The organism is Hymenobacter terrenus (genome assembly GCF_000972495.1).
Lineage (GTDB): Bacteria > Bacteroidota > Bacteroidia > Cytophagales > Hymenobacteraceae > Hymenobacter > Hymenobacter terrenus.
The window spans coordinates 1-44,200 of record NZ_LATM01000035.1 but is presented as its reverse complement, the minus strand read 5'-3'; the positions used below and the strand labels follow the sequence as shown (position 1 = coordinate 44,200).

General features: G+C 55.6%; 42 protein-coding genes. 18 read left to right on the top strand and 24 right to left on the bottom strand.

Translation table 11 applies throughout. From position 1 onward, the window contains the following. Positions 1 to 82: 82 nt before the first annotated feature. The 6 genes from WX88_RS23685 to pheS form a co-directional block, all read right to left on the bottom strand. On the bottom strand, positions 83 to 910 hold the full coding sequence (locus WX88_RS23685) for an energy transducer TonB (RefSeq protein WP_231590780.1): 828 nt from the start codon (positions 908 to 910) through the stop codon (positions 83 to 85). After that, positions 907 to 1,431, bottom strand: a complete 525-nt coding sequence (locus WX88_RS23680; protein WP_046246908.1) for an ExbD/TolR family protein — start codon at positions 1,429 to 1,431, stop codon at positions 907 to 909. The genes WX88_RS23685 and WX88_RS23680 overlap by 4 nt, the downstream gene beginning before the upstream one ends. Positions 1,432 to 1,568: 137 nt before the next feature. Further along, the gene (locus WX88_RS23675) at positions 1,569 to 2,156 is read right to left on the bottom strand and encodes a 5-formyltetrahydrofolate cyclo-ligase (RefSeq protein ID WP_046246907.1); all 588 of its coding nucleotides are present in this window, start codon (positions 2,154 to 2,156) and stop codon (positions 1,569 to 1,571) included. 183 nt (positions 2,157 to 2,339) lie between these two features. Next, positions 2,340 to 3,929 carry a bacillithiol biosynthesis cysteine-adding enzyme BshC gene (gene bshC, locus WX88_RS23670; RefSeq protein WP_046246906.1) on the bottom strand — a complete coding sequence of 530 codons (1,590 nt, stop codon included), beginning with the start codon at positions 3,927 to 3,929 and terminating at the stop codon, positions 2,340 to 2,342. 228 nt (positions 3,930 to 4,157) lie between these two features. Then, positions 4,158 to 5,471: a 30S ribosomal protein S12 methylthiotransferase RimO gene (gene rimO, locus WX88_RS23665; RefSeq protein ID WP_046246905.1), complete on the bottom strand. Its 1,314-nt coding sequence runs from the start codon at positions 5,469 to 5,471 to the stop codon at positions 4,158 to 4,160. 281 nt (positions 5,472 to 5,752) lie between these two features. After that, entirely contained in the window at positions 5,753 to 6,823 is a 1,071-nt protein-coding gene (gene pheS, locus WX88_RS23660) for a phenylalanine--tRNA ligase subunit alpha (protein ID WP_082116270.1), read from the bottom strand. Between the two features lie 120 nt (positions 6,824 to 6,943). On the opposite strand from pheS, the gene WX88_RS23655 reads away from it, so the two are divergent. The 3 genes from WX88_RS23655 (at position 6,944) to WX88_RS23645 (ending at position 8,823) form a co-directional block, all read left to right on the top strand. Then, a complete protein-coding gene (locus WX88_RS23655) occupies positions 6,944 to 7,633 on the top strand; it encodes a hypothetical protein (RefSeq protein WP_046246903.1) in 690 nt (229 codons plus the stop codon). A gap of 224 nt (positions 7,634 to 7,857) precedes the next feature. After that, positions 7,858 to 8,280, top strand: coding sequence for a hypothetical protein (locus WX88_RS23650; RefSeq protein WP_046246902.1), 423 nt, complete (start codon positions 7,858 to 7,860; stop codon positions 8,278 to 8,280). A 183-nt stretch (positions 8,281 to 8,463) separates the two neighbouring features. Continuing rightward, a complete protein-coding gene (locus tag WX88_RS23645; protein ID WP_046246901.1) occupies positions 8,464 to 8,823 on the top strand; it encodes a hypothetical protein in 360 nt (119 codons plus the stop codon). Positions 8,824 to 8,830: 7 nt separating this feature from the next. Here the strand turns inward: WX88_RS23645 and WX88_RS23640 are convergent, their stop codons facing one another. The 3 genes from WX88_RS23640 to WX88_RS30480 form a co-directional block, all read right to left on the bottom strand. Continuing rightward, positions 8,831 to 10,075 carry a M16 family metallopeptidase gene (locus WX88_RS23640; RefSeq protein ID WP_046246900.1) on the bottom strand — a complete coding sequence of 415 codons (1,245 nt, stop codon included), beginning with the start codon at positions 10,073 to 10,075 and terminating at the stop codon, positions 8,831 to 8,833. A gap of 76 nt (positions 10,076 to 10,151) precedes the next feature. Continuing rightward, complete coding sequence (locus WX88_RS23635; protein WP_046246899.1) at positions 10,152 to 11,549, bottom strand: hypothetical protein; 1,398 nt, start codon at positions 11,547 to 11,549, stop codon at positions 10,152 to 10,154. 184 nt (positions 11,550 to 11,733) lie between these two features. After that, a complete protein-coding gene (locus tag WX88_RS30480; protein WP_197076916.1) occupies positions 11,734 to 11,886 on the bottom strand; it encodes a hypothetical protein in 153 nt (50 codons plus the stop codon). Positions 11,887 to 12,104: 218 nt separating this feature from the next. Here WX88_RS30480 and WX88_RS23630 point away from each other — a divergent pair, with 218 nt between their 5' ends. The 5 genes from WX88_RS23630 (at position 12,105) to ytxJ (ending at position 16,403) form a co-directional block, all read left to right on the top strand. Next, positions 12,105 to 12,683 carry a hypothetical protein gene (locus WX88_RS23630; RefSeq protein ID WP_046246898.1) on the top strand — a complete coding sequence of 193 codons (579 nt, stop codon included), beginning with the start codon at positions 12,105 to 12,107 and terminating at the stop codon, positions 12,681 to 12,683. A gap of 137 nt (positions 12,684 to 12,820) precedes the next feature. Next, positions 12,821 to 14,845, top strand: a complete 2,025-nt coding sequence (locus WX88_RS23625; protein WP_046246897.1) for an alpha-ketoacid dehydrogenase subunit alpha/beta — start codon at positions 12,821 to 12,823, stop codon at positions 14,843 to 14,845. A 156-nt stretch (positions 14,846 to 15,001) separates the two neighbouring features. Then, a complete protein-coding gene (locus WX88_RS23620) occupies positions 15,002 to 15,565 on the top strand; it encodes a hypothetical protein (RefSeq protein ID WP_156176391.1) in 564 nt (187 codons plus the stop codon). After that, a complete protein-coding gene (locus tag WX88_RS23615) occupies positions 15,552 to 15,872 on the top strand; it encodes a hypothetical protein (protein WP_046246895.1) in 321 nt (106 codons plus the stop codon). Before WX88_RS23620 ends, WX88_RS23615 begins: the two co-directional genes overlap by 14 nt. A 189-nt stretch (positions 15,873 to 16,061) precedes the next feature. Next, complete coding sequence (gene ytxJ / locus WX88_RS23610) at positions 16,062 to 16,403, top strand: bacillithiol system redox-active protein YtxJ (RefSeq protein ID WP_046246894.1); 342 nt, start codon at positions 16,062 to 16,064, stop codon at positions 16,401 to 16,403. An 89-nt stretch (positions 16,404 to 16,492) separates the two neighbouring features. Here ytxJ and WX88_RS23605 read toward each other — a convergent pair whose 3' ends face one another. Further along, complete coding sequence (locus WX88_RS23605; RefSeq protein WP_046246893.1) at positions 16,493 to 16,900, bottom strand: OsmC family protein; 408 nt, start codon at positions 16,898 to 16,900, stop codon at positions 16,493 to 16,495. 106 nt (positions 16,901 to 17,006) lie between these two features. On the opposite strand from WX88_RS23605, the gene WX88_RS23600 reads away from it, so the two are divergent. The 4 genes from WX88_RS23600 (at position 17,007) to WX88_RS23590 (ending at position 20,198) form a co-directional block, all read left to right on the top strand. After that, positions 17,007 to 17,822 carry a hypothetical protein gene (locus WX88_RS23600; RefSeq protein ID WP_156176390.1) on the top strand — a complete coding sequence of 272 codons (816 nt, stop codon included), beginning with the start codon at positions 17,007 to 17,009 and terminating at the stop codon, positions 17,820 to 17,822. 199 nt (positions 17,823 to 18,021) lie between these two features. After that, on the top strand, positions 18,022 to 18,915 hold the full coding sequence (gene lipA, locus WX88_RS23595; protein ID WP_046246892.1) for a lipoyl synthase: 894 nt from the start codon (positions 18,022 to 18,024) through the stop codon (positions 18,913 to 18,915). 28 nt (positions 18,916 to 18,943) lie between these two features. After that, entirely contained in the window at positions 18,944 to 19,753 is an 810-nt protein-coding gene (locus WX88_RS30475; RefSeq protein WP_156176389.1) for a hypothetical protein, read from the top strand. 43 nt (positions 19,754 to 19,796) lie between these two features. Next, positions 19,797 to 20,198, top strand: coding sequence for a hypothetical protein (locus WX88_RS23590; protein ID WP_156176388.1), 402 nt, complete (start codon positions 19,797 to 19,799; stop codon positions 20,196 to 20,198). An 85-nt stretch (positions 20,199 to 20,283) separates the two neighbouring features. Here WX88_RS23590 and WX88_RS23585 read toward each other — a convergent pair whose 3' ends face one another. Beyond that, positions 20,284 to 20,883, bottom strand: a complete 600-nt coding sequence (locus WX88_RS23585) for a DUF4136 domain-containing protein (RefSeq protein WP_046246890.1) — start codon at positions 20,881 to 20,883, stop codon at positions 20,284 to 20,286. Positions 20,884 to 21,253: 370 nt separating this feature from the next. Between WX88_RS23585 and WX88_RS30470 the strand changes: the two genes are divergently transcribed. Then, a complete protein-coding gene (locus tag WX88_RS30470) occupies positions 21,254 to 21,418 on the top strand; it encodes a hypothetical protein (RefSeq protein WP_156176387.1) in 165 nt (54 codons plus the stop codon). 178 nt (positions 21,419 to 21,596) lie between these two features. On the opposite strand, the gene gcvP is transcribed toward WX88_RS30470, so the two are convergent. Continuing rightward, on the bottom strand, positions 21,597 to 24,515 hold the full coding sequence (gene gcvP / locus WX88_RS23575; RefSeq protein ID WP_046246888.1) for an aminomethyl-transferring glycine dehydrogenase: 2,919 nt from the start codon (positions 24,513 to 24,515) through the stop codon (positions 21,597 to 21,599). A gap of 340 nt (positions 24,516 to 24,855) precedes the next feature. Here gcvP and WX88_RS23570 point away from each other — a divergent pair, with 340 nt between their 5' ends. Then, on the top strand, positions 24,856 to 26,079 hold the full coding sequence (locus WX88_RS23570; protein ID WP_046246887.1) for an NAD(P)-dependent oxidoreductase: 1,224 nt from the start codon (positions 24,856 to 24,858) through the stop codon (positions 26,077 to 26,079). A gap of 143 nt (positions 26,080 to 26,222) precedes the next feature. Here WX88_RS23570 and WX88_RS23565 read toward each other — a convergent pair whose 3' ends face one another. The 5 genes from WX88_RS23565 to WX88_RS23545 all read right to left on the bottom strand — a co-directional run bounded on the left by WX88_RS23565 (position 26,223) and on the right by WX88_RS23545 (position 34,822). Further along, complete coding sequence (locus tag WX88_RS23565; RefSeq protein ID WP_197076915.1) at positions 26,223 to 28,331, bottom strand: S8 family serine peptidase; 2,109 nt, start codon at positions 28,329 to 28,331, stop codon at positions 26,223 to 26,225. 218 nt (positions 28,332 to 28,549) lie between these two features. Continuing rightward, positions 28,550 to 30,643 (bottom strand): S8 family serine peptidase, encoded by a 2,094-nt coding sequence (locus WX88_RS23560; protein ID WP_052733038.1) that lies wholly within the window; start codon positions 30,641 to 30,643, stop codon positions 28,550 to 28,552. A 687-nt stretch (positions 30,644 to 31,330) separates the two neighbouring features. Then, complete coding sequence (locus WX88_RS23555) at positions 31,331 to 33,487, bottom strand: S8 family serine peptidase (RefSeq protein WP_052733037.1); 2,157 nt, start codon at positions 33,485 to 33,487, stop codon at positions 31,331 to 31,333. 597 nt (positions 33,488 to 34,084) lie between these two features. Further along, complete coding sequence (locus WX88_RS23550; protein ID WP_046246886.1) at positions 34,085 to 34,303, bottom strand: CsbD family protein; 219 nt, start codon at positions 34,301 to 34,303, stop codon at positions 34,085 to 34,087. 273 nt (positions 34,304 to 34,576) lie between these two features. Continuing rightward, the gene (locus WX88_RS23545) at positions 34,577 to 34,822 is read right to left on the bottom strand and encodes a hypothetical protein (RefSeq protein WP_046246885.1); all 246 of its coding nucleotides are present in this window, start codon (positions 34,820 to 34,822) and stop codon (positions 34,577 to 34,579) included. Between the two features lie 235 nt (positions 34,823 to 35,057). Here WX88_RS23545 and WX88_RS23540 point away from each other — a divergent pair, with 235 nt between their 5' ends. Next, positions 35,058 to 36,623: a hypothetical protein gene (locus WX88_RS23540; RefSeq protein ID WP_046246884.1), complete on the top strand. Its 1,566-nt coding sequence runs from the start codon at positions 35,058 to 35,060 to the stop codon at positions 36,621 to 36,623. A gap of 69 nt (positions 36,624 to 36,692) precedes the next feature. Here the strand turns inward: WX88_RS23540 and WX88_RS23535 are convergent, their stop codons facing one another. Next, a complete protein-coding gene (locus WX88_RS23535) occupies positions 36,693 to 37,121 on the bottom strand; it encodes a hypothetical protein (protein WP_046246883.1) in 429 nt (142 codons plus the stop codon). Positions 37,122 to 37,254: 133 nt separating this feature from the next. On the opposite strand from WX88_RS23535, the gene WX88_RS23530 reads away from it, so the two are divergent. From WX88_RS23530 to WX88_RS23520, 3 genes are all read left to right on the top strand, one after another. Beyond that, positions 37,255 to 37,656: a hypothetical protein gene (locus WX88_RS23530; RefSeq protein ID WP_046246882.1), complete on the top strand. Its 402-nt coding sequence runs from the start codon at positions 37,255 to 37,257 to the stop codon at positions 37,654 to 37,656. A 113-nt stretch (positions 37,657 to 37,769) separates the two neighbouring features. Beyond that, positions 37,770 to 38,786, top strand: a complete 1,017-nt coding sequence (locus WX88_RS23525) for a hypothetical protein (RefSeq protein ID WP_052733036.1) — start codon at positions 37,770 to 37,772, stop codon at positions 38,784 to 38,786. A 94-nt stretch (positions 38,787 to 38,880) separates the two neighbouring features. Further along, positions 38,881 to 39,915, top strand: coding sequence for a DUF3089 domain-containing protein (locus tag WX88_RS23520; protein WP_046246881.1), 1,035 nt, complete (start codon positions 38,881 to 38,883; stop codon positions 39,913 to 39,915). 204 nt (positions 39,916 to 40,119) lie between these two features. Here WX88_RS23520 and WX88_RS23515 read toward each other — a convergent pair whose 3' ends face one another. The 6 genes from WX88_RS23515 to WX88_RS23490 form a co-directional block, all read right to left on the bottom strand. Next, positions 40,120 to 40,380: a hypothetical protein gene (locus tag WX88_RS23515; protein ID WP_156176386.1), complete on the bottom strand. Its 261-nt coding sequence runs from the start codon at positions 40,378 to 40,380 to the stop codon at positions 40,120 to 40,122. Positions 40,381 to 40,506: 126 nt separating this feature from the next. Then, positions 40,507 to 41,343, bottom strand: a complete 837-nt coding sequence (gene tsf, locus WX88_RS23510) for a translation elongation factor Ts (RefSeq protein WP_046246879.1) — start codon at positions 41,341 to 41,343, stop codon at positions 40,507 to 40,509. 152 nt (positions 41,344 to 41,495) lie between these two features. After that, a complete protein-coding gene (rpsB, locus tag WX88_RS23505; RefSeq protein WP_046246878.1) occupies positions 41,496 to 42,263 on the bottom strand; it encodes a 30S ribosomal protein S2 in 768 nt (255 codons plus the stop codon). 18 nt (positions 42,264 to 42,281) lie between these two features. Further along, entirely contained in the window at positions 42,282 to 42,668 is a 387-nt protein-coding gene (gene rpsI, locus WX88_RS23500) for a 30S ribosomal protein S9 (RefSeq protein WP_046246877.1), read from the bottom strand. A gap of 36 nt (positions 42,669 to 42,704) precedes the next feature. Next, the gene (gene rplM, locus WX88_RS23495; protein WP_046246876.1) at positions 42,705 to 43,157 is read right to left on the bottom strand and encodes a 50S ribosomal protein L13; all 453 of its coding nucleotides are present in this window, start codon (positions 43,155 to 43,157) and stop codon (positions 42,705 to 42,707) included. Positions 43,158 to 43,319: 162 nt separating this feature from the next. Beyond that, a complete protein-coding gene (locus tag WX88_RS23490) occupies positions 43,320 to 44,033 on the bottom strand; it encodes an RluA family pseudouridine synthase (protein ID WP_046246875.1) in 714 nt (237 codons plus the stop codon). Positions 44,034 to 44,200 lie beyond the last annotated feature (167 nt).

The following is a 44,200-nucleotide window of genomic DNA, read 5'->3' as shown; positions in this document are numbered from 1 at the left end:
TAGTTTCATACCCTAAAGTAAGGCCTGGTTACTTTTGGCTGGGTATTTAGCTCACTGTTTGAGAAGTAGCGCTTAAACTCAGCTACTGAATTTTGAAGGTAATCGGTACCGAAAACGATACGCTCACTTCGCGGCCGTTTTGCTTGCCAGGGATGAATTTAGGCAGTGTGCCAATGGCCCGAAGGGTTTCCTCGTCCAGGCCCGAGCCCAAGCCTTTCAGCACCTTGGCATCGACTACTTCACCCTTGGCATTCACCGTGAAGCTCACGTAAACGCGGCCCTCTACACCGTTGCGCAGAGCCAGGGCTGGATATTTTACCGCTCTCTGAATAGCCGCCACGATAGCCGCTTGGCCACCACCGCCGGGTAATTCGGGCATTTGCTCCACCGAAATGTATACTTTGGTGTCAACGGTGCCTGCTACCTCTTTGGGGCCATCTACAGTTTCCAGCGGACCCAGGTCTATATCCGTACTACCTGTTTCAGTTACGTTGGCCACCCGGACATTTTCCAGGGCTCTCTGTTCAGGTACGTCTTCGGTAGCTTGGTCATTGGGCACTACTACTGGCGGGGTAAAGCGGATAGTAGCCACGTGCTGCGGCTGCGCGGGTGGCGCCACGGGAGGTGGGGCAACTGGCGGTGGCGTAATTACTTTCTCGTCTAGAGGCGGGGCAATAAGAATGGTTTCAATCTGGACCTTGGGCGGCGCGACGGGCGTCTTATCCTTCAGCAACTGCGCCAACAGCGGAAATGCGAGCAGCAGCGCACAAATGGCCGAGGCGATGACCAACGCGCGTGTCACGTGGCGTTGGTAGAGGGCACGAAGCTCATAGGCTCCGTATACTCGGTTGCGACCATCGAATACGATGTCGTCGAGGCTGGCCGTGGCCAGCTGGGCATTGGTCATCATAAGGATTTGGGTTTAATAAGGGTTAAGTCATCTTGGGTAATTTTGACCAGCGCGTACTTCTGCTGGTGCGTAATGCTCATTTCATCCAGAATGTCCACCATGTCCTGGTACTTGGATTCCGCGCTCGGTTTAATCAGGACGACCATTTTGGGCTGCTGCTGATGCCGTTGCAGCAGCACTTGCCGGATGCCATCGGCGGCGAAGGTGGTCGTCTTCAACTCCGGGGCAGCTATGGTCTTATCCTTGGGCGCATTCAAGCCGAAGAAATAATGCACCTGGTGCCCTTTACCGAGAATAATGGTCATGGCCCCGGATTGAGCCACGGGTGTCTCCACATCCTTCACCGGCATCTGCAACTCCAAGGTGTAAGGCTTGGCGAAGGTGGTGGTGAGCATGAAAAAGGTGAGGAGTAGAAACGCCAGGTCCACCATCGGCGTCATGTCGATTCTGGTCGACATCTTCTTCGCTCGTCGTTTGCTACCCTTGTGGGAGCCGGCCGCTTGCTGTTGAATTTCTGCCATAGTTTCTATCCATTTTAGGTGAGAGATACTTGGCAAACGCGGTGTGTGAACGAGTTATTGTGGCGCTATTGTCACTGTGTGAAAATATTTATTCCAATGATGCAAAATGACGCAAATGCCCATAATATAAGTGTGCGCTAGAAGTGCCATACACCACTCGGTGTCACGCAAGCGTGCAAGGGCACATCGGTCGGCAGCACGTCAGCAATGGGGCCAACCGGCGCTTCATCGAGCACATTAAGCCCAATAAACGTCGTGCCTGGCCCGCACTGGGCAAGAAACCGGTCATAAAAGCCCCCGCCATAACCGACGCGGTGGCCGGCATCGTCCACGGCCAGCAGCGGCACCAATACCGCATCAAAAGCCAGCGGTGGCACTTCGGCCGCAGCTGCTGCCATAGGTTCGGGAATGCCCCAGCGGTTTTCTTGGGGTAGGGTTTCAGGCGCCAACTCGTAGTGCTTCAAACTGACGCCGTCGGGCTGTACCACTGGCACGGCTAAGTGCACGGGCAATGCTGATGCCCAGATGCGGCGAATGATGTACCAGGTGTCGGGCTCGTGGCGCCGGGTCAGCGGCAGAAACAGGTGCAGCCAGCGCCAGGCGGCTACCGGAAAATGCTGAAACAGCTGCTGGCAAAGCAGCTTGCTACCCCATGCGACCTCCGTAGCCGCCAAGGCCTGACGGCGGGCAAGCGCGGTGCGACGAAGGGCAGCTTTCGTGAGCATCAGGGCGAAATCTTATTGATTAGCAAGCAGCAGCGCAACACCAAATAATGGTGATTTTTCATTTCATTCTAGTTCTACCAAGCTCGAAAAGTGGCTTGCCCTCGTGCACGGCCCTGCTTCAGACCCAGCTAAAAGCGAAGGGAGGCTAAAAAGGCCAAGTGCATGGCCGATAGAGTCTTGTCTCTATTCCTCCTCCAGCACCGTGAACTCCAGCGCCAGCGGCTCGAAGGCATCGAGCAATTGCTTAATGAAGTTCGGGTTGTTAATCAGAATGCTCAGCACGTTTTCGCTGCGCTCCTGCAAGGCACCGCCGGGGAAGAGTTTGTCTTTGAGTGCTGTGAGCTGGGTATAGGCCGTTTCGTGCTTGTTTTCAGCGGCTTTGCTCAGGCGCTTTTCGAGGCCGGCGAGGCCGGCGGCGGCTTTCTGGGCTTCGGCGGCCACGGTTTTTACCAGCGTCGGGTCGAGGCGCTGGGCTACGTCCTGTACTTGCTGGAAGGCGGTGGCCAGCGCCTGCTGCTGGTCTTTCAGGCTGATTTCTTCCTGGCCAAGCGCAGCGCCTACCTGCTTTTTCAGCTCTGGTAGCGGGCGGAAAATCTCGCGCCAAGTGAGGCCCAGCTTCTTCAGCTTACCCGCATTGGCCCGGCTGATGTACTCAGCCGAATTGCGGGGCAGCACAATGGGGAAAGGCACCCCAAACGCCGCAAACACGTCTTTCAGCTGAAACCAATAGGCTACTTCAGCGCCGCCGCCGATGTACACCAAGTTGGGCAATAATATTTCTTGGTAAACCGGCCGTAGCACCACGTTGGGGCTGAACTGCTCGGGGTGTTGCCGGGCCAGGGCGAGTAGTTCTTCCTGGCTATGACATCGGGCCGTGTTGCGAACGGTGACCTCCACGCAGTCGGCCCCGTTGGCGTCGGGCTCCAGCCGCTCGCGCTTGCCCTCGTCGGTAATAAAAAAGAGGTTGATAGGGCGCGAATACACCTGGGGTTTGTAGCCAGCGGCCGTCAGGCGGGTGTTGGTGGCCTGCACGGCCGCGTTGGAAACCTGCTCCCCGATTTCTTTTTCCAGCAGTGGCGTCAGGGCCTGTTTCAGGTCGGACCGGTCGGCATCCAACGTCACCAGACCAAATTCGCCAAACAAGGCATCAGCCAGCCTGCGGGTAGCTTCTGCTAGGGTCTTCGACTCAGTATAGGCCTTGTGGAAAGCTGCGGGCACTTCGGGCGGTAGCTGGCTCAGCAATTGCTCGGCAAAGCCATCGAGCAGCAGCCGGCCCACCGGGCCGCCGGTATTGGCCGCGTCCCACGAATACGTTTTACCGAACAGCGAGAAGTGGTTGATTTCAGCGAAATCGTGGTCCTCCGTAGCCATCCAGTACACCGGCACGAAGTCATACTGCGGATACTTCTCCTTCAATTGCCGGCTCAACTTAATGGCCGATACAATTTTGTAGATGAAATACAGCGGCCCGGTAAGCAAGTTAAGCTGATGACCGGTGGTTACGGTGAAGGTGGTTTCCCGCTCTAAAAGCTGAATATTAGCCGAGATGTTGGGTTGCGGCCCCTCCGGTAAATATTGGTCGCGCAAGGCGGCTACCAGACGTTTGCGGGCCTCGGGAGCGTAGGAAGCCTGCTTCTCCTCAATTTGGGCGGCGAAGTTTTCCAGCGCTGGCCAGCGGTTGTAAAAGGGGGCTAAGGCTGGCTTTTGGGCAATGTAGTCGGTCAGGAGACCAGAAAAGGAGCCGGTTTCGGCGTAGGATATTGTCTGAACCACGGATTCGCTCGGATTAGTCGGGTTGCACGGATTTTAACTTCGATGACCTACGGCTGTGGGCGGCGCAGCTTTCGATTGAGAGAGTCAGGTCCCAAAGGTCGGGGTTAAACAAAAAAGGCAGCCTCTTGGCTGCCTTTTGAAAATTTAAATATCACGTCAATAGCCCGAGGGCCGCTTTCTTGCTAAGCCTGAAGACTAAAACCGTTTCCAAAATCCGCAAACGGTGCCTCACACCAATTGCCCGTACAGGTCGAAGTCCGTGGCTGAAGTGATTTTCACGTTGGCAAAGTCGCCGAGGCGTACGAAAGTGTCTTTTTCCACCGGCACCAGCACTTCGTTGTCCACCTCTGGCGAGTCAAATTCAGTGCGGCCCACGAAATGGCCGCTTTCCTTGCGGTCGAACAGCACCTTGTAGGTTTGCCCCACGCGGGCTTCGTTCAGCTCCATCGAAATGCCTTGCTGCAGCTCCATAATGGCATCGGCGCGCTCCTGCTTCACCTCGGCCGGCACATCATCGACAAGGGTGTGCGAGTGCGTATTTTCTTCGTGCGAGTAGGTGAAGATACCCAGCCGCTCGAAGCGCGTTTGCTCCACGAAATCATACAGCTCCCGGAAGTCCTGCTCCGTTTCGCCGGGGTGGCCGCTGATGAGCGTGGTGCGTAGCGCAATGCCCGGCACGCGCTGCCGAATGGTATCTACCAGCTCGATGGTCCGGCGTTTGGTAATGCCCCGGCGCATGGTTTTCAGCATATTATCGGAGCCGTGCTGCAAGGGCATGTCGAGGTAGTTGCAAATGTTCTCGCGCTCAGCCATCACGTCCAGCGCATCCAGCGGAAACTGCGAAGGGTAGGCGTATTGCAGCCGAATCCAGTCGATGCCGTTCACGTCGGACAGGTTGCGAAGCAGGTCGGCCAGCTTGCGCTCCCCATAGGCTTGCAGGCCGTAGTAAGTCAGGTCCTGGGCAATGAGAATCAGCTCTTTGGTGCCCATGCTGGCCAGGCGTTTCGCCTCGCGTACCAAGTCCTCAATGGGCCGGTCCACGTGCTTGCCGCGCATCAGCGGGATGGCGCAAAACGAGCAGGGACGGTTGCAGCCCTCCGCGATTTTGAAGTAGGCGTAGTGCTTGGGCGTGGTGATAAGGCGCTCACCAATAAGCTCGTGCTTGTAGTCGGCGTTGAGCACCTTCAGCATCTGGGGCAGTTCCAGGGTGCCGAAATAGGCGTCGACCTGCGGAATTTCAACTTCCAGCTCATCCTTGTAGCGTTGCGAAAGGCAGCCGGTCACGTACAGCTTATCCAGGCGGCCGGCTTCCTTTTCGTCGGCGTAGCGCAGAATGGTGTCGATGCTCTCTTGTTTGGCGTTGTCAATAAAGCCGCAGGTGTTGATAATGACGATATTGGCATCAGACTTCTCTGCTTCGTGGGTCACGTCGAAGTGGTTGGCCTGGAGTTGGCCCATCAGCACTTCACTGTCCACAATATTCTTGGAGCAGCCCAGGGTGATGACGTTGACTTTATTTTGGGTTTGATTTCTAACTTTCACTTATCACGGGTTTAGACGGATTCAGCAGGCTTCACGGATTTTGCTCGCTCTGTCCTGCGGGTCACGAATTTATAGGCAAGAGTAAACCAAGGATGAGGCTCAGCGCCGGCTGCTACGAGGAAAGTAATTCCAGTCAGGGTGTCCTTGCTGCTCAGGGTTTCAAATGATTTGGTCACGTTTACCAAGCCGTTGGCACAGCTTTGGATTCGGGAGTAGCAGTCAGCGCAAGAGTTGGAGTGGAAGAAGCTAACACGGCCCGCTGGCCAAATGATTCAGCGGTCTTACAGCGCCTCAAACTGCCGCAAGAACCGCATGTCATTCTCCGTGAATAGCCGCAAATCCTTAATCTGGTACTTGAGCATGGCAATGCGCTCGATGCCCATCCCCCAGGCATAGCCCGAGTATTTATCGGAATCAATCTTGGCATTTTCGAGCACGGCAGGGTCGACCATGCCGCAGCCGCCAATTTCTACCCAGCCTGAATACTTACAGATGTTGCAGCCCGCGCCTTTGCAAATGAGGCAGGTGATGTCAATTTCGGCGCTGGGCTCAGTGAAGGGGAAGAAGCTGGGTCGGAAACGGATATTGATATCAGCTCCGAACAGCTCCTGTACGAAGTAATACACCGTCTGCTTCAGGTCGGCGAAGCTCACTCCTTCGTCAATAAAAATGCCTTCCACCTGATGAAACATCATATGCGCACGGGCCGAAATGGCCTCGTTACGGAACACCCGGCCGGGCATCACGCGGCGGATGGGTAGCGGCTCGGTTTCCATCACGCGCACTTGCACGGTGCTGGTGTGGGTACGCAGCAGGTGCGGCAGAGCTGGAGCCCCCGTTGGCGCGTCGCCGGGCGTAGTGCTGCGCGAAGCCGGTTCCACAAAGAACGTATCCTGCATGTCGCGCGCCGGGTGGTTTTCGGGGAAGTTGAGGGCCGTGAAATTGTGCCAGTCGTCCTCAATTTCGGGGCCTTCAGCCACCGCGAAGCCGATGCGGGCAAACACACGCAGCATTTCCTCGCGTACCAGACTCAGCGGGTGGCGGGTGCCCAGGGCGTTGGGCACGGGCGGCAGCGTGTAGTCAAAATCGGGGTTGGCCGGGGCATTATCAGCCGCGGCTTCGGCCGCCTGCTGAGCTTCGTCGAAACGGGCCTGGGCCTGCTGCTTGAGGGCGTTGAGCTGCTGACCCACAGCTCGCTTCTCATCGGCGGGCACCGTCTTGAGCTGGTCGAATAAATCGGCCAAACGGCCCTTACGACCGAGGTAGCTGATGCGAAACGCATCGAGGTGGGCGGCGCTGCTTAGATCGGCAGCATTAATTTCGGCCGCGAGGCCGGCAATAGAGTCCTGCATCATAGGCCACAAAGTTACGTTCGGTGGAGTACCATCGCAGAACGATTCACGTAAGTAGTCGGAACTTATCCTTTCCGGTTCATCTTCCTCCCGCTTATTCCACATTAATCCTCATCCAACATGAAAAGTACTTTGTTTTTACTGCTCCTCTCTGGAGCACTGGCAACTAGCGCCGCAGCCCAAACCGGTGGTTGGGATACTGGCGGGTGGGACGCACCTAAGAAAAAGACGACCAAAAAAACCACTACTACGGGCAGTCAGACGCGCGCCGGGGGCCAGCAGGCTGCTCCACAGAATGATGGCCGTACGGTGTCGCCCTATCCCAGCGAGCCGGCCCAGCCAGACCCCAATCCTGGTAACACCGCTTCCACGCCGCCCGACAACAGCTTTGTTCCGGGTGCCACCAGTGGCTCGACCCAAGGCGGCAACGACCGGCAGGGTATGTCCGTTGCGCCTGGCACGCCAGTGATGCTGCAAAGTGGGCGTAGCGTGCTGGAAAACGATGCTGCTGCTGCTCGCGAGCGGCGGCGCCTCCGAACCGAACGCCTCAAAGCAGCGGCTGCTAAACCCACATTGGTGGGCGCCGAAGGCGCCACCATGAGTGGCGGCGACCAAGCTGGCGCGGCCCCGGCTGCAACCACCAACGCCGGAGCGGCTGCCGCGGGCACTAGTGCTGCCGGTGGCATGAATGCGGCCACCGGCAACGCTGAGCAACCCATTGGAGTCAGCACAAAGACGGGCAGCGCTACCCAGGCCACTCCCCCCAAAAAGAGCGTGAAAAAAGCACCCGCCGCACCATCTGGCTGGTAGCTCAATTACGCCTGCCGAACAGTGTTTTTGAAAGCGTCGGGCCTCACTTGCTTTGCCATGTGAAGCCTGATAACTCCACGGCCCGGCCGACCCACGCAAGACGGGTCAGCCGGGCCGTTTTGCGTGGAGCCAGAGCAAGAAATAGAAGTTGGCACACTTTTCGTTTTGTCCCCTTATAACAACGCCAATTACTTTTTCTAACCCATCTCACTCAAACTTCAGCCATGCTTCGCTCCCTCCTCACCCTTGCCCTGTCGATGTTCCTGCTGGCTGAAGCCAGTGCTCAAACGACTCCCGCCGTCACCCCCAAAAAGACGACCAAGACCGCCAAAGCCGCCGCGCGTGTTGCCGCCCGCAATGCTAAGAAAGCCCGCCGCGTAGCCAGCAAGTCGACTACCGTTGCCCCGCTGAACGATGGCTGGCCTCCACTTGATAATACCCAAACCGCCGTGGCTTCTGCCACTGCCGCTGATGGGGGCTGGGCCACCGATGCGCCCGCTACCAGCTCGCGCGGCGAAATTGATAACGCCAACGTACACGCGGCCCCCGGTATGCCACTACACATCCGCACCAGCAACGGCATGGTCCCCTACAGCGTGCGTCCGGCCCGCAAGCCTGCCAGTGCGCAAACCACTCTCGGTAACTAAGTATAACTAGCTGCTGTTTAGTTTGCGCTAGGCATAATACAAACGGCTTACCGTATTTTCGGCCCTCATTATGCGCTGCTACCCGCCTAAGGCAGCAGCGAGCATGATGGGGGTCGAAAACTTTTGGTTCAGCTTACGTAAGTCTACCTATTCAATTCATCATTAACCATTTTCATTGATTATATGCTTCGCTACTTTTTCGCCTCACTGTTGCTCTGCGCCTTCGTAATGGTCGATGCCAGCGCTCAAACTAAACCTCGTGCTGCCAGAAGGAAAATTGCGCCCTACTCTAGTCGCAAAGCCCCCCGCAAGCGCGCTGCCAACATCAACCCTCATACCGGCAAGCCCTATGGCGCGGGGGTGCCGCAGGACATTAAAGATGGCACCGCCTACCTGGCCCCCGGCGTGCCGATGCGCAAGCAGGAAGGCTACCAGAAAAACGGTGGCTACAACGACAACCGTGCTCCCCGGCCAGCCTATAAAAAGCCAACCAACAGCTCCCTGAGCCGCGACGGCAGCGCGCCGACAGCTACCAAAAAGTAGCGGCCAACTATTCCGCTGCTACGGCTTCGTAGTATAAGGTGCTGCAGTTTTCGGGCCGCAGCACCAGTTGCGCGGCGTTCCGCACGTCGGCCACGGTCACGGCTTGGATGCGGCGGCTTTCATCATTCACCAAGTTGGCGTCGCCTTGCAGTTTGCTGTAGGCCAAGTTTAGGGCGCGGTTCAACAGGTCAATTTCTCCGAAAACCAGGCTGCTCTCGGCCTGGTTTTTTACTTTTTCGAGCTCCTGAGCATCCACATCCTCAGCCAAAAACTCCGCCACGATGGCTTCGACGGCGGCGTCTGCTGCTTTTAGGTCCACGCCCGCGTTCAGCTTACCGCTGATGACGAGCAAGCCCGGGTCGAGTGAGCCGGTGAGAGAAGCCGAAATATTGTTGAACAAGGCCTGCTCCTTTACCAAGCGCTGGTGCAGGCGAGCCGATTTACCGCGGCCCAGTACGTCGCTCAGCAGGTCCACGGCGTGGTAGCGCTCATCGGCGCGGGCGGGCATGTGGTAGGCTTTGTAGAGGGCGCTCAGGGGCACGGGAGCAGAGGCAGCGAGGTGTCTGGCCTCGCGCTGCTCGGGCTCCTGGGGCAGGTGGCGCTGGTAGGCCGGGCCACCGGGGATGGGGCCAAACCATTTTTCGGCCAGGCGGCGCACTTCGGCAGTGCTCACGGCACCAGCTACTACCAGCACGGCATTCTGAGGAGCATAGTGCTTCTGAAAAAAGCCGCGTACGTCGTCCATCACAGCATTTTCGATATGCGAAATCTCCTTGCCGATGGTGTTCCACTGGTAGGGGTGGGTGTGGTAGGCGAGGGGCTTGAGCTTAAGCCACACGTCGCCGTAAGGCTGGTTGAGGTAGCTCTGTTTGAACTCCTCAACTACTACTTTGCGCTGCACCTCCAAGCCATTTTCGGAGAAAGCAAGGTTCAGCATCCGGTCGCTTTCGAGCCAGAAGCCAGTTTCGAGGTTGGCTGCTGGCAGCGAGAGGTAGTAGTTGGTGACGTCGGAACTGGTGAAGGCATTGTTTTCGCCTCCCACGCGCTGCAACGGTTCATCGTAGCTTGGGATGTTGACAGAGCCCGAAAACATGAGGTGCTCGAACAAATGGGCAAAGCCCGTGTGGCCAGGGTCTTCATCGCGCGAGCCCACATCGTACATCACGTTGAGTACGGCCATGGGCGTGGAAAAATCTTCGTGAACGATGCAGCGCAGGCCGTTGTCGAGGGTGAATTCGGTGAAATGAATCATAGAAAGGGAAATAAAGTAAGCAGCAAACTACTAGCATGGGCGTTAGGTTCGGGTGCAGCGAAAACCCGGCCGCAGCTTACCAGCCTTCCTGATAGTAGAGCCGTTTGCCCTGGGTGATGCCCCAGTACTCCAGCAGTTGGGCATTAACTTCGGACTCTTGTGGAGAGCCGGTCTTGACCCACGACATCACCGTGCAGCCCGCCCCCAGCCGAACGACTGGCTCAGTAGCCCGAGCTAGCCTCTCCAGATTTTCGCGCTCGCAGGCGTTGTTTACGGCAGGCAGCTTTTTGTCGGCGTTTATGTAAATGGCCGAAAATACCAGAACTGCCCCAAGGTACCAGCGCCGGGGCCGGGCTGGCAAGTATCGCAGCAAGAAGCAAGTGGAAAGACCGTAAAGAAACATCAGGCCTAGAATAAGCGGGAGCACGGAGTCGCGGCGCACGATGAGCGCCCGGTATTCGCGGTAGCCGCCCAGCGGCAGCACCAGTAGGTAGATGGCAGCAAATATTCCCAGCCACCGCACCATGGTAATTATCCGCTCACTGTCGGGTGAGGCCGGCACCAGTCGGCGGATGAGTTGGATATTAGCCAGCAGAGCCAGGGTGAGCAATGGCATGCCCAGCTTGCGATACTGCCAGGCAATGCCGGCTGGGATGCGTACGTACCGCTGCCACAGAGGCAGGCTGTGTCCTAAACTCTCCCATTCATTAAATCCAATATATAGAGAATACAGACACAAAACGCCGAACAGCCCCAGTAGCACCGGCGCCAATGAGGGAAGCTGCCGCACCCGTTCGAGCCACTGCCCGATGCCAAAACGCGCGCCCGTCTGCCACTGTCGCACCACCCAATACAGCACTATGCAGAAGCTTAGCACTGCTACGGTACCAGGAATGATGGCTCCGTTGAATGCCAGGACTACCATGAGCGCCACCAGCACCAGCCGGCTGGGCCAGCTTAGCTGTAGCGGCAGCCCGCGATACGCGGCCTGGTAAAAAGGGAGCAGCAGCACAAGCAGCAGCAGCAACGGAAACGCGTAGAAGAAGGTGTAAGTAATGGAATGTTCAATGACGCCCATTTGGTCGTTATAACCATCCATTTGGAAGAGTGGCACCAGCAGAGCCACCGCCAGCCAGAAGCTGCGTCTTCCAAGCCCGTAGCCGCCGCTGATATATACCCCTAGTACATATAGTAGCAGCGCCTGCACCAATACGCCAAACAGGGCACACGCCGCGTACACGCTACTGATTGGGTCCGTGATGCGCTGTAGTGCGAACGGCACCGACTTGAAATAGCACACCATGGCTGCATGCGCAAAAAAGCGGTTGGGGGCTACATAAACCTCGTTGCGCGTCAGGGCCGCCCACCCAAATGGGTCACTCAGCACCTGTCGGCATTCGGGGCCCGGCAATACGATGGAGGGCAGGTCACCCTCTAGGGGTATCTGGTAAGCCTGTACAAAAGTGTAGCCCAAATCCAGCAGGACGAATAAGGCAAGTAGAATAGAGAATAATCGATTTCTTGTCAATGAATAAGTCAAAAAAGACGTTTTAAGTAGTGCTTTCGTGCCTCAAGGTAGAGCAAAATCAGGACGCCTTGCAAGCGCAGGGATCAACGGGGAACGACTGCTACTTCGCTGCAGCGGGCTCAGGTGGTCGTTAAGACGGCGTCCGCACGCCTACTTGCCACACCGAAGTCATAGGGTACACGTTGGGGCCTTGGCCGGCCCGGTAGGGAGCTGCGCTGTCCCCGGCCAAGTTGGGGCCGAAGCCGCAGTAGTTGCCGGTTATGAGTAGATTCTGGCCACTCACAGGATGGCACAAAAACAACATGAATCTAAAGGCAAGTGCGTTCGTATCTGCATGTTTTCCTTTAGAATATTGGTGCTTTCAAGCATAACATAGGCACCAGCGAGCAGCAAAGTAGCGCTGCGTAGAAGTAACATTTAGCTGCAACTTGTTACATTCGCTCAGCATCATCTTCCATATTTTCAGAAAAAGCTATGCAGCCTAGTCTAATCTCTACTACAATGTTGAAAAAGATAAACTTGCTGCTGCTCCTACCGCTGCTGATGGGCTGCGAAGACGCCACGGACAAACTGTTTCCGGAGCCGCAGCCGGTGAACCTGCCCGCCGAAACCCAGCGTGGGGCCAACACCTTCGGCTGCCGCATGAACGGGCAGACGTGGGAAGCCAATAATACCAGTACGCTGATGGGCCATGTGCTCACGCCTAACATTCATTACCGACATGGTGAGCTGCGCATCGACGCGTTTCGGCGGTTGCAAGTGGTGGGACCCGTCACTAATTTCTATTTCACGGCCGCCCATGTTACGGGGCCTGGCGTATATCCATTAGGGGCCACCCAGCCCGAAAACAGCAGTGGCGCCAAACTGGAAACTACTAACAGCCTCGTCGAGTATTCGACCGATGCAAAGCACACGGGCACGCTCACTATTACCCGGCTTGACACGACCGGGGTCCATCCGTTTATAGCGGGCCGGTTTGAGTTGCGGGCGGTGCCCCACGGAGGCAGCAATTTGCCCACCGACTTCCCAGCCGAGTTGTTGATAACGGAAGGACGGTTCGATATTCAGCTTCGTCGGTAGAGAAGAGGGGCGGAGGGGGCTTCTGCTACTATTGAATTATTAGGGGAATATCTGGTTAGGACTAGGTGCCTCATTTATACACGGAGCAAGCGGAGCCCTGTTACCTTTGTCGGGTTACTGATTCCCTCTTCCCGCCCATGACCCCCACCGCTGTTGCCCTTCAGTTCGACCGTCTCGACCTTTCCAATGAAACGCTCCTGCATCTTTACCAGCACTTGTTGCGCCCGCGTCTGATTGAGGAAAAAATGCTGATTTTGCTGCGGCAGGGCAAGGTGAGCAAGTGGTTTTCGGGTATTGGACAGGAGGCTATTTCGGTGGGCAGCACCTTGGCGCTGGAGGCCGACGAATACATCCTGCCACTGCACCGCAACTTGGGCGTTTTTACGGGGCGCGAAGTGCCGCTGGGGCGCCTTTTTGCGCAGTGGCAGGGCAAGCGCACCGGCTTCACCAAGGGCCGCGACCGTAGCTTCCACTTCGGCACCAATGAGCACCACATCGTGGGCATGATTTCGCATCTGGGCCCGCAATTGGCCGTGGCGGGCGGCATTGCCTTGGCCGATTTGCTCGATCAAAAAGCCAAAGTCACCCTAACCTACAGCGGCGACGGCGGGGCCAGCGAAGGCGACTTCCACGAGGCTCTGAACGTGGCCGCCGTGTGGCAGCTGCCGGTTATTTTCATGATTGAGAATAACGGCTACGGCCTGAGTACGCCCAGCAACGAGCAGTTTCGCTTCAAATCTTTCGTCGACAAAGGTCCGGCCTATGGCATGGAGGCCGTACAGGTCGATGGCAACAACGTGCTGGAAGTGTACTCCACCGTGAAGCGCCTGGCCGAAGACCTGCGCGAAAACCCGCGTCCCGTGCTGGTAGAAGCCCTCACCTTTCGCATGCGCGGCCATGAAGAAGCCAGCGGCACCAAGTACGTGCCCCAGTCTCTGATGGAGGAATGGGCCGCCAAGGACCCGGTGGAAAACTATGAAAAGTGGTTGCTACAGGAAGGCATCCTTTCCCAAACTGCCCGTCAAACAATCCGCGAAACAATCAAAGCCGCCATTGAGGCCGGCTTGCAGGAAGCCGACGCCGAGCCCATGCCCACGGCCGACGTACAGGAGGAACTGGCTGACATGTATCGGCCGTTCACCCCAGATGCTTCGCTGCATTTAAGCCCGCCAAAAGGTAAAAGCGGAGAGTCGAAAGAGGTCCGGGAGTTGCGCTTTATTGATGCCATTTCCGAAGGCCTGAAGCAGAGCATGCAGCGCTACCCCGACCTGGTGCTCATGGGGCAGGACATTGCTGACTACGGTGGCGTGTTCAAAATCACGGAAGGCTTTGTGGCCGAGTTTGGCAAGGCGCGGGTGCGAAATACGCCGCTGTGTGAGTCGGCCATTGTGGGTGCGGGGCTGGGCCTGAGCATTAAGGGCAAGAAAAGCATGGTCGAAATGCAGTTTGCCGATTTCGTGACCTGCGGCTTCAACCAGATTGTAAATAACCTCGCCAAAAGCCACTACCGCTGGGGCCAGAATGCCGACGTAGTGGTGCGCATGCCCACCGGCGCCGGCAGCGCTGCCGGCCCCTTTCACAGCCAGAGCAACGAGGCCTGGTTCACGCATGTGCCCGGCTTGAAAGTAGTGTATCCCAGCAACCCCCATGACGCCAAGGGCCTGCTTTGTGCCGCCTTCGAAGACCCCAACCCGGTGATGTACTTCGAGCATAAGATGCTCTATCGGAGTCTGTCTGGTCCTGTGCCCGAGGCCTACTACACCACGCCCATCGGCCAGGCCGCGCTGGTGGCCGAAGGGGAGGAGCTGAGCATTATCACCTACGGCATGGGAGTGCGCTGGGCCCTGCAAGTCTGCCAGGACCTGAACGTCTCGGCCGACATCCTCGACCTGCGCACCCTGCTGCCCTGGGACGAGGAAGCCGTGCGCAAAACTGTGGAAAAAAACGGCCGCGTCCTCATCCTGCACGAAGACACGCTCACTGGTGGCATTGGTGGCGAAATAGCGGCTTGGATAGCCGAGAATTGCTTTGAGCACCTCGATGCGCCTGTACGCCGGGTAGCGTCGCTCGATACCGCCATTCCTTTTGCGCCGCCGCTCGAAGCCGCTTTCCTGCCCCAGCAGCGCCTCCGCGAGCAGGTAATGGCTCTGCAGACCTACTAAGTTGCTGGTTGCCGATGGCTGGTGGCGAGCCGCCATTTGACTACATAACAAATAGCTAATACCTGACTACTACCTGGCTTCGGTCAGTCAGCGTGATTTTCGTGAGTAATTTGCGTACCTTTCTTCTGCTTACTTTCTGACCCCGCACATTTTACGGTGATTTACAGTCTACCCTCTCTTATTCTGCGGTCTTTGCTGGGCGTGCTGTTGCTGGTCGCGTTGGGCGGCTGTAAGATTTTTCATCCGTACCGCCTGCCCACCCCCAAGCCTTCGCCCGAGTTTAAGGCGCAGCAGGAGGCGGCCAAAGCACGTAAGAAAGCCGCTTTGGCTTCCGATTCGAAGCTTAAAAAGAAAAAGAAGAACAAGGAGGACGCTACCGACGAAGCCGCTACCGATGTATCTACCCCAACCGGCGCTCCTCTAGAAGCAGTTGCCGCTGCTACTCCCGAAGCGCAGGCCGCAAAGCTTCCTGAGCGTTCCACAGTCCGGTACGACAAGCAAGGGCTCATGAAAAAGCCCAAATTAATGCGTCGTCGGCGCCATAATAAGCAACCCAAACCGTTCCGCCCGATTGAGTCTATCCGCAATTTATTTAAGTACGGTTTCCATGCTAAGCCCAATTACAGCCCCGACCATCGGCCCGCCCCACGCACCCCTGCGCCCGAGCCGAATGCTGCACCCGACCTGGCGCCTGACCCGGCACCCGATGGCAAGCCTTAAGCTAGTAACGGGGCTGTTGCTGACCTTGGGCCTCTTTTTGAGTTCATACGCCGCGGCGGCCCAAATTATACATAAAAAGCCGGGCCAGGTGAAAGCGGCCAACCGGCGCGCCCTGCGGGAGGCCCGCCGTACCAACTCACCCTATAAGGACAGCCACCTCGATGTGACTCCTGATCGGCTCAAGCGCGGCCAGAGTACCCAGCCGCAGCCCGAAACCAACGCCGAGCTTCACTATAAAAACGGCACGGCTCCCAACGTGAAACCTCCTGGCTTCTTGGGTCTGCGCCCCAAAAAGAGAAAGTTGTAGGTGCTTTTGCAACAAGGTTAAATTTTTTGAATGACTTTGGGGGAATCAACTGTTGTTGTACTGTTGTATCATAACTGACGCTTTTTCGCGCATTTTGGAAAGGGAATTTCGGGCCCATTACCGCCCCTTCTTACCGAAACATCCGTTGAAGTCTCAGGTAATTGCTCACCGATAACTACTGTTGAAAATATGTCCACCCCTTGGCTCCCCCTCACCCAACCCGAACAATTAGCAGACTTGGCTCAGGCTTCGCACGAGCAGCCGCTTCTCATCTTTAAGCACAGCACTACCTGCTCCATCAGCGCGGCCGCCAAGAGCAAGATTGAGCGCCAATGGCCCGACAGCGGCCTCGATCTGCCCATCTACTACCTCGACCTGTTGCGTTTCCGGCCCCTCTCAGCTCAGGTTGCCGAGCAGTTCGGCATTCGCCACGAGTCCCCGCAGCTGTTGCTGATTCAAGACGGCGAATGCCGCTATGACGCCTCGCACATGGGTATTCGTCTCAGTGATGTAAAAGCAGTAGTGAAATAATAAAATGGGTGGATAGAGCGTTTACTATTCTAACTTGCGCATGGGGCACAAATTAGAATAGTAAACGCTCTATCTTGCCACCTCTTGAGCTACCGATACTCGAACACGACGTTTTGCTTGATGTCTGGGTGCAAACTCAACGAAACCGGACAGGTATGAGCGGCTCGTTCAAGCAAGGCCCGTTCGCTGGGTGCTAGAGCGGCCGGGAGTTCAAACAACACATCTATTTGCGCAATGCGGCGCGGGGCTTCGGTGCTCATGTGCTTCACCACCGCGAAGGTGCTATCGACCAAGTTAAGCTGGTGGCGCTCGGCCACGATGCCCATCACCGTCATTATGCACGAGCCAAGGGCGGTGCTCACCAAATCGGTGGGGGAAAAAGCTTCTCCTCGGCCATGATTATCGGTGGGCGCGTCGGTTTGAATAATAGTGCCGGAGGCCACGTGAGTGACTTCGGTGCGGAGGTGGCCGGCGTAGCGGGCAATGGCGGTGTTCATTAAGTCAGGGAGTTACCTTTACAAAGTTGATTCTTCTTTAGCTAATTTACGTATTACTTGATACGCCGCGCCCGTGGCGTGTGGTCGGGCTCTTTTCTGGTTGATTATGCTTCCCCTTACTCCTCGTTTTCTCAGTCTTTTGGTCATCGGATTGCTGGCCGCTGCCGTTGCTCAGGCTCAGACTCCTTTGCGCACCGCTCCGGTGCCCGAGGCGCCATCCGATGAGCAGTCTTACAGCAAAGAGTTTGTGTATGGCGTCAACTTCAATACCCAGGGAGGTTTGCTCGGTGGCGTATCAGTCCGCTCATCGCGTGTGCTCGACGACCGGCTGTTGCGCTTCTGGAGCATCGAAGGTGTTATGCTGAAAAATGCTAAGGAAGAGGATGTTAATACGGTGGTTGGGGGGAGCTATGTCAATCGCAAAACGAATTACGCCTTCGTGTTGCGACCCTCTATAGGCTTGCAACGCATCCTGTTCCGCAAAGCAGCTGATGCCGGAGTACAAGTGAATGGTCTGCTGAGTGTGGGGCCATCGTTTGGTTTGCTCATGCCCTACTACATTAGCTACGACCGTACGGCCGTCACGACGCGGGTGGTCAACGTCGCTACCGATGAAATTGTAAACGAGCAGTACGACCCATTAAAGCACACTGACCCAAGCGCTATTCTTGACCGGGGGCCTCTTTTCAGCGGTATCAGCGAGACCAAGGTGGTACCCGGGTTCCACTTGCGCGGTGGCCTCAGCTTCGAGTATGGCCGCTATCGCGATACCGTTACGGGATTAGAGGTCGGCTTTTTGGTAGAATCCTTCACGAAGCGCTTGCTCATTCTCAGTCCCGGTATCCTGTCGGACACGGACGGGCTCAATCGCCAATTTTTCCCGTCAGTGTATCTGACGCTGTATTTCGGTCACCGCTCTTAAGCGGACGTGGGACTGAGTATAGAAAATTGAAGGGGTGAGCAAATAGGGAGTTGAGGAACCGGAGAAGCGGTTTGCTCACTTAAGGAGTGCCTTTTGCTCCATAAATTTGTTAGTGTATCGCACAGAGTGGAAAGAGGTAATCCTGCATTGGCTCACGCCTCTCTTCGGTTCCTCTTGCTTCATTCCTCTAATTAAGAAAATGATTGATTTGCCGGTTATCCAGCCTGAAACGGCTTCCCCCGCCCGCCCCCGGAAGCCCGACTGGCTGCGCGTGAAGCTGCCCGTGGGCGAAGAATACGCTGCCGTGCGTCGTCTTGTCGATGAGCACAAGCTGCATACCATCTGTGAGAGCGGCAACTGCCCCAATATGGGCGAATGCTGGGGCGCCGGCACGGCTACGTTCATGATTCTGGGCAACATCTGCACTCGCTCGTGCTCGTTCTGCGCCGTGGCCACTGGCCGCCCCACCGAGTACGACCTCGACGAGCCCCGCCGCGTGGCCGAAGCCATTGCCCTGATGAAAGTGAAGCATGCCGTCATCACCAGCGTGAACCGTGACGAGCTTAAGGACCGGGGGGCCAGCGTGTGGCGCGAAACGGTGGTGCTCACCAAGCAGCTCAGCCCCGGCACCACCATCGAAACCCTGATTCCTGATGTGAAAGCCAACTGGGATGCGCTGGAAGTAATGATTTCAGGTGGGCAGGAAGTGATTTCCCACAATATCGAAACCGTTGGGAGCCTCTACCGCCTCGTGCGCCCACAGGCCCGTTACGACCGCAGCCTAGAGCAAATCCGTCGCACAAAGCTGGCCGGCCACCGTACCAAATCGGGTATCATGCTGGGCTTAGGCGAGAAGGCTGATGAACTGTATCAGGCCATGGATGACCTCGTGGCCAACGGCCTTGATATCCTCACCCTCGGCCAATACCTCCAACCCACCAAGCGGCACCTGGATGTAGCGGAGTTCATCACGCCCGACCAGTTTGCCCACTATAAAGAGGAAGGCCTGAAGCGCGGCCTGAAGTATGTGGAAAGTGGCCCTCTGGTACGTAGTTCCTACCACGCCGAGCGCCACGTAAATGTCCCGGTGTAGTTCGTAGCCATTCTGCTTGGTATATCCTATGGCATTATTGATTAACAAGGACTTGCGCCCTAAGCCGCGCCTGATTGAGGCGTTCAATGGTCCGCTTGATAGCCGCCAGTTTGCCCGAATGCGTGATTACTACGATGCGGACTCTTTGCAATACTTGTTTAGCGTAGGCAACGAATTTGATGTATTCGACCCCAGTATCAGCATAAGATTAATTGACCAATTAACCCTGTCTAGAATAAAGTCCCGATTCAATCGAAGGCGTGTAATCAGCGTGGGCTTGGCTTCACCTCTGCGTGGCTATCAACAGGTAGATACAGGGTTTGAAGCGGACTTATATACCGGAAGTACCCCTGTCTGTTTTGATGACTACCAGCGTCAATTCTCTTCTATGTTCTGGCGTTCCGTTCAGGAAAATCGGGAGAAGACGGGATATATCGTTTTCAACCGCCAAAACAGGCGTGTATTTTTTGAGGAATTGTCAGTGAATTCCTCTCTTAATGAGGCTACTGACGGCTATAAAGCAGGTGAATACCTCCGTGGGAATAAAGTTTTGGCTAATGTTCATACGCACCCCGGCGAAATTTATTATTTGAAGCAAGGGATTTCGGACTCAGTGATTTACAGAACTCAGTATCCATTAGGAAGTTCTGATGGACGGACAGCTCTTGACACTAAAACTGCACGCTATACTATCGGTCGGTACAATGTAGACTTCTTTAGTCCTATCGGCCGTATCGCCAGTAGGAATAATATAGCTTCGGTATACAGCCTAAGTAGCGGAAGCTTTAACATTTACAAACACGCATTAGAAGTATATGGCGGTAAACGTAAACCATAGACTACTTATAGGTGTCTTGTGCCTTTTCTGCTTTGCCACACATTTGGCTTTTGGACAAATAGCAGTACGCCAGCCCGGCAAGAGCATTGAGTACGTGTTGCCCGCCAAAACGACGGCCACTATTACGAGACTATTAGCTGGTAGAACCCCAACCTATATTAGACTTAGTAACCAAAATCAAGAAGGGATTTTGTTGTCTTTGTCATTTGAGCCGTGGACACGCATTATTCCAGAGTATCGTGTTGTATTGCAAACAGGAAATCGATTTTTGAAAGTAGGCACCAAGTATTATGCTGTTCTATTTGACTATGATATAAACTTCTATCCCCAAAAAAGGTATATTGATGCTATTGATATACTTAACTCGTTAGATGTATATATTAAAAGTAATGGGGAATATTTGAAATACACTGACTGGAACAAAGGCAAAGTCAACAAGCGCTGACAGAGCGCTATCTTTTCTGATACTTCATAAAAAATCCCCGCCGGTTTGGTGGGGATTTTTGATTTTAGCTGCCAGCCAATACCTTTTAACGGCGGGCGTTATTATCCTGGGGCGGGTAGGTGCTGAGGATACCGTTTACGATGCGGTGGGTTTCGACTTCGTCAATGGTGTTCTGGTTGACCTGTGCCTGACCAGTGCCACGCCACGCCAGCTCTTTGCGGCGTGCGTCGATGATGTCAATCACTACGGTGCCAGCTTTATATTGAGTTACGGGCGAGTAGTTGCGGCCGTAGTAGCCATATCCATAACCGTAGGGATAACCCAGGCCATTATAATAAGGCGACACCTGCTGCTTATCCTCGACACGGGCGCTGTAGGCGACGTAGATATCGGGCTCGGTCGTGACCTCAGTCAGGCCTTTTTGTGTCATCTCCGATGCGACTGCGGCGCGCATGCGCTTGTCCAGGAATGACTGGTAGCCTTTGGCTGGCCCTCCTTCCGCATCCTTAGGCTGTTGGGGGTACCAAGCCCAGGTTTTATAGGCACGGAAGTTAACGGCGTGGTCAAAATCGTTGGTTACGCCCACGCGAGCAGCGGTGGAGCAGCCGCTGGGGCCCAGCAATAGCGCAAGCGCTGCGACTACCAAAACAGCGGGACGAGCCAACAAATGGGTGATGCGATTCATAAAACAGGAAATTCAGGTGAGAAGAAGGGCCTAAGGCGCCGCTTTTCAGTAGGAACGGTGCCATCTTAAAGGCTGCAATATTAACGAAAATCCGGGCCTTGACGTTCCACATTTATTACTACGAAAACTTGTTCAACTCCTCACTATTAGGTGTGAAAGCCATTGATATAATCGTATTTTGTTCTACCTTACTACCGAATTTATATCCTCTGATTCTCCATCGTCCATGAAAAGTACCGCGTTATTGGTTTTGGCTGCTATTAACCTGCTGGCTGCTTGTACAGCTACTCGCGACGAATTAAAAAAACCGGTCGGCAATAACACTCCCGTTAGCCATAATACCATAGTAAATTGCCCCGTATACGACGGCATGAAAAAGACTTCTGTGGTACTGTCTCAAACCACCGCTGGCAACGAAATACAGGTAACCGATACCATTAACGCGTATTTTGTGCGCGTGCGGCTCGACAAAGATGGCAAAACCGTCACCGGTTATATGGACCGCCGGTGTTTTGGTGAGCGCGGAGCCAAGTGAAATAGCCTAGCGTAATTGAAGCGCAGGAGTAGTAGCATTAAGAATTACGCGGTTTTCACTGTAAATGGCAGAATATCAAAAAGCCCCAACTCATGCAGAGTTAGGGCTTTTTGATGTTGTAGCTAATCGCTGAGAGAAAGCTTATCACTCTGCTTCACGCACAATGGCCAGCTTCTTTCTAGTAAGAAGGGCCTTTATCGGCTTGTACCAATTCCTCCTCTTTATCTGCGTATTGCTCGATGGGCGTGCAGCTGCAGATGAGATTACGGTCGCCGTAAGCGGAGTCGATACGGCTGACGGTGGGCCAGAATTTGGCGGCGCGCACGTATTCCATGGGGTACACAGCTTGCTCGCGGCTGTAGGGGCGGGTCCATTCGTGCACCAACACGGTGGCGGCGGTGTGTGGGGCGTGCTTCAGCACGTTGTCCTTCGCATCGGCACGGCCGGCTTCCACTTCCGCAATTTCTTTGCGAATCGAAATCATGGCATCACAGAAGCGGTCAAGCTCGTCTTTGCTTTCGCTTTCGGTGGGTTCTACCATGAGCGTGCCAGCTACGGGGAATGACACGGTGGGAGCATGAAAGCCATAGTCCATCAGGCGCTTGGCGATGTCCTCAACCTCAATGCCGGCCTTCTTGAAGTGGCGGCAATCCAGAATCATTTCGTGGGCGCAACGGCCATGGCTGCCAGAATACAGCACAGGGTAGTGCTCTTCGAGGCGGGCCTTGATGTAGTTGGCATTGAGAATGGCCAATTCCGTGGCGCGCTGCAAGCCGTCGCCACCCATCATCGAAATGTAGGCGTAGCTGATGGGTAGAATGCTGGCGGAGCCCCACGGCGCGGCTGAAACCGAGCTATTAACCCGGCCTTCTACCGGTACCACGGCGTGGCCCGGCAGGTAGGGCGCCAAGTCGGCCACTACGCCAATGGGGCCCACACCGGGGCCGCCGCCGCCGTGCGGAATGCAGAAAGTTTTGTGGAGGTTGAGGTGGCAAACATCGGCGCCAATGTTGGCGGGCGAGGTGAGGCCCACTTGAGCGTTCATATTGGCGCCGTCCATGTACACGCGGCCGCCGTGGCTGTGAATGGTTTCGCAGATGTCGATGATGGTTTCCTCGTACACGCCGTGCGTGCTGGGGTAGGTCACCATCAGACAGGAGAGCTTATCGGCGTACTGAGCGGCTTTGGCTTTGAGGTCGGCTACATCGATGTTACCGTCTTCGGTGCTTTTCACCACTACCACTTGCATACCCGCCATTACGGCCGATGCAGGGTTGGTGCCATGGGCCGAAGCCGGAATCAGCGCTACCGTGCGGTGATGGTCGCCGCGGGCTTCGTGGTAGCCCCGGATGGCTAGCAGGCCGGCGTACTCGCCCTGTGCGCCCGAGTTGGGCTGCAGGCTGACGGCATCAAAGCCCGTGATTTCGCAGAGCCAGGTCTGCAAATCCGAGAAAATCTGCTGGTAGCCTCTGGTTTGGTCGAGGGGTGCGAAGGGGTGAAGCTGGCCGATTTCGGGCCAGGTCACGGGAATCATTTCGGCCGTGGCGTTCAGCTTCATGGTGCACGAGCCCAGTGGAATCATGCTGTGCGCGAGGCTCAGGTCTTTGTTTTCGAGCTGCTTCATATAGCGCAGCAATTCATGTTCGGCGTGGTGCGTGTTGAAGACGGGGTGGGTGAGGTATTCGCTGGTGCGCACCAAGCTCTGGGGCCAGGTCAACTGCAACTCCTCGGGCAGGCTCACCAGCTGGTCTGACTCTTTGCCCAGCACCTTGGCAAATACGTCCAGGATATCGGCCACGTCGTGCAGCTCGGTATTCTGGTTGAGCGAAATGCCAACGCGGACTTCATCGAAGTAGCGGAAGTTGAGGCGGGCTGCTTCGGCTTCTTTGCGTAGGGCCTGTTGCATTTCCGCGCTTTCCAGGCGCAGGTTCAGGGTGTCGAAGTAGGTTGAGTTCGTTTGCTCGACCCCCAGCTTTTTCAAGCCCGCTTCCAGGGTCTGGGCCAGGCTGTGGGTGTTCACGGCAAACTGCTGGATGCGCCGCGGGCCATGATAAACGGCGTACATGCCAGCCAGCACGCTCAGCAGGACCTGCGCGGTGCAGATGTTGCTCGTGGCTTTTTCGCGGCGGATGTGCTGCTCGCGGGTTTGCAACGCCATGCGGTAGGCCTTATTGCCAGCTGCGTCGATGCTCTGGCCGATGAGGCGGCCCGGAATCACGCGCTTAAACTGGTCTTTCGTAGCGAAGAAGCCAGCGTGCGGGCCACCGTAGCCCATGGGCACGCCGAAGCGCTGCGAGTTGCCCACGCAGACATCGGCGCCCAACTCGCCCGGTGAGGTGAGCAGCGTAAGGGCCAACAAATCAGCGCCCATTACCACGAAGACATCGTTTTTACGGGCCTGGGCAATAAATTCTTTATAGTCAAACACCTCGCCATCGGCGGCAGGGTACTGCACCATGGCCCCAAAAAAGCCTTCGCCGCTCAAGTCAATTTGACGGTGGTCACCCACTACCAACTCAATGCCCACCGGCGTGGCGCGGGTGCGGAGCAGGTCGATGGTTTGGGGTAATACTTGGTCAGAAACAAAATACTGGTGCGCACCTTTTTTCTTGGTCTGGCTGTGCAGCATGTGCATGGCCTCGGCGGCGGCAGTGCCTTCGTCGAGCAAGCTGGCATTGGCGATTTCGAGGCCCGTGAGGTCAATCACCATCGTCTGGTAATTGATAAGGGCCTCGAGGCGGCCCTGGGCAATTTCCGCTTGATAGGGAGTGTAAGCGGTGTACCAGCCGGGGTTTTCCAGAATATTACGTTGGATAACGGGGGGCAAAGTAGTATCGTGGTAGCCAAGGCCAATGTAGCTTTTGAATACCTGGTTCTGGCTGGCAATCTGCTTGAACTTAGCCAGGAAAGCCCGCTCGCTGAGGGCAACCGGCAAGTCCAGCGGGCGCTTGAGGCGAATGGCGGGCGGTACGGTTTCGTCGATAAGCTGCTCGATGCTGGCCACGCCAATAGTGCGGAGCATGGCCGCCTGCTCGTCCGCGCCAGGCGCGTTGTGGCGGTTTTCAAAAACGTCGGCAGGCTGGGGTTTCAGCGTCATAAAGGCGAGGAGTATTGAATGAGAAGCGGTTTTGACGGATTGATTTTCAGGTTCTGAATTCCTTAACAAAGGTAAGCCCCAAAAGGTCCAGCATATTGCTTCATTTGCTAATGAATGCCTGTTGTAAAAGGGGGCACCCGCGGCGCCGTGCCGAGGCGTTCTGCAGCCTCTAATCATACTGTCGGCTCCGGCTATTGCTTAGCAAAACGTACAAATGGGCGGGCCGCGGCCACTTTGTGAAAATGCTAGTTAGTGAATGGGGCCCAGGCCAAGGAATTGGACCGGTAACTCCGTTAAAACCGATAGATTTGAGGGCAATTCCCACCCACCCCAGTACCTCATGCAGCCTATTACAATTGGCCTTATTTGCGAAGGCAAAATCCCGTCCGATAAGCGTGTACCTCTCACGCCCAAGAAGTGCGTGGAAGCGCTGGCTAGCTTTCCAAACCTGCGCCTGGTGGTGCAAAGTAGCCCCATCCGTAGCTACAGCGACCAGGAGTACCGCGACCTCGGCCTGGAAGTGCGCACCGATGTGTCGGCCTGCGATGTCCTCATGGGCGTGAAGGAAGTGCCCGTCGACCAGCTCATTCCCTACAAAACCTATCTCATTTTTTCGCATACCGTGAAGAAGCAGCCTGCCAACCGCAAGCTGCTTCGCGCCGTGCTTGAAAAGAACATCACTCTCATCGACTACGAGTTACTGACTAATGCCCGTGGTGAGCGTATCGTGGCCTTCGGCCGCTACGCTGGCATTGTGGGGGCGTACAATGGCCTGCTTACCTATGGTCGTAAGCACAGTTTATTCGCGCTGAAGCCGGCCCACGAGTGTCTTGATATGGACGACATGCAAGAGGAGTTTTTCAAAGTTAAAAAGCTGCCTCCCATCAAAATGGTCGTCACCGGGTCGGGCCGCGTAGCGCAAGGGGCTCTCGAAGTACTCAACCGCATGGGCATCCGCCGCGTGAGCGTATACGACTACCTATACCACGATTTCAACGAGCCGGTGTACACGCAACTGTGCAGCTCCGACTACAACCGCCGCCGCGACGGCCGGGTGTGGGATACCCCCGATTTCCACCGCAATCCGCAGGATTATGAGTCCACGTTCGGGTTGTTCCTGCCCGTCACCGACCTGCTCATTGCCTGCGCCTACTGGCATCCGGATGCGCCGAAGCTCTTCGAAATTGCCGACCTGCGCCGGCCCGATTTTCGCATCAACACCATTGCGGATGTTACCTGCGATATTGATGGTTCGGTGCCCGTTACGCGCCGCTCCAGCACCATCGCTGAGCCCGCCTACGATTTCAACCCCCACACCGAGGAGCTGGAACCGCCCTATTCTCGCCCCGGCAATATCACCGTAATGGCTGTAGACAACCTGCCCTGCGAGCTGCCCCGCAATGCCAGCCGCGACTTCGGCCGCCAGCTGCTCGACAACGTGCTGCCCCACCTGCTGGGCGACGATAAGGAAGGCGTAATCGCACGTGCCGCCATCGCCAAAAACGGCGAACTGACGGAGCGCTACCAGTATCTGGTTGATTATGTGACTGACTACGTGGCGTAGCAAAACAGTCGCTGTTTCGGAGTAAGACAGCGCATTGTCCAGGCAGTGAGCAGATGATGGCTTCGCCTTCACTAAAAAAAATCCCGCTGCATACCTTAGTATGCAGCGGGATTTTTTATCCTACCAAGGGTACGGTACCAGCATTAAGGTTTGAGCAGGTGCGTGTTTTCGGTGGGGCGGTCAGCCAAACGGAGGATGTAGCTGCCGGCGCCGGGCAGGTTGGGCGTGAGCTGGAGCACGTTCTCGCCGGCGTGCACGTGCACGGGCTGGCGTTGTAGCAGTTTACCCCAAGTATTGTAAATCTCAACTTCCGTGTCGGCGTCTGCGTCACGGGTGAAGGCTAGTTGAACCTGAGTTTCGGCCGGATTAGGTGCGACGCTTAACTTGCTGCTGGCAATAGAAGCACGTTGGGCGGGCCGCACGGCTGCCACGGCCTTATCGGCTTGTAGGAAGCCATAGCCCGTGCGAAAATCGAAGCCGGTGTCGAAGGTCGTCGTCGTCGGGTCATCCATGTCCTGCGCCGAGCCGATGATGGCTGCTTTGATGGCTGCTGGCGTCTTTGTTGGGGCAGCGTTGAGCATGAGGGCGACAACCCCAGCTACGTGCGGCGCGGCGGCCGACGTGCCAAAGAAATTCGGTGAGGTATCAGTGTCTTCGGGAATATCGGATTTGAAGAAGGAAGTATTAACTCCATCCGGCGCTACGATTTCCGGTTTTTTGCGCACGGGCGCGGAAACGGAATTACCATTAATATCGAACAGCACTTTGGCGCCTCCCAGGGTTGAGAAGTTATTGATGAGCGGCACCCCCGCAGTCGTTTTATTGTAGAAGGCCGAAGCCCCGGCGGAGATAGAGTTCGGCGCGTTATCCTTGCCGTATACCGTTGCGCTTTTCGTCGCATACTCCAGGATGCCGGCTTCTCCCGGACCATTGAGTATGATGTACTTGAAAAGCGTAGGCGCGGGGTTGGGTGCAGGGTTGCCAGTCGCATCTGTGACATTAGGCTTCTCAATCACCAAGTCGTAAGACTGGTTAGAGGTAGTAGTATTGGTGTACCTAATGAACTCCACCGGGTCTCCACCAATGTTGGTGGCATCCGATAAGGCTACGACCTGGCCCTGCTGATTCAGGAGGTAGATGTCCAAGTCCGAAGTAGCGGCTTTGCTAGTATTGCCCGTGACCGAGTAGAACGGCTGGGCCCATTGCAACAGGATGGAAACCGTTGCGCCGGCAGCTACTACAATAGACTGCTTGGTGTCGACGACATTGGGGTCGGGATTAAAGTCGTGGGCCGGTCCAAATCGGAAGGGCTGGTTGCTGGTGCTGAAAGGCTTCTCGTATGCTAAGTCAGCATAGTTGCCCACTGCGCCCACGTACGTTACGCCGCCCGCCACGGCCTGATTGATGGCTTGCGTTACGGGCCCGTCTTGGTAGAAGGGTTCGAGAAGGCTGACATCGTCAACAATAACTTTGCAGCCTATTTTGGTCAGGGCCTGGATTGCTTTCACAAAGTCAGCCGGTGCCGTATTGAAACCCGCGTGAAACGCTAGTTTAGCTCCCGGGGCTACATCGTGTATGATTTCGGCCATGGCACGCCCTTCGTCGCTGGCGCCAGCAGTGCCCTCTTTGAGAACTTCAACTGGAGAGACCAACCCGCTGGGGTTGCCTACGCCCGGCAGTTCACCGTCTTTCACGCCTTGAGCCGCACCTCCCAGGAAGTTATAGCTGTCGGAGATAATGCCCACTTTCACGCCGGCACCATTGACCTTGTACGTGCTCCGCGCCAGTGCCGACCGCTGGGTATTGTCCCCCTGAGTTAGCACCTTACCCGCCTTTGTAGGCATCTTTTGCGTGGGCTTGACAAAGCGCACTTGTGGCAAGGCATTCACCTGATCCAGCTTCTCAATGGGAAGCGCGCCCGATACGACGGGGCCCAGCACGGCTCCCTCTTTTAGGCCGAGGGCTACCAGCTTACTGAGTAGCTCCTGGGCCTGACCCGGTTCGGCAGAGGCCTGAATCGAGACGTACCCATCGGTTATCAGCAGTTGAGAATCAGAGGCGGCCGCACCCGACGCCCCCTTTTGGCCCACCTGAGCCGTCTTCTGCTTTTGCTGTTGCCAGAGTTGCTGGAGTTCCCGGCCCAGCTTGCCGGTAGATGGTTTGGTTGGGGTAGATGGCGTCGGTAGTGACTGCGCCGACAGGGTTTGCAGGCTGAGTAAGCCGGCGATACTTGGCAGTAGTAGATTTTTCATGCCAGAGAAGAACATAAAAGGTAAATTAGAAAAAGGGTTTATTTGGAAACGAGGGGCAAAACTAGTGCTTGCGGGCATATGACCGCGCTTCTATCTGAAAGAAGAATGGGAGCTTTATCGGCAAGTGTTGTCAACCAGGGATAAAAAAATAAAATCCCGCCGCACGGCCTTAGCGTGCGGCGGGATATAAATGCTTGTCCTAAGCGTTGGGCAGCGAATTAGGGTCGGAGCAAGCGCGTGTTTTCGGCGGGGTGGTCGGCCAAACGGAGGATGTAGCTGCCGGCGCCGGGCAGGTTGGGCGTGAGCTGGAGCACGTTCTCGCCGGCGTGCACGTGCACGGGCTGGCGTTGCAGCAGTTTGCCCCAAGTATTGTAAATCTCAACTTCCGTGTCCGCTTCCGTATCACGGGTGAAGGTGAGTTTAAACTGGGTTTCGGCCGGATTAGGTGCCACATTTAAATTATTAGCGAGACGAGTCGTTTGGATGCCTCCCGTCACGGCCGCTACAGCCTTATCGGCTTGCAGGAAGCCATAGCCCGTGCGGAAATCGAAGCCAGTGTCGAAGGTCGACGTCGCCGGGTTGTCCATATCGATAGCTGAGCCGATGATGGCCGTTTTAATGGCTGCGGGCGTCTGTACCGGACTGGCGTTGAGCATGAGGGCAACAACTCCAGCTACGTGCGGCGCGGCGGCCGAAGTACCGGAAAAGTTCGGTTGCGTATCGGTGTCTTGGGTAATGTCCGAGCTAAAGAACGAGTTATTGCCGCCGTCTGGGCCTACAATTTCGGGCTTTTTGCGTACAGGCGCCGAAATGGCGTTGCCATTGATGTCGAACCGTACGTTGGTACCCCCAAGTGATGAAAAGATATTGATGAGCGGCACCCCCGCCGTTGTTTTATTGAAGAAGGACGAGGCGCCAACGGAGATAGAGTTCGCCGCGTTATCCTTGCCGTATACCGTTGAGCTTCTTGTCGCATACTCATCAATCCTGATTGTTCTAGGATCATTGAATATGATATACTTTATATTATTTGGGTTTGGATTTAGTGGCGCTCCAGGGTCGGGATTTGGCTTTTCAATAACCAAGTCTAATGATAGGTTAGCACTGGTTGTGTTCGTGTACGAAAGTCGCTCGTATGGATCACCGCCGATGTTGGGGGTAAATTCTTCGGCGACTACTTTCCCTTGCTTATCAAGGAGATAAATGTCAAGATCTGAAGTGGCAGCTTTGCTAGCATTACCGGTAATTGAATAAAATGGCTGGTCCCATTGAAGTATTATATTAATTCTTGTACCGGGAGCAATCGTGATAGATTGTTTGGTATCCACTATGTTGGGGTCGGGATTAAAGTCATGAGCCGGGCCGAATTTGAAGAACTGATTACTGTTGCTGAAGGACTTCTCGTACGATAGATCACCATAGTTGCCTGCGGCTCCTACATAGGTTACGCCGCCCGCTACGGCCTGATTGACGGCTTGCGTTGCAGGGCCATCTTGGAAGAAGGGGTCCCTGCTAAGGCCGATATCATCTACAATGACTTTGCAGCCAGCATTGACGAGTGATGATATTCCTTTTACGAAATCTGCCACGCTAGCAGCCGAGTGAAATGCTAGTTTGGCACCTGGTGCTACATCGTGTACAATTTCGGCCATGGCACGTCCTTCATCAGACTCGCCGGCAAGTCCCTCTTGGAATACCTCAACCGGAGAGAGGAAGCCCTCCGGATTCCCTACGCCCGGCAATTCCCCATCTTTAACCCCTTGGGCTGCGCCTTTCAGTACGTTATAGCTGTCGGAGATAATGCCCACTTTCACGCCGGCACCATTGACCTTGTACGTATTCCGCGCCTGCGCTGAGCGCTGGGCGTTATCGCCCTGAGACAGCACTTTACCAGCCTTTGTAAATGATTTGTACGTTGGGTTAACAAAACGGACTTCTGGCAAGGCATTCACTTGGCCCAGTTTGCCAATTGGGAGCCTGCCCGATACAACGGGACCCAGCACGGTTCCGTCTTTCAGACCGAGGGCTACCAGCTTGCTGAACGACTCCTGCGCCTGGCCTGGTTCGGCCGACGCCTCAATCGAGACGTACCCATCAGCTATCAACAGTTCAGAGTTGGGTGAGGCCACACCCAGCGCCTCCTTTTGGCCCACCTGAGCGGTCTTTTGCTTTTGCCAGAGTTGCTGAAGTTCCCGACCGAGCTTGCCAACGTGTGGTCTGGTAGGGGTAGATTGCGTCGGTAGCGACTGTGCCGACAGGGTGTGCAGGCTAAGTAAGCCGGCGACACTTTGCAGTATTAATTGCTTTTTCATGTAAAATGTGAAAGGGAAGTTTGGTTCAAAGCTGGTGTATGGAATAACTAAGTGAAAACGCATTTAAGGTGTATGCTCGGAGCTAGTTTTACCTGATAAGAGCGGGACTGTTGACCCACGTATTGAGCATGACATTGCGCGAAACCAGATGCTGTTTCAGTTCTGTCAAAAATCATTATTTGACTAAGCAAAGTTTGCATTCAACTGTCTGATAGCCATGTGACCAGACAATGGAGAGTGTCCAACGCCCCGAATAACTATTCAAACGACATAAGAACGATGACTAACAGTAATAAAATATGTATTACTTAATTATTAAGAAGTGTTGTATTTATAATGTATTAATAAAGTTTACTGAAATAATATTTTAAACTTTATCTCAAAGGTCAGTATTAAAGCCTTCAAAGCGACGCACTGATAGAATGTTGAGAGGTACTTACTGCTCGTGGAGCGCAGCATAGTTGGCATCAAGCGTGACCAGCAATATGCATCTAGGCATAGTCGATACCACCATTACTGCTCGATGAGCGGCGCGCCAGTTGCCAGTACCTCCGCATGTATGGCTAGCCAAGTGAGGCATTACGGGAATCGCAAGTGTTGTCAACCAGGGATAAAAAACAAAATCCCGCCGCACGGCCTTAGCGTGCGGCGGGATATAAATGCTTGTCCTAAGCGTTGGGCAGCGGATTAGGGTCGGAGCAAGCGCGTGTTTTCGGCGGGGCGGTCGGCCAAACGGAGGATGTAGCTGCCGGCGCCGGGCAGGTTGGGCGTGAGCTGGAGCACGTTCTCGCCGGCGTGCACGTGCACGGGCTGGCGTTGCAGCAGTTTGCCCCAGGTGTTGTAAATCTCAACTTCCGTGTCCGCTTCCGCATCACGGGTGAAAGTGAGTTGAAACTGGGTTTCGGCTGGGTTAGGCGCGATGTTAAGCTTAGTATTTTTGCTCGCCAGGGCAGAGGTGCGGGTTGTCTGGAATTGTTTTGCGGCCGCTATGGCCTTATCTGCTTGCACAAAGCCGTAGCCCGTGCGGAAGTCAAACCCGGTGTCGAAATTATTAGGCGTGGCTGGGTTGTCCATGTCCTGGGCCGAGAACAGCAGCGCGCCCAGGATGGCTTGTGGCGATAGGGGCGCCGTGGGAGTAGCGACAGCATTAATCATGAGCGCAACTACCCCAGCCAGGTGCGGCGTGGCGGCCGACGTACCAAAGAAATTCGGGAACGCATCGGTGTCCTCAGGGATATCGGAGTTAAAGAAGGAGGTGTTGACTCCATCCGGCGCCACGATTTCAGGCTTGTTGCGCACGACTGGCGAAATACGGTTGCCAGCGATGTCGAACAGTACACGGGCACCACCCAGCGATGAGAAGTTATTAATGAGGGGCACTCCCGCAGCCGTTTTATTGTAGAAAGCCGACGCACCTACCGTTATGGCTGAGGGGGCGTTCTGCTTGCCATACACGGTTGAGCTATTGGTGGCGTACTCGTCAATAGCCACTTCGCCGGGGCCGTTGAGGATGATATACTTCAGCAGGCTAGGGGCCGGATTTGGTACGGGCTGGTCGTTTTCGTCGACTAGTTCGGGCTTTTCAATGAGCAGGTTATAAGTCTGAACGGTCGTAGTAGGGTTCTGGAATTGGAGCACTTCAACGGGGTCGCCTCCAACGTTGAATTCATCGCTGCCCAGCAGGCGATTACCTTCGTTATCTACCAAGAAGATGTCTAAGTCCGAAGTAGCAGCTTTATTGACATTGCCAGTGACCGAGTAGAAGGGCTGGTCCCATTGCAAAGTAACAACGATGGATGCCCCAGGGGCTACCCGAATGGCTTGTCTGGTATCGACTACGTTGGGGTCGGGGTTGAAGTCGTGTACTGGTCCCAATACGGCGTCTTGCTCAGTGCCATTGAACGGCTTTTCGTATGAAAAACTGCCGAAGTTACCAGCCAGTATCGTGTACGTTACCCCGTTGAGAGCAGTAGCCTTGTTGATGGCTTGTGTGATTTGGCTGTCTTGGAAGAACGGGTCCCGGAAGAAGTAGATATCGTCTGTGATAACCTTGCAGCCGGCTTTCACCAGCGCCTCAATAGCTTTCACAAAATTTGCCGGTCCACCTTCAATTCCTTGATAAAAAGCTAGTTTAGCTCCCGGTGCTACGTCGTGCACAATTTCGGCCATTGCGCGTCCTTCGTCCTTTGGGGGGAAGTTGGGGTTGAAAGTAGGCTCCTTTAAGATCTCAACCGGGGACAGGAAGCCCGCCGGATTGCCCGGTCCGGGCAGTTCGCCGTTTCTCACGCCTTGAGGGGCGCCATTTAGCAAATTGTAGCTGTCGGAAATAACTCCCACTTTCACGCCACTACCATTGACTTTGTAGGTGCTGCGAGCCAGCGCTGAGCGCTGGGTATTATCTCCCTGCGAAGTTACTTTGCCGGCCCCCGAACCGGCGCGGTAAGCGGCCCGAACAAAATGCAGGCTCTTCAGCGCATTGAGCTGCACTAGATTGGCAACCGGAAACCAACCCGAAATGAGCGGTTCCAACACAATCCCTTCCTGCAAGCCAAGGGCAGTAAGGTCTTTCGATAAGCGCTGTATCTGGTCAGGCTCAGCTGCGGCTTCAATATAAACAAACCCATCCTTCGTCTGAGTCAGATTATTGACCGCCTTGACCTTAGAATTGCTTAGCTTAGCTGCTGGAGCGGTGCCTCGGTTTTGGGATTGTTGCTGCACTTGCAGCAACTCTTTGCCTACCTTACTACCCTGTGATTTGGCCACTGGTGCTGGCAACGTTTGCGCTGACAGAGCGTGCAGGCTGATTAAACCAGCTATGCTTTGAAGTATTACTTGTTTTTTCATGTGAAAAATATGTAAAGTTTGGTTCAGAAGCGTTTGGGTAGAAAAAGATTTCGAGTCGTCCAGATAAAGGCTTTGCTGAGAGGGTGCAACTCCTTAGCAGGCATGCCTTATAATGTCTTATGGGGTGTGAAGCGTGGTGTAAGAGGAAAGTCCTCACATCCAGATATGTGAAGTGCTTTTGACGAGCCAAAGGTCGACCTCCAACCCTTACCGCCCTAACATCAGGTCAAGGCGAAATGACCAACGGCACAAATCCTTATTCCAACAGCTCGATAATAGGGATAAGCAGCACTAAAATTGTGTTATGAGTGCTATAATTCAGTATACTATCTTAGCGACGTCTGACGAGGCAAGCGGCTAGAGCAACTTGAGGTGTGTTACTCGTCTTTGCCGCGTCAGCTTAGTGGCTGGCTCTTCAGCAGCTACTTAAAATAATAACGGAAGGCTAGCCTGCGCTATGCGGAGGTACGTATTGGGCCACTAACTCCGCAGCCCAAAGCCAAAAAAGCCCCTCCTGTTTCCAGAAGGGGCTTTGGTTGAAAAAGTAGCGGCGAGTGGATTAGGAAGGCGCCTTACTTCATCGGGGAAAGATTGGGATTAGAAGGTCCGGTTGAACCAGTTTTTGATGTCTTCAACGGCGTGGCCGGTTTTCTCTTGCAAGCGGCCATACCACTCGTCCTGTTTGCCGTCTTCGTAGTTGAGGTCGTCGTCGGTGAGGCTACCCCACTTCTGCTTGGCTTCGCCCTTGATCTGGTTCCAGTTGCCCCGAGCCTTCAACTCGGTTTGGTCATTGACGCTATTCTGGTTGATATCCATGATTGAAAGGATTAGAAGTGAAAGGACTGAAAATGTTGGGTGGGAGGGTTGCTATTTCTGAGCTTTCTACGCCCTCATCCCAGCCAAGGTTGAGCTAAATGCAAAAAGGCCGAAATTTTATTGAGCTTAACTGTAATGGTCGGTATACCTACTCAATTAGCCAGTGTACTCCGGCTGTCATTCTCGGCTCCAGTATGATTAATATTCTAACAGCAAAGGCCTCGCTACTACAGTAGCGAGGCCTTTGCTGTTATGAAGTAGCGAAACTTATTTCTACTTGGCGGGCACTTCTTCCACTACCTTGTCCGCCGGCTGGTTCTGCACCACGGCGGTGTCGCCGGGCTCGCGGGCGATATCAGCTTTGGCGCTATCTACGGCATTGCCCATGGCATCGCCGGCGTCAGAAGCAGCATTTTCGGTGGCAGTAGCGGCATCATCAGCCTTTTTCTCAGAGCAGGAAGTGGCTGTAAAAGCACCAAAGAAGGCTATTGCGAACAGCGTTTTTAGGGAAGTTTTCATGATTATGGAAGGAGGAAATGAATGAAAAGACAACTTTAATCAGCAGGCTCTTGAAAGGTAACCCGAAGTTTTTATAGCGCTGAGCTTACGTGAAGTGGCTTTAGTGACCACGTCAGATGCCTTTGCAGATGGTACGTCTCTGGTTGCTCAGGCGCCAGTTCGCTTGAGCAGTGCCAGGCAATAGTGGCTGAATTTGCACGTGATTGATGAAGGCTTCACGCCGTAATTTGCTGTCATGGACGACCTGCGCACGACGCTTTTAACCCTAGGCTCTGACGAGCGGCGCGACTTCGGCGTATTTATTCAGCGCCAGCGCCGCAAAGCTGCCGGGCGGCAAGACTCCCGCCTCTACGCGCTGCTGGTGCAGCCGAAGGCGCTAACGGCCCCGCAACTCATTGCTAAGCTCTACCCGGACGAGCCTAATGCCGTGGCCTACTACGCGCTCCGCAAACGCCTCATGCGCCACCTCACCGACTACCTGCTGCTGCGTCAGCGCCAGCTCGACACTACAGCCGCCGCCTCGGTGCGTGGCCAGCTTACCTTGGCTCACTATCTATTCGAAGCCGGTATTCCGCGTCTGGCCTGGAGCACGTTGCGCAAAGCCGAGAAGCTCGGCCGCGAAAGCGAGCAGTACGAGCAGCTGAACGCCGTGTATAACCTCCAGATTCAATACGCCGACTCGCCCCACGCCACGCCGCTGGCCGAAATTCTACCTCGTTACCGGCTCAACAAAAAAGCTGCCGATGAAGAGGAGCGGGCCAACATTGCCGACAGCCTGCTGCGCTTACGCCTGCGCGAAGCCCGCGTGCGCGGCCGGGCCGCCGTACCCGTCGATTCTATTTTGCAAGTCATTTTGGCCGAATATGATTTGCAGGAGGCCTTTGCCCGCTCGCCCTCGCTGCTGAGCCGGCTCATGTCGATTACCCGGAACGCCATGCTCGTGCGCCGCGACTTTGCCTCGTTCGCGCCCTTCATTGAGCGGTGCTACAGCTTGATGGAGCGCCGCCACGGCTTCGCACCAGCCCAGCGCGGCCATCAGCTCAAACTGCTCTACATGCTGGCCCACGCCCTCTACCGCTCGCGCCGCTTTGCCGAGTCGGTGGCGTACCTGGAGAAAGGCCAGGCCTTGGCGGCGGGCGCCGTCCGGCAGTTTCGGGAGCTGGGAACGCGGTTTACGTTTTTGCTGGCGGCCAATTATGCCTTCCTGCACCGCAACGCCGAAAGCATTGTCTTGCTCGAAAGCTTGCTGCGCCCCTCCAAGCCCCTCGCTCCCGAAGAAGACCTCACGATTCGCTTCCAGCTCACGTTTCACTATTTCGCCGAGGGCAAATTTGCCAAAGCCAACCAAACCCTGCTCAGCATTGCCCGCACCGACCACTGGCTGGAGCAGCACTTGGGCCTGGAGTGGCTCCTAAACCGCAACATTGGCGAGGCACTCATCCAAGTCGAGCTAGGCAACCACGACCTAGCCCTGAGTCGTGTGCGGGCCATTGAGCGCACCTTGCGCGAGCAGTTTCCGGCTGTGCCCGCCACCCTTGCTGATGCGCCAGAACCCGCCGAAGCCGTGCCGGTCGGTGGCCCCTACCATGCGGTATTGGTGTTTTTGGGGCTGGTGCGTGAGTTGATTGAAGACCCCGCCACTGAGCGGCGTCCCGATTTTATTAGCCGCGTAACCAGCATGCCCGCTTTTCTGGCTCAGGAGCGCGAGGACTTACAGGTGCTTAGCTTCTACGCCTGGCTGCGGGCCCGCACGCTGGGCCGCTCGTACTACGCAGTGCTGTTGGAGTTGGCTCATGCCTGATGCATAACGCAAAAAGGCCCATGTGCGCTTGCATACGGGCCTTTTTGTTGGAGGATTAAGACGCGAGAACTACTCCTTGGCGGCCTCCTTTACGTTCTCCTTGGTTTGCGCTGCCGATTTGGAAGCGGCGTTGCCCATGGCGTCCATTTTCTTTTCGGCGGCATCGAGCTTAGCATCCATCTTCGCATCGGCAGCATCCATTTTCGCGTCGAGCTTGTCGCCGGCGGTTTTCAGTTTCGCATCCAGCTTATCGGCCGCGGCGTCTAGTTTAGCGCCGGCCTTCTGCAAGCCCGATTTGGTTTTGGCGGCGGCCTCGTCGATGGCCGCCCCGGTTTTGGCGCCGGCTTCAGCCGCTGAGGACGGCCCCTCAATTGTGGTGCTGTCAGTCACAACAGTGGTTTGGCCATCGGTGGTTTCAGTGGTTTTGGTAGTTTGTTCGCAAGCGGTAGCGGTGAGTGCCAAGATTGCTACAAATAGGGCTTTAAGCGAAATTTCCATGAGAAAATCGAGTTGAGTTGAAGAATATCGTTTAATCAAAAGTTGTCTGAAAGGTAACCCACTTACGCGCTGGCTAACTTTTTGGCTTAAGCGCTAGTATAGCCCTCACGAAACTCTCTTACATCGCATTCCCATGGATTCCACCAGCAACACTCCGCAAACGCCTGCCACTCCCGAAGTGCCCATGGCCGTGAGCGACCAGCAAAACTCGGCTCTTCTCGACGACACCATAACCTTCCTCACCGCCAGCACTCCCGCCAATGCCGGCGAGCAGGGCCGAATTGAAATCGACCGTTGGGAAGCCGTATTGGCTGCGTCAGACCGCCCTGGCCTGGCCAAAATCAAACAAGAACTGGCTCAGCTCAATACCTTGTTGGCCGACGCCAAAACGCCCGCCCACGACATTGCCGAAATCCTGGCGACGCTTGGCGCCGAAACCGCCAAAGTTGCCGACGAAGCTGCTGGTGAATATCAGGTTCCCCTCAGCAACCTGAGTAAGCTGCTCATCAAGGCTGGCTCGTCGCTCTCGCGCTAGCCTCGCTTGCTAACCGCCGTAGCGCGAACTTTGTAGTTCCGCGTCGCCCCGCTGGGAGGATTTCTCCCCCAGTAGGACGGCGTGAACCGCAAAGTTCGCGCTATTACGTTTCTATGCCTCAGCTCACACCCGCCGACCTCATTCCCTACGACCCCTTCGATGGAATGCGTTTCGGCCCTAATATTTGCTTTCTCAGTGGCCAGCCCGTTGGCCCCGACGATACTATTCCGGTCTTTGCCGAGTGGCTACAGGCCCGCTACAGCCTAGCCGACCGGCCCATTCAGCTGCTCGACCAGCGTACCGTTCTCCTGCGCGATTTGCGTCTGCCCGCCAGCCCGGCCGCCCGCCAGCGCGTCGAGGAGCTGGAACGCCTGATTGAGACAGCTGCCGCGCAAGGTCCCGCCGCCCTCCGTGCCTTGGGCGACGACACGCTATTTCTGTGGCTGGGCAAAATGTTCTACGGCGTTTTCATCACCGAGCTGCTGAACGAGTTCGAGCCGCTGATAAAGCCCAAATACCCGCTGGCCGAAAACGCGGCTCTAGTGCGGCGCTTCCAGGCGTTTTTTCAGTTGCTGCAAGGCCTGCGCGTGCCCACTGAATACGCCGATTTCGTGCCCGGCTCCGTCTTCGTCCTCGAAGCCGACCCCACCCAAGACATTATTCCTTTTGAATACGATGACGACCTAAATACCCTGGTTTTCAGTATCAAACTTGATAAAACCGTCTTAGTAGCCTGTTTGGTCGATATTGGATTGATTGGCCGGGCCATGCGCCGCGTGTACGCCGATGCCCAGCGGCCCCTGCACCCCGTGCAAATAGCCGAGTTTAAGGCCCGCGTGTACTACGGTGCTCATCTGCTCCACGTCGTGCCCGACATTTACCCCCGCCCCCCGCGCCCCGGCGATACCCAGCTGGTATTCGACGCGCTGCTCGACGACGTTACCAGCGCCATTTTCAACCCCTGGGAAAATGGCGCTTATGCCCAAACCCTGGCCGAAATGTGGCAGCGCTGGGGCATTACTCTCGCCGACGTAGTCCAAAAACCCGCTGAACCTCTGAGCCTCTTATACGACGAAGCCGGCCACCCTCGGGAACTGAAACAGTGGCCACCCGTCCCAGATGAGGCCTGAGCAGCGGCGCTAGCATTACAGCATGAGTAATTCTAATCAAAGCCGTAGGGCTTCCCCTCCTTTCAGGGGAGCAAGCCAGCGTCGAGGGTGCCTTGTGAGCTTTGTCGTTTGGGCCGTATTGAGCCTGCTGCCCCTTACATCCTGCCTTACTCTCATCAAGCCGAGCCACGATTTTACGGCTTACCATCCGGCTCCCGGTCCCGACTATGCGCAGGATAGTTGTTGGGCGGGCCTGCCCACCCGCCGCGATTCTGCCGACGCCGTGCCCAAAAACTCCGGCCTGCGCGACGAGCAAGCCACCGCCGCCGCCGATGTATTCTTCGTTCACCCCACCACCTACTATTGGTACAAGGCTTGGAATGCCGACGTCAGCAGGCCCCGGCTCAACCGCTACACCGACCGTAGCGCTATCCGCCACCAGGCCACGGCCTTCAACGCGGCCGGGCGCATCTACGCCCCCCGCTACCGCCAGGCCACGCTCTATTCCTTCTTCGATGAGCAGACCACCAACGGCCAGGCCGCCCTCGACCTTGCTTATATCGACGTAAAAGCAGCCTTCCAGTACTACCTCGCGCACTACAATCAGGGCCGCCCCCTCATCATTGCCGGCCACAGCCAGGGCACTGCCCACGCCACCCGCCTGCTTCACGACTTCTTCGACCACGACCCCAAGTTACGCCGTCAGCTCGTGGCCGCCTACCTCATTGGCTACAAAGTGAAGCCCGACGAGTACCAAACCATTCGCCCCTGCGCCGATTCCCTCGCCACCGGCTGCTTCATCGCCTATAATTCCGTCGCCACCGCCAACGATTATCCACCCTTCCATTCCTTCGCCGTTACCAATCCCCTCACCTGGCAACTCGACACCCTGCTAGCCCCCGCCACCCTCAACCGCGGCGGCGTCAACCAGGACTTCAAACGCATCGACCCACACGTCACCAGCGCCCAAATCCACCACGGCCTGCTCTGGATAACCCCACCCAAGCCCGGTGGCTACCCCCGCTTCCTGCTCCCTGGCCGCCCCGAGCTGCGCCACTCCTTCCATATCGCCGATTACGGCCTGTTCTACATGAACATCCGCCAAAACGCCAAAGCGCGGGTGAGGGCCTGGCAAAAGAGTAGCCAATAAAGCGGTGTAGGAATTTGCTTTTCGGGTAAGTCAGCTTTCTCCAGGTGTAGACTTTTTTCAGAAAAAGAGAAATTTGTCTACACCTTTGTAGACGAATTTCTCTTTTTCTGAAAAAAGTCTACACGTTTCTCTCGCCTCGCTGTAGCCGTATAAATGTGCGCGAGAACGCCAGGGCCTGTTTGGGGTATGGCAAAGGCGAAAAGGTCAGTGAGGTGGTTCCGATAAAGCGAATTCAAAAGCCTTCTTGAAATGCAATACGCTCAATTGCGGAATAGCTTGACTGAAATGCTCTATTCTAAGCCAAAATTCTGCCTCATCGAATCCAATGAAGTCTTCAGCTGCCGTTAAAGCGAAATTATGAAGTAAATAGGCTACCGCACCTGAGTAATTGACCATGTTACGACACTGTTGGTCAGTCAAATGAGCGGAGCTGTCTGGTGTAGGGGTTGTGCGAATATCAAGCAAGAATTGATAAAGCAAGTAACGGTACGCCCTCTTCCTGTGCGGTTCCATTTGCGGGTTATTAGAGTTAAAGAAAAAGCCCCGCTAGCATTACGCCAGCGGGGCTTTCAATTCAGCTACAAGCCGCAATTAAGCGCCGATAGCCACACGCTTGAAGTCCGTAACCGTCATGCCTTTCGACTTGCTGTCGAGCAGTTGGGCGATGGTCACCGAGTTATCCTTCACGAACTCCTGGTTCAGCAGGGTCTGCTCTTTGTAGAACTTGTTCAGCTTGCCTTGAGCGATTTTCTCCAGCATAGCTTCGGGCTTGCCTTCGGCACGCGCCTGCTCTTTGCCGATTTCAATTTCGCGCTCCACCGTAGCCGAATCCACCCCGTCTTTGTCGACGGCAACGGGCTTCATGGCTACAATTTGCATGGCTACGTCGCGGCCCACGGCAGCAGCGTCAGCCGAGCCTACGTTCTTCAGGCCCACGAGTACGCCTTTCTTGCTATCGGAGTGGATGTACGAAGCTACTTTCTCAGCATTCAGGGTCACGTAGGTCAAGTCCAGCTTCTCGCCAATTTTGCCGGTCAGGTCGGTGATGTGCTCCTGAATGGTCAGACCGTCATCTTCTTTCACGGACAACAGGTCTTCTTTGGTAGCGGCGTTGGTGCGCACAGCAGCATCCAAGATGCGCTGCACCAGCTCACGGAAGTTAGCCACTTTAGCCACCGACTCAGTCTCGCAGGCCAGGGCCACCAGTTTGCCGTTGGTACCATCTTCGCTCACGGCCACGGCCACAAAGCCTTCCGACGTTTCGTTTTCGGCACGCTTGTCAGCGATTTTCTGACCAGCCTTGCGCAAGATGTCGCGCGCAGCTTCGAAGTCGCCATCGGCTTCAGTCAGGGCTTTTTTACAATCCATCATGCCGGCACCGGTCATGGTGCGGAGCTTGTTTACGTCTGCGGCGGTAATAGCGGCCATTGGAAGTAGCGCGGACTTTTAGTCCGCGAATTAAGTGAATGGTTGTTTTTTAGGAAGGGTCGTGGACTAAAAGTCCGCGCTACAAATAAAAAAGGGAACCTCCGGAGCCTAGCTACTCGAAGGTTCCCTTTTTTCAAAGAGCTAAGAAGGGACTATTCTTCGTCAGCAGCCGTTTTCTCCGCGATGGCAGCCTCGTCGGCTTCCTTGCGCTCGGCGTCTTCTTTATCAACTTTGCGCTCCGATAAGCCGTCTTCGATGGCCTTGCCAATCACGCCCACGATGAGCTGAATCGACTTTGAGGCGTCGTCGTTGGCAGGAATCGGGAACTGTACCAATTCGGGGTTCGAGTTCGTGTCGCAGATAGCAAACACCGGAATGCCCAATTTCTGAGCTTCTTTCACGGCAATGTGCTCGCGCTTCACGTCTACTACGAACAGGGCAGCGGGCAGACGGCCGAGGTCGGCGATACCACCCAATACACGGTCCAGCTTGGCGCGCTCACGCGACATCATCAGCTTCTCGCGCTTAGCGAGAGCGGCGTAGGCCGTGTTCTCTTTCACCATCTTGTCGATGGTGGCCATCTTCTTCAGGCTCTTGCGAACCGTGGCGAAGTTGGTGAGCATGCCGCCCAACCACCGGTCGGTCACGAAAGGCATTTTCAACCGTTCGGCTTCCGTCGTCACGATTTCCTGCGCCTGCTTTTTCGTGGCGACGAACATGATTTTGCGGCCGCTCTTCGCGATGTTGCGAATGGCAGTGGCCGCATAATCCAACGAAACCAGCGTTTTGTTGAGGTCAATGATGTGAATGCCGTTCTTCTCCATGAAGATGTACGGCGCCATTTTGGGGTCCCACTTGCGGGTGAGGTGACCAAAGTGGGCACCTGCGTCGAGCAGGTCCTTATAGGTTGTCTGGGCCATGATGTGTTTCCTCCTGGTTTAGCGTTTCGAGAACTGGAACGAGCGGCGGGCCTTGCGCTTGCCGAATTTTTTGCGTTCCACCATGCGCGGGTCGCGGGTGAGGAAACCTTCCTTCTTCAAAGCCGGACGGGTTTCCTCGTTGTCGCTCACGAGCGCCTTGGTGATAGCCAAACGGATGGCCTCGGCCTGAGCCGAAATGCCGCCGCCGCGCACGTTCACTTTGATGTCGTACTGGCCGACTTGCTCGAGGATTGCCAGGGGTTGGTTCACGACGTTCTCCAGCAACTCGTTGCTGAAATACGACTTCATGTCCCGGTCGTTGATAGTGATATTCCCTTGCCCGGCCTGCATGTAGATGCGGGCCACCGAGGTTTTTCTTCTACCAGAGGTGTTGGTAATTGCCATTTAGTGGAAAAATTAAAGAAAGCAAGCCGTTGTGGCTTACAGGTTTTTCAGTTCGATGGCCACGGGCTGCTGCGCCTCGTGGGGGTGCTCGGTGCCGGCGTACACGTACAGGTTGCGGTACTGCGCCGAACCCAGCTTGTTGTCTTGCAGCATGCCTTTTACGGCGTGCTCGATTACGCGGCGCGAATCGCGGTTCATCTGCTCGCGCACCGTGCGACGCTTCTGGCCGCCGGGGTAGCCCGAGTGCGTGATGTAGACCTTCTCGGTCATTTTCTTGCCCGTTACGCGCAGCTTGTCGGCATTGAGAACGATGACGTTGTCGCCGCAGTCCGAGTTGGGGGTAAACGAAGGCTTGTGCTTGCCACGCAGAATGTTAGCGATTTGGCTGGCAACGCGGCCCAACGGGGCCACGCTGGCGTCTACGATAACCCAGCTCTTCTGGGCGTTGGCCTTATTGACGTGGGTCGTCTTGAAGCTCAGGTGGTCCATGAGTCGAAAAAAAGGTATGCTAAACTATTGAATAAGAGTTCGAAGTCGGATACGCTTCGGGAAAAACGGACACAAAGGTACTGATTTATGGAGAAATAGCCAAACGGAGGGCAGTAATAATTTCCTGCAAAGCCGATTACCCAGCCGCCAGAAGAAATAAAACTACTGGTTCTGCCGCAGTGCCTCAATCAATACCCGGAAGTCCTTCGGATAGGGCGCTTCTACAGAAATCTCCTCGCCATTCAAGCCCAAAAATCGCAGATGCAAGGCGTGCAGAGCAAAGCGCTTGATGAACGGCTGCTCTTCCTCGCCTTCCTTCATGTTGAACTTCTTCTTGAGCGAAGAGAGATAAAAATCTTCGCCGCCGTAGTCCTTGTCACCAATAATAGGGGCTTGCAAATACATAAGATGCAGGCGAATCTGGTGCATACGGCCGGTGATGGGCTCGCATAATATCAAGGAGTGACGGGTGAAGTTTTCGAGGGTGGTGAAATAGGTTTCGGCGGGCTTGCCTTTGTAAGCTAAGCGGGCCTTGCCACGGCTGGTAGTTTCGATGCTACGTTCTACCAGCTGGTGGTCGAAATGCGGGGTACCCCACACGGCAGCGTGGTACTGCTTCTTCACCTCGCGGTTCTCAAATTGCATCGCGAGATGGCGGTAGGCGGCAGGGTTCTTTGCGAAAGCCAGCGCGCCGCTGGTTTCACGGTCGAGACGGTGAGCAGCCTGGATGTCGTCGTGGTGCTGACGAGCTATGCGCAGCATGTTGGGTGCGCCGCCCACCCGCTCATCCAACGTGGCCAGAAAGGGCGGTTTGTTGACGACGAGGTAATCGTCGTTCTCGAAAATAACGAGGTCGGAAAAGTTGGGAAGCTTCATATTTGTGCCCCAAAGGTAGCCGTTCGGTAACTGGCTGATACGGAAAAGTCCAGACCGGCCGTCCATCATGCAGCGTGGAGCATCGTGGATGGCCGGTCTGGACAACCATTAATTACTGTTTCCCTAGAGCAAATTTCAGGTTAGTGTACGTGGTAGCCACAATGGTC

Excerpts from the sequence above, each read along its gene's own strand:
- WX88_RS30470 (WP_156176387.1), top strand. The coding sequence starts at position 21,254 with ATGAAAAAGACTTCTGTGGTACTGTCTCAAACCACCGCTGGCAACGAA.
- WX88_RS23565 (WP_197076915.1), bottom strand. The coding sequence starts at position 28,331 with ATGAAAAATCTACTACTGCCAAGTATCGCCGGCTTACTCAGCCTGCAA.
- WX88_RS23550 (WP_046246886.1), bottom strand. The coding sequence starts at position 34,303 with ATGGATATCAACCAGAATAGCGTCAATGACCAAACCGAGTTGAAGGCT.
- WX88_RS23570 (WP_046246887.1), top strand. The coding sequence starts at position 24,856 with ATGCAGCCTATTACAATTGGCCTTATTTGCGAAGGCAAAATCCCGTCC.
- WX88_RS23555 (WP_052733037.1), bottom strand. The coding sequence starts at position 33,487 with ATGAAAAAACAAGTAATACTTCAAAGCATAGCTGGTTTAATCAGCCTG.
- WX88_RS23560 (WP_052733038.1), bottom strand. The coding sequence starts at position 30,643 with ATGAAAAAGCAATTAATACTGCAAAGTGTCGCCGGCTTACTTAGCCTG.
- WX88_RS23615 (WP_046246895.1), top strand. The coding sequence starts at position 15,552 with ATGGCAAGCCTTAAGCTAGTAACGGGGCTGTTGCTGACCTTGGGCCTC.
- WX88_RS23540 (WP_046246884.1), top strand. The coding sequence starts at position 35,058 with ATGGACGACCTGCGCACGACGCTTTTAACCCTAGGCTCTGACGAGCGG.
- rpsB (WP_046246878.1), bottom strand. The coding sequence starts at position 42,263 with ATGGCCCAGACAACCTATAAGGACCTGCTCGACGCAGGTGCCCACTTT.
- WX88_RS23655 (WP_046246903.1), top strand. The coding sequence starts at position 6,944 with ATGAAAAGTACTTTGTTTTTACTGCTCCTCTCTGGAGCACTGGCAACT.
- pheS (WP_082116270.1), bottom strand. The coding sequence starts at position 6,823 with ATGCAGGACTCTATTGCCGGCCTCGCGGCCGAAATTAATGCTGCCGAT.
- WX88_RS23680 (WP_046246908.1), bottom strand. The coding sequence starts at position 1,431 with ATGGCAGAAATTCAACAGCAAGCGGCCGGCTCCCACAAGGGTAGCAAA.
- WX88_RS23525 (WP_052733036.1), top strand. The coding sequence starts at position 37,770 with ATGCCTCAGCTCACACCCGCCGACCTCATTCCCTACGACCCCTTCGAT.
- lipA (WP_046246892.1), top strand. The coding sequence starts at position 18,022 with ATGATTGATTTGCCGGTTATCCAGCCTGAAACGGCTTCCCCCGCCCGC.
- WX88_RS23650 (WP_046246902.1), top strand. The coding sequence starts at position 7,858 with ATGCTTCGCTCCCTCCTCACCCTTGCCCTGTCGATGTTCCTGCTGGCT.
- WX88_RS23675 (WP_046246907.1), bottom strand. The coding sequence starts at position 2,156 with ATGCTCACGAAAGCTGCCCTTCGTCGCACCGCGCTTGCCCGCCGTCAG.
- rplM (WP_046246876.1), bottom strand. The coding sequence starts at position 43,157 with ATGGACCACCTGAGCTTCAAGACGACCCACGTCAATAAGGCCAACGCC.
- WX88_RS23640 (WP_046246900.1), bottom strand. The coding sequence starts at position 10,075 with ATGATTCATTTCACCGAATTCACCCTCGACAACGGCCTGCGCTGCATC.
- ytxJ (WP_046246894.1), top strand. The coding sequence starts at position 16,062 with ATGTCCACCCCTTGGCTCCCCCTCACCCAACCCGAACAATTAGCAGAC.
- tsf (WP_046246879.1), bottom strand. The coding sequence starts at position 41,343 with ATGGCCGCTATTACCGCCGCAGACGTAAACAAGCTCCGCACCATGACC.
- WX88_RS23645 (WP_046246901.1), top strand. The coding sequence starts at position 8,464 with ATGCTTCGCTACTTTTTCGCCTCACTGTTGCTCTGCGCCTTCGTAATG.
- WX88_RS23535 (WP_046246883.1), bottom strand. The coding sequence starts at position 37,121 with ATGGAAATTTCGCTTAAAGCCCTATTTGTAGCAATCTTGGCACTCACC.
- gcvP (WP_046246888.1), bottom strand. The coding sequence starts at position 24,515 with ATGACGCTGAAACCCCAGCCTGCCGACGTTTTTGAAAACCGCCACAAC.
- WX88_RS23605 (WP_046246893.1), bottom strand. The coding sequence starts at position 16,900 with ATGAACACCGCCATTGCCCGCTACGCCGGCCACCTCCGCACCGAAGTC.
- WX88_RS23585 (WP_046246890.1), bottom strand. The coding sequence starts at position 20,883 with ATGAATCGCATCACCCATTTGTTGGCTCGTCCCGCTGTTTTGGTAGTC.
- WX88_RS23490 (WP_046246875.1), bottom strand. The coding sequence starts at position 44,033 with ATGAAGCTTCCCAACTTTTCCGACCTCGTTATTTTCGAGAACGACGAT.
- WX88_RS23530 (WP_046246882.1), top strand. The coding sequence starts at position 37,255 with ATGGATTCCACCAGCAACACTCCGCAAACGCCTGCCACTCCCGAAGTG.
- WX88_RS23545 (WP_046246885.1), bottom strand. The coding sequence starts at position 34,822 with ATGAAAACTTCCCTAAAAACGCTGTTCGCAATAGCCTTCTTTGGTGCT.
- WX88_RS23630 (WP_046246898.1), top strand. The coding sequence starts at position 12,105 with ATGTTGAAAAAGATAAACTTGCTGCTGCTCCTACCGCTGCTGATGGGC.
- WX88_RS30475 (WP_156176389.1), top strand. The coding sequence starts at position 18,944 with ATGGCATTATTGATTAACAAGGACTTGCGCCCTAAGCCGCGCCTGATT.
- WX88_RS23625 (WP_046246897.1), top strand. The coding sequence starts at position 12,821 with ATGACCCCCACCGCTGTTGCCCTTCAGTTCGACCGTCTCGACCTTTCC.
- WX88_RS23600 (WP_156176390.1), top strand. The coding sequence starts at position 17,007 with ATGCTTCCCCTTACTCCTCGTTTTCTCAGTCTTTTGGTCATCGGATTG.
- WX88_RS23685 (WP_231590780.1), bottom strand. The coding sequence starts at position 910 with ATGATGACCAATGCCCAGCTGGCCACGGCCAGCCTCGACGACATCGTA.
- rpsI (WP_046246877.1), bottom strand. The coding sequence starts at position 42,668 with ATGGCAATTACCAACACCTCTGGTAGAAGAAAAACCTCGGTGGCCCGC.